Below are 57,032 nucleotides of genomic sequence, written 5' to 3'. Positions count from 1 at the left end.
GGTGTTGCGCGGATCAGGTTCATGTTGCCGGCCACCGGCTCCACGATCACGCAGGCGATGGTGTCGCCCATCGACTCGAACGCGTCTTCCAGCTGCGGCACGTTGTTGTAGTCCAGGACCAGGGTGTGCTTCACGAAGTCTTCCGGCACCCCGGCCGAGGTGGGATTGCCGAAGGTGAGCAGGCCGCTGCCGGCCTTGACCAGAAGCGAATCGGCGTGGCCGTGGTAGCAGCCTTCGAACTTGACGATCTTGTCGCGCCCCGTGGCGCCGCGCGCCAGGCGCAGCGCGCTCATGGTCGCTTCGGTGCCCGACGAGACCAGGCGCACCTGCTCGATCGAGGGCACCAGCTTGCAGATCTCTTCGGCGATCTCGATCTCGCCCTCGGTGGGGGCGCCGAAGGACAGGCCCTTGGCCGCCGCATCCTGCACCGCCTTGATCACCTGCGGGTGGGCGTGGCCGACGATGGCCGGGCCCCAGGAACCGATGTAGTCGATGTAGCGCTTGCCGTCCGCGTCCCAGAAATACGGGCCGTCGGCGCGGGTGATGAAGCGCGGCGTGCCGCCCACCGAACGGAAGGCGCGCACCGGCGAATTCACGCCGCCGGGCGTGGTCTGCTGGGCGCGGGCGAACAGGGTGTCGTTCCTGGAGGTCGAATCTTGGGTCATGGTGTGGTGGCGGGCGTTTTCAGCCACGGTAGAATTTATTGGGGATGAACTTGCCCATGCCGAAGCGCTGGGCGTGTTCGAGCGCGCCGGTGGTGTACTCCTGCGCGGCAAACAGCGCCTGGGGCGCTTCCATGCCGCAGGCCATCAGGGCGGTGAAGGCGGCCGAATAGGTATTGCCGGCGCCGAGGAAAGGGCCGGGCAGGTGCTTCCATTCGACTTGCGCCACGATGCCGTCGGCGTCGAACAGGGTGTTGGAGCAGCCGCCGCATTCGTCGCGGGTGCCGGTCACCAGCACGTACTGGCAGCCGGCATTGGTCAGTTCGGCCACGTCTTCGAGCAGCGTGCCTTCGCCGTCGTTCTCGCCGACTTCGCGCCAGGTCTCGGCCATGCGGCCCAGTTCCGACTGCGACAGCATCAGCACGGTGGTCTGCGGCGCCAGGATCGCGCGGATCGCCGACAGCATCTCTTCGTCGGCCAGGCCGGAATCGGGCAGGCCGGTGAGGAAGGGATCGAGGATCAGCGGCGCGTCCGGATAGTCGGACACGATTTCGGCGATGGCCGCCAGCTGCAGCACATTGGCCACGGCGCCCACCTTGAAAGCGGCCACCGGCATGTCCTCGAGCAGGACGCGGGACTGGTCGGCCATCCAGTCGCTGTCGACTTCATGCAGGTTTTCGACCTTCGCGCTGTCGGCCACCAGGATGCCGCCGATGGCGGACAGCCCATGGCATCCATGCGCGGCGAACACGGCCAGGTCGGCCTGCACGCCGAGCGCGCCGACCGGGTCGGATACGCCAAAAGTCAGGATAAGGGGTAACGGTTGGTTTTGCACGACGGGTGGATTAAGATACCTGATTCTCCATTTTACTAGACGGAACCTCGAATAACCTACTGCGCGTTTGCACTGCCGGCCTGCGATGCTCGCTGTACTCTCGTACAGCTGCGCGTCTCGGCCAGCATTGCTGCCGCTCGCTACGGTTCTTCGAGGTTCGTAACATAAGGAATAACACTGTGAGTACCGATTCGACAGCCGCTTTTCAAACCTGGATGTGCCTGATCTGTGGCTGGGTGTACGACGAGGAAGCCGGCGCGCCGGAAGACGGCATTGCACCTGGCACCCGCTGGGCCGATGTGCCGATGAACTGGACCTGTCCGGAATGCGGCGCCCGCAAGGACGACTTCGAGATGACCGCGATTTAATTGTAGGGTGGTCGGCTCTGCCGACCGCGCGTTCAACCGGAGCACGCATTTAAGTTAAATCCACGTCAACCAAAGTGTCAATTTGCCTAGTTGACACGCTGCAACACTTCCCGCACAAGGGGAAATGCCTGTGCTATCGTGGCGCTTCATGCTGAAGTGAAACGAAAATGACGACATCGCCGCAACCGACCGGCCTGACCATCATGGTGATCGACGACAGCAGCACGATCCGCCGCTCCGCCGAGATCTTCCTGACCCAGGCAGGCTACCAGGTCGTGCTGGCCGACGATGGCTTCGATGCGCTGGCCAAGATCAACGACCACCATCCCGCGCTGGTATTTTGCGACATCCTGATGCCGCGCCTGGATGGCTACCAGACCTGCGCCCTCATCAAGAAAAGCGCGCGCTTCCACGCGACGCCGGTGCTGATGCTGTCGTCCAAGGACGGCCTGTTCGACCGCGCGCGCGGCGCGATGGTCGGCGCTTCCGCTTACCTCACCAAACCGTTTTCCAAGGACAGCCTGCTGGCGGCCGTGCGCGAGCACACCGCCGCAAGAAGCTGACCCGAACTGACCCGGAGCCCAACGTGGCCATACACAAGATCCTGATCGTCGACGATTCCCCGACCGAGCGCTTCTACCTGACCGACATATTGGCCAGGGCCGGCTATGCCGTTGCCACCGCCGTCAACGGCGAAGAGGCGATCGACAAGATCCGCGCCGAGCGCCCGCAACTGATCCTGATGGACGTCGTCATGCCCGGCGCGAACGGCTTCCAGGTGACGCGCTCGATCGCGCGCGATCCTGCGCTGGCGGCGATCCCCGTGATCATCTGCAGCAGCAAGAACCAGGAAACCGACCGCATCTGGGGCATGCGCCAGGGCGCCCGGGATTACCTGGTCAAGCCGGTCGATCCAGGCCTGCTGCTGGCCGCCATCGCCACGCTCGACGAACAGGCTGCTGCAGCACCGGCTGCCGCAGCGGCATGAGCGGCGGCCCGGCACGGCTCGACCCTGCCGCCCGCCGCACCCGCCTGCGCGAATACCAGGAACAGCTGCTCGAGCGCATGCAGGCGGCCAAGGGCGGGGGCGGCGCGCCGATCCAGCAGCTCGGCATGCAGGTGGGCGCCACCCGCTACCTGCTCGACCTGCTCGAAGCCGGCGAGATCGTCTCGCCCGTGGCGCTGGCGCGCGTGCCGCTGACCCAGCCCTGGTACCTGGGCCTGGCCAATGTGCGCGGCACCCTGGTGGGCGTGATCGACCTGGCCCGCTACCTCGGTGAGGAGGGCGCGGCCAGTCCCGGCGCCTCGGCGCGCTTCGTCACCTTCGCTCCCACCCTCGGTGTGAATTGCGCGCTGGTCGCCGAGCGCGTGTACGGCCTGCGCCAGGCGAGCAGCATGCAGCGCGAAGGCGAAGCCCTGCGCGACGCCGACGGCAATCTCTGGACCCCGCTGTCGCTGGCGGCGCTGGTGCGGGAAGAGCGCTTCCTGCAGGTCGCACTCGACCACCTAGACAACCAATAAGCAGCACCAGGAGCCGGTATGGGATTCGCCTCGAAACTGAGCATGAACGTATTTTCGAAGGACAGCGCGGACGACGACACCGCACTGGCCTCGCCCGACACCCAGTTCGGGCCGGGCGTGCTGCCGCCGGCGCCGGTGGTGGAGGACGCGGCGCCGCTGCACGGTTCGGCCGACGCCGCCGCGCGCCGGCTCGGCAACACGCGCCCGCGCAAGCCGCTGAACGCCGCCGACGACGACGAGGACCTGCGCCTGCCGCTGATCGGCCACCTGTCGCTGTCGCGCCAGCTGCGCCTGGTGCTGGCGGCCTTTGTCGCCGGCATCCTGCTGACCGTGCTGGCGATGTGGCAGAACGCCGCCCGCACCGACGTGGTGTCGAGCCAGAGCCAGATCGCCTCGGATGCGCTGATGCACTCGCAGCGCGTGGCCAAGGCCGCGCCGAATGCGCTGCGCGGCGAGATGGGCGCGTTCAACGAACTCGATGGCAGCCGCGCGGAACTCGGCCGCCTGCTCACGGTGCTGGCGCGCGGCGGCCAGGTGGGCGCGAACGCGCTCCCGCCCGCCACCGGCGAGGCCGTGTCCATGCTGGCGAAAGCGCGCTCGGCGTGGTCGGCCTCGAACGCCGCCGCCGCCACCATCGTCGGCAACAAGCGCCACCTGGTCGGTTTTGGCGCCGGCGTCGGCAAGTTCGAGCCGCTCGCGGCCGAGCTGCAGGCGATCGCCGCCAGGTCGCCGTCCGGCCCGCGCGAAGCCGCCGCCCTCGGGCGGCTGGCGGCGCTGGCCGAGCGCCTGTCGGTATCGACCCATTCCTTCATGACCCCCGGCGCGGCCTACCGCGACGCCGCCAGGAGCATCGCGCGCGACAATGCCGAGCTGAGCGCTCTGCTGGACGGCCTGGTCGAGGGCAACGCCGCACTCGGGCTGGCGCCGCTGGCCGACAGCGAGCTGCGCGAGCGCCTGGCCGCCGCCCGCACGGGTTACCGCGGCTGGCAGGAAAGCCTGGCGCCGCTGGCCACCAACCTGCCCAACTTCACGGCCGCGCGCAATGCCGAACAGGTGATCGCGCGCGACAGCGAAGGCCTGCGCTCGAACCTGGCGCGGGTCCAGCTCGAATACCGCTCGCAGCTGGGAACCAAGGGCGGCTGGTTCTGGCTGCTGGTGGGCGCCTCGATCTTCACCCTGGCCATGGGCGGCAGTATCAGCCGCGTGATGCTGCAGGACTCGCGCAACCGCACCCGCGGCGCCGACGCGCGCCGCCGCGAAGCCGAGGCGATGCGCCAGCTGGCCCAGGCCAAGGAAGAAGAAGCCAAGGCCACCAACGACCAGAACCAGGCCGCGATTTTGCGCCTGATGAACGAATTGCAGGAAGTGGCCGACGGCGACCTGACCGTGCACGCCACGGTGTCGGAAGACATCACCGGCGCCATCGCCGACTCGGTCAACTATACGGTGGAAGAGCTGCGCGAGCTGGTGCTGCGCGTGATCCGGACCGCCGAGCAGGTCACGCGCGCCTCCGCCGGCGCGCAAACCGTGTCGACCGAGCTGCTGGGCGCGGCCGAAGCGCAGTCGCGCGAGATCCAGGAAGCCTCGTCGACCATCCTGCAGATGGCGGGCCAGATCTCGGACGTGTCGCGTTCGGCCACCGAATCGGCCGACGTGGCGCGCCAGTCGGTGGCGGCGGCCGAGCAGGGCGCGCTGGCGGTGCAGAACGCGATCCTGGGCATGCACGAGATCCGCGAGCAGATCCAGGAAACCTCCAAGCGCATCAAGCGCCTGGGCGAATCCTCGCAGGAGATCGGCGAGATCACCGACCTCATTTCGGACATTACCGAGCAGACCAATGTGCTGGCGCTGAACGCGGCGATCCAGGCCGCGTCGGCCGGCGAGGCGGGGCGCGGCTTCTCGGTGGTGGCCGAGGAAGTGCAGCGCCTGGCCGAACGCTCGGCCGAAGCGGCCAAGGGCATCGGCGCGCTGGTGCGCACCATCCAGGCCGACACCCACGATGCGGTGGCGGCGATGGAAAAGTCGACCCAGGGCGTGGTGGAAGGCGCGCGCCTGTCGGATGCGGCCGGCGCCGCGCTGGCCGATATCTCGCGCGTGTCGAACCGCCTGGCCGAGCTGATCCAGGCAATTTCGGGCGCGGCTGGACAGCAGGCGACATCGGCCAACGGTGTGGCCCATAATATGCAGCACATCCTGTCGGTCACCGAGCATACTCAGGGCGGCACGCGCCAGACGGCGCAGTCGATCCGCGAACTGGCGCTGCTGGCGCAGGAGCTGAAGGATTCCGTGTCGCGCTTCCGCGTGGCGGCCTAAAACATCTAGACAAGCCCATGAACGCTTCTTCGAGCAGTATGCCCGCCTTCGACACCGGACCCCTGTCCTGGGTGATCGGCGAGATCCGCGACGCACTGGGACGCTCGGGCACCGCGCTGCGCGACGCCGCCCGGCGCAGCCCGGAGGCCCAGCCGACCCTGCTGCTGCACGCCAAGTCGCACCTGCACCAGGCGCACGGCGCGCTGCAGCTGGTGGACGTCGAGGGCGTGGGCGTGCTGGGCGCCGCCGCCGAAACCCTGATCGACCGCTTCAAGGACGGCCAGGTGGCCTGCACGCCCGACTCGGTCAAGACGGTGCAGGATGCCTTCGAGGCGCTGGTCGAGTACCTCGACGAGCTCCTGGGCGGGGCGCAGCAGCAGCCGGCCCGCCTGTTCCCGTATTACCGCGGGCTGCAGGAAACGCTCGGCGCCGACCGCATCCACCCGTCCGACCTGCTGCCGGCCAGCCTGGGCAAGGACGTCGACCTGGGTGGCGCGGCGGCGGCCGCGGCCCCGGACGTCGCGGCCTGCCGCACCCGCTTTGAAAAGTCGCTGCTGCCCTACCTGAAAAGCGGCGACGCCCTGCATGCGGCCGGCATGCGCGACGCGGTCGCGCCGATCGCCGCCAGCCAGGACGAAGCGCGCCCGCGCCTGTTCTGGCAGGCCATCCACGCCTTCATCGGCGTGGTGGCCGATGGCCAGGTCGAGAGCGACCTGTATGTGAAACAGCTGCTGGGCCAGGTGAACATGCAGCTGCGCCGCCTGTCGCAGGGGCAGGGCGGCACGCCCGATGCGATGCTGCGCGACGCGCTGTTCTTCGTGGCTGCCGCCGCCGAACCGAATGCGGACGCGCGGCGCCTGCGCCAGGCCTGCGCGCTGGACGGCCTGGTGCCGCCCGACTACGCCACCCGTCGTTACGGCCGCATCGACCCGGCCGCGCTGCAGGAGGCGCGCGACGCGCTTGCGCGCAGCAAGTCGGACTGGGACCGCATCGCCACCGAGGGCGCGGCCGAAGGCGAGGTGAAACAGGATTTCAACGAGGCGCTGTCGCGCCTGGCCGGCGCCAGCGAAAAGCTGGGGGCGCCAGCGCTGGCGCAGCTGATGCGCGAGCTGGGGCGCGCCGCCACCGACGCGATCGCGGCCGGCCGCAGCGACGGGCTGGGGCTGGAAATGGCGACCGCCATGCTGTTCGTCGAAAACGGCCTGGACCAGCTGCGCCAGCTGCCCGACGATTTTGCCGAGAACGCGGAAGCGGTCGGCGCGCGCCTGCTGGCGCTGGCCGCCGGCGAAACCCCGCCCGACGCGCCGCACTGGCAGGGCGAGCTGGCGCGCCAGATCCAGCAGGGCCAGACCGTGGCGGTGCTGGCCGGCGAGATCAAGGCCGGCCTGCGCCAGGTCGAGAAGCTGCTGGACGACTACTATGACAACCCGGGCAAGCGCGAGGCGCTGGCCCAGGCCGAGCCGGTGCTGCACCAGCTGCAGGGCGCGCTGTCCATCCTCGACCAGGACCAGGCCGTGCTGGCCGCGCGCCACGTGGCGGGCGAGGTGCGCCTGCTCGCCTCCAGCAGCGGCGACGTGACGGCCCAGTCGCCGGTGCTGCACAACATCGCCCAGAACATCGGCGCACTCGGCTTCTTCACCGACCTGCTGGCCCAGAACAGCGAGGCGGCCAAGGGCCGCTTCACCTTCGACGGCGACAAGCGCCTGCTGCGCGAGCTGCCGTTCGAGTTCGTCGAGGCGGCGCCGGAACCGGCGCCGGCAGGGGAAGCGCCGGCCGCGGGCCAGGGCGCGACCATCGAATCGGAACTGCTCGAGATCTTCATCCTCGAGGCCCAGGAAGTGCTGGCGCTGGTGGCCGAAGTGATCCCGCAGGCCGAGGCCAATCCGGCCAGCCAGGAAAACCTGACCCTGCTGCGCCGCGCCTTCCACACGCTCAAGGGCAGCAGCCGCATGGTGAGCCTGGAGCGCTTCGCCGAAGGCGCGGCCGTGATCGAGCGCGTGATGAACCTGTGGCTGGCCGACGCGCGCAGCGCCACGCCGGAGCTGCTGGCGCTGCTGCGCCGGGCGCATGCCGAGCTGTCCGACTGGGTGGCCGAGCTGGTGGCCAGCGGCGCCTCGGCGCGCGATGCGGACGCACTCGTTGCCGCCGCCGCCCGCGTGCAGGAGGGCGACCTGCAGGCGCTGGAGGACGTGCCGGTGCTGGTGGAGCTGGCCGAGCCGGAGGCCATGAGCGTGGGCGAGCTCGATATCCCGCAGGGATTGAGCACGATCTACCTGGAAGAAGCCGAGACCCTGGTGGAACTGCTGGCGCACGCATTCGACGCCTGGCGCCACGCGCCCGCGCAGCCGGCGCCGGCCGACGCCCTGAGTGCGGCGCACACGCTGGCCGGCACCTCGTCCACCGTCGGCTACACGGCGCTGCGCGAGGTGGCGCATGCGCTGGAGCTGGTGCTGGAAAAGGCGGTGGCGCCCGGCGTGGCCGTGGACGAGGCCGGGCGCGAGCTGCTCGACGCGACCCTGTCGCGCGTGCGCACCATGCTGCAGGTATTCGCGCTGGGCGAACTGGCGCCCGGCCAGCCGGACCTGGTCGCCCAGCTCGGCGCGCTGCTGGAACGATTGGCCAGCGAGCAGGCCATGACCCTGTACGGCGAGGCCGACCCGGCGCTGGCGCAACAGCTCGACGCGCTGTTCGCCAGCGCCTACAACGACATCCTGGCCTCGCCCCTGCCGGTCGAGGACACGCCCGCAGCTGCGCCGGTGCTGGAGAAAGCCAGCACGACCAGCGATGTCGACGACCTGTTCGCCGCCTTTGCCGAGCCGGAACTGGCCCAGGCCGCGCCGAGCGGCGAGGAGCCGGCCTTTGTCCCGGTGACGCCGGACGAGGCGGGGCTGGAAGCGGCGCCCGAAGCGGTGGCGCCGATCGCCGAGCCCGAACCCGAACCCGACGCTATCCCTGCGCCGGTGGAGAGCGTGCTGGCCACGGGCGCGGCCTTCAGCGACGAACTCGATGCCGACCTGCTGCCGGTCTTCCTGGAAGAAGGGGCCGACCTGTTCCCGCAGATCGGCAAGGGCCTGCGCCAGTGGCAGCAGGATCCGGCCGATGGGTCTCTTCCCCAGGGCCTGCAGCGCGCGCTGCATACGGTCAAGGGCAGCGCCCGCATGGCCGGCGCGATGCGCCTGGGCCAGCACACCCACGAGCTGGAAACCCAGGTCGAGAACATGGTGCACGCCGGGACCACCACTCCTGCGGCCTTCGACGAACTGCTGGCCAACTACGACCAGGCGCTGCTGCTGTTCGAACAGCTGCAGCAGCCGGCCGCGCCGGCGCCGGCCGCCGCCGCCGCCGTAGCAGCGCCGGTTGAAGCGCCGGGCGCCCGCGCGCCGCTGGTGCGCGTGCGCGCCGACATCCTCGACCGGGTCGTCAACCAGGCCGGCGAAGTGTCGATCTCGCGTTCGCGCCTGGAAAACCAGGTGGGCTCGCTCAAGGGCGCGCTGTCGGACTTCTCGGAAAACCTCGACCGCCTGCGGCGCCAGATGCGCGAGATCGAAATGCAGGCCGAATCGCAGATCGCCTCGCGCCTGTCGATCGCGGGCGAGCGCGAATTCGACCCGCTCGAATTCGACCGCTTCACGCGCCTGCAGGAGCTCACGCGCATGATGGCTGAAAGCGTCAACGACGTGGAAGCCTTCCACGAAGGCCTGTCGCGCACGGTGGACAGCGCGGCCGAGGACCTGGCCGCGCAAGCGCGCATGACGCGCGACCTGCAGCGCGACCTGATGCGGGTGCGCATGGTGCCGTTTGGCTCGCTGTCCGAGCGCCTGTTCCGCGTGGCGCGCCAGACCGCGAAGGAACTGGAAAAACGCGTCAACCTCGACATCCGCGGCGCGGCGGTGGAAATCGACCGCAGCGTGCTGGAACAGATGGCCGCGCCCTTCGAGCACCTGCTGCGCAACGCCATCGTGCACGGCATCGAGCCGCGCAGCGCGCGTGCTGAACACGGCAAGGCCGACACCGGCGAGATCCTGGTGCAGGTGAGTCAGCATGGCAACGAGGTGGCGATCGTGTTCAGCGACGATGGCGCCGGGCTGGACCTGGAGCGCATCCGCGCCAAGGCCCGCAGCCTGGGCCTCATCGGGCCGGACAATGTGGTGTCCGACCAGGATGCGGCGGAACTGATCTTCGAGCCGGGCTTCTCCACCGCCGACACGCTGACCGAACTGGCCGGCCGCGGCGTCGGCATGGACGTGGTGCGTTCCGAAGCGCAGGCGCTGGGCGGGCGGGTGGTCGTCACCACCGAGCCGGGCCAGGGCACGCGCTTCTCGATCCACCTGCCCTTGACGCTGGCGGTGGCGCAGGTCGTGCTGGTGGCCAGCGGCGGGCGCACCCATGCGCTGCCCTCGACCCTGGTCGAGCAGGTGCTGCAGGTGCGCGATACCGAGCTGGCGGCCGCGCAGGCCAGCGGATCGTTCTCGGTGGCCGGGCAAGCGCACGCGCTGCACGCCCTCGATGCGCTGCTCGGCGAGGGCCCCGGCATGGCCATGCAGCGCCTGAACCCGGTACTGGTGGTGCACGGCGCGGGCGGGCGCATCGCGCTGCGCGTGGACGAGGTGCTGGGCAACCGCGAGGTGGTGGTCAAGAACATCGGCCCGCAGCTGTCGCGCGTGCCGGGCATCGCCGGCGCCACGGTGCTGGGCACCGGCGAGATCGTGCTGATCCTCGACCCGGTGGTGCTGGCGCAGCGGCCTGTTTCGGTCGCGGGCGGCGAGGAAGCTCCGCCGCCGCTGGCGCGCAAGGCCATCATGGTGGTCGACGATTCGATCACTGTGCGCCGCGTGACCCAGCGCCTGCTGGAGCGCGAAGGCTACCAGGTGATGCTGGCCAAGGACGGGGTGGACGCGCTCGAGCAGATCGTGCAGGCGCGGCCGGATTTGATGCTGGTGGATATCGAGATGCCGCGGATGGATGGGTTCGACCTGACGCGCGAAGTGCGGGCCCGGGAAGCGACCCAGGGGATACCGGTGATCATGATTACGTCGAGGACGGCGGACAAGCACCGCAATGTGGCGCTGGGGCTGGGGGTGAATGCGTATTTTGGGAAGCCGTATCAGGAGGCGGTGTTGTTGGCGGCGATTGGGAGTTTGCTCGATAAAGGCTAGTGGCTGCGGTGCGGACTTGGGGGGAATAATGCCAGTGGCATTGTTCCCGCCTTCGCCGGTACGACGTTGGTATTTGTTCGTTTAAATAACGTTAGCGGTTTCTTTTGCGCTAACTGGAAAACCGTCGTACCGGCGAAGGCCGGTACCCAATTTACGCGATCAGCCCACAGCTTTCTTCACCACCGAAAACCGCTCCAACGTCTTTTTACGTGCCTGATCATGCTCGACCACGGGCAACGGATAATCCCTCCCCAGCACCACGCCTTTCTCCGCCAGCACCGCATCGCCCACCAGCCACGGCGCATGAATTTCCTTCGCGCCGAGCCGCTCCAGCGCCGGCACCCATTCGCGAATAAACTCCCCCTGCCCATCGAAGCGCAGCGACTGCGACACCGGATTGAAAATCCGGAACCACGGCTGCGCGTCGCAGCCGGTCGACGCCGCCCATTGCCAGCCGCCGTTGTTCGAGGCCAGCTCGTAGTCATTCAGTTTCAGCGCGAAATAGCGCTCCCCGCGCCGCCAGTCGATCCCCAGGTCCTTGGTGAGGAAGCTCGCCGTCACCATGCGTAGCCGGTTGTGCATGAAGCCGGTCTGGTTCAGCTGGGCCATCGCGGCATCCACCAGCGGGTAGCCGGTACGTCCCTCGCACCAGGCCGCGAACAGCGCATCGGCCTCCTCGCCGCTTTCCCACGCCAGCGCGTCGAACGCCGGCTTGAACGAGCGCGTCACCACATGCGGGTTGCGCGCCAGGATCATCGAATAAAAATCGCGCCAGATGAGTTCCGACAGCCACACCGAGGCCCCAGGGCCGCCCGCACCGGTCACCACCATCTGCTGCGCCGTGCGCACCAGGTGGCGGATCGAGGTGGTGCCGAAACGCAGGTGGGTCGACAGGCGCGAGGTGCAGTTTTCCGACGGGAAATCGCGCGCCCGGCCGTAGTCCGCGATGTGCCCGACAAAGCGCTCGAACAGTTCCTCCGCCCCTTCCATCCCGGCCGGCAGCGGAGGTTCGCCCGGTTCGAAGCCGAGTTCCTCCAGCGAAGGCAGGGCAGGGGGGCCAGGCGGCGGGGCGAAGGCGTCGGCGTACTGGTCGACCGGATAGGACGCCAGCGTTTCCGGCATCGCCGCCAGCCGCTTGAGCCAGGCATTCTTGTAGGGCGTGAACACCGAGAACGGTCCCTTCGCCAGGGTCAGCACTTCTTCCTTTTCGAAAATGACCTGGTCTTTCAGGCTGAAAAATTTCCTGCCGTCAGCTTCCAGCCGCGCGTTCATCCGTGCGTCGCGTTCTACCGCGTCGGGTTCATAATCGGAACCTACCAATACCGCATCGGCTTCCAGTTCGGCGGCAAGCGCGGGAATCACATCAAGCGGGCGGCCCTGCCGCACGATCAGGTAGGCACCGAGCCGGCGCAGCTCGGCATCGAGGCTGGCAATGCTGGCGTGGATGAAGCGTACGCGCCGGTCGTCACGCGGCAGCGGGTCCAGGATGTCGCGGTCGTATACGAAAACGCAGTACACACAATTGGACGTCGTCAAAGCCCGGTGCAGGGCTGCGTGGTCGAATGCCCGCAGGTCACGCCGGAACCAGACCAGAGAGTTGCTCATATTCATCATCGTGTGCGGGGTCAAGGTGGCGGCCGATTTTACTGGGTAGGATTCTTCCTAAGCGTTCGGCGTTCGCAGCAGGGCGGGACAGAGGCGGGACGCCGGACATGCTTCGCGCACTCCACCGGGCCAGGGAACCGGGCCGTATCGGGGTGCTTCCATGGCCGCCGGCGCATTTCGGTGTAAACTATCGAAAAGCGTAATGTTGTTTTGTGGACACTTAGCAGCGCGGTCATCAACCAGAGTGGGCCCATGTGAGAGTTAGCGTATGAAGAAAAGCAAAGTTGGCAGCACTCTACCGAAGCCCGGCATGCCACCGGAACACGACCAAGCGCTGGGAAACATCGGCCCCGCCGCCTCCGGGCTGAACCTCGCCAACCATTTCCTGATCGCGATGCCGTCGATCCAGGATCCGATCTTCGGCGGCACCGTCGTCTACGTCTGCGAGCACAACGAAAAAGGCGTGCTTGGCGTGGTCATCAACAAGCCCACCGACATGACGATGGAAGTGCTGTTCGACCGTGTCGACCTCAAGCTTTCCGAAGGCCTGCGCTCGTCGGTGGTCGACCAGCCGATCATGTTCGGCGGCCCAGTCCAGGACGACCGTGGCTTCGTGCTGCATTCGCCGGGCGGGCGCTTCTCGTCCTCGCTCACCGTCACCGACGAGGTCGCCTTCACCACCTCCATCGACGTGCTCGAAGCGGTCGCCAGCGGCGCCGGCCCGGCCCGCATGCTGGTGTCGATCGGCTACGCCGGCTGGAGTCCCGGCCAGCTCGAAGAAGAACTCTCGCGCAACGGCTGGCTCACGGTGGGCGCCGACGCGCGCGTGCTGTTCGAGCTGCCGATCGAAGAACGCTATACGGCCGCCATCAAACTGCTGGGCATCGACCCGCTCATGCTCGCTACCGAGGCTGGCCATGCGTAATGCTTGAAATCGTCCTGGGTTTCGATTTCGGGGTGAAGCGCATCGGCATCGCCATGGGCAACACCCTGACCGGGCAGGCGCAGCCCTTGACCGTCGTCAAGGCCATCGACAATGCCACCCGTTTCCAGGTCATCGGCGAGCTCATCAATGAATGGAAGCCGGCCCGCCTCGTCGTGGGCGAGCCCTTCCATCCCGACGGCGCCGAGCACGACATGACCCTGCGCAGCCGGCGCTTCGCCAACCAGCTCCATGGCCGCTTCGACCTTCCTGTCGAACTCGTCGACGAACGCTATTCCTCGGTCGTCATCCCGCACAAACGCGGCGAGCTCATCGACGCCAAGGCGGCCGCCATCATTTTGCAACAATACTTTGACTCCCATGCCAACATCTAACCAAGCGTACGACGCCGAAGCGCTGTACCGCGAGCTGCTGGGCCAGGTGCGCGCCGGCCTGGCCGGTGTGCCGGACGCCGCCATCGTCGGCATCCACTCGGGCGGCGCCTGGCTGGCCGAACGCCTCGCACGCGACCTCGACCTGACCGCCCGCTACGGCACCATCGACGTCTCGTTCTACCGCGACGACTATGCCAAGAAGGGCCTGCACCCGGACGTGAAGCCGACCCACATCCGCTTCGCGGTGGACGGCGCCACCATCGTGCTGGTCGACGACGTGCTGGAAACCGGCCGCACCGTGCGCGCCGCGATCAACGTGCTGTTCGACTACGGCAGGCCGGCCTGCATCCGCCTGGCGGCGCTGGCCGACCGCGGCGGGCGCGAGCTGCCGGTGGCGGCCGACTATGTCGGCACCCGCGCCGAGCTGGCGCCCACGCAGTCGCTGTGCCTGCAGCGCGGCGACGCCGGCGAACTCTCGCTGACCATTGAAGAAGATCCTGCCCCGTCCATCGACCATGCCGAAAATCCTGCACAATAATCCGCAACTGAACAAGAACGGCGAGCTGCAGCACCTGCTCAGCATCGAAGGGCTGCCCAAGTCCATCGTCAACCACATCCTCGACACCGCGTCGAGCTTCGTGGGCATTTCCGACCGCGAGGTCAAAAAGGTGCCGCTGATGCGGGGCAAGAGCGTGTTCAACCTCTTCTTCGAGAACAGCACCCGTACCCGCACCACCTTCGAGATCGCGGCCAAGCGCCTGTCGGCCGACGTCATCAACCTGAACATCCAGGCTTCGTCGGCCAGCAAGGGCGAATCGCTGCTCGATACCATCGACAACCTGTCGGCCATGCACGCCGACATGTTCGTGGTGCGCCATGCGCAGTCGGGCGCGCCCTACCTGATCGCCAAGCACCTGGTGGAAACCGGACAGTCGCACGTGCACGTCGTCAACGCCGGCGACGGCCGCCACGCGCACCCGACCCAGGGCCTGCTCGACATGTACACGATCCGCCACTATAAGAAAGACTTCACCAACCTGCGGGTGGCGATCGTCGGCGACATCCTGCACAGCCGGGTGGCGCGTTCGGACATCCACGCGCTGACCACCCTGGGCGTGCCGGAAGTGCGCGCCATCGGCCCGCACACGCTGCTGCCCGGCGGCCTGGCCGAGATGGGCGTGCAAACGTATACGAACATGGACGAGGGCCTGAAGGACGTCGACGTCATCATCATGCTGCGCCTGCAGAACGAACGCATGAGCGGCGCGCTGCTGCCCTCGGCCCAGGAGTACTTCAAGAGCTACGGCCTGACCCCGGAACGCCTGGCGCTGGCCAAGCCGGACGCGATCGTGATGCACCCGGGCCCGATGAACCGCGGCGTCGAGATCGACTCGGCGGTGGCCGACGGCAGCCAGGCGGTGATCCTGCCGCAGGTGACCTTCGGGATTGCGGTACGGATGGCGGTGATGAGCATTTTGGCAGGAGGCAGGGCGTGAGATTCGCAAGGATGAAACTTCATATCAAGAACGGGCGCATCATCGACCCGGCGAACGGCATCGACGCCGTACAAGACCTGTTCATCGACGACGGCCTGATCGCCGCCGTCGGCAGCGCACCGGCGGGCTTCAGCGCCGACAACACCATCGACGCCACCGGCCTGGTAGTGGCGCCCGGCCTGGTCGACCTGTCGGCGCGCCTGCGCGAGCCGGGCTACGAATACAAGGCCACGCTGGAATCGGAAATGCAGGCCGCGATGCAGGGCGGCGTCACCACCCTGGTGTGCCCGCCCGACACCGACCCGGTGCTGGACGAACCGGGCCTGGTGGAGATGCTCAAGCACCGCGCCCGCAACCTCGACCAGGCCAATGTGCACCCGCTGGGCGCGCTGACCATGGGCCTGAAGGGCCAGGCCCTCACTGAAATGGCCGAACTGACCGAAGCCGGCTGCATCGGCTTCTCGCAGGCCGAGGAACCGGTGCTAGACACCACGGTGCTGCTGCGCGCCATGCAGTACGCGAAAACCTTCGGCTACACGGTGTGGCTGCGCCCGCAGGACGCGCATATCGGCCGCGGCGGCGTGGCCCACAGCGGCCCGCTGGCGTCGCGCCTGGGGCTGTCGGGCGTGCCGGTCATGTCCGAGACCATCGCGCTGCACACGATCTTCGAACTGATGCGCGCCAGCGGCGCCCGCGTGCACCTGTGCCGCATGTCGTCCGCCGCCGGCCTGGCGCTGGTGGCCGCCGCCAAGAAGGAAGGCTTGCCGCTCACCTGCGACGTCGGCGTGCACCACCTGCACATGACCGACGCCGACATCGGCTTCTTCGACCCCAATGCGCGCTTCAACCCGCCGCTGCGCAGCGGGCGCGACCGCGACGCCATCCGCGCGGCCCTGCTGGACGGCACCGTGGATGCGGTCTGCTCCGACCACACGCCGGTGGACGACGACGAGAAGCTGCTGCCCTTCGCCGAAGCCTCGCCCGGCGCGACCGGCCTGGAACTGCTGCTGTCCCTGGTGCTCAAGTGGGCCGAAGACCAGCACGAGATGGATGCGCTGCCGCGGGCGCTGGCCAAGGTGACGGCCAACGCGGCCCGCATCGCCGGCCTGCCGGCGGGCACGCTGTCGGTGGGCGCGGCGGCCGACGTGGTGCTGTTCGACCTTGATGCGCGCTGGAAGGTCGAGCGCAAGGCGCTCGCCAGCCAGGGCAAGCACACGCCTTTCCTCGGCTACGAACTGGCCGGGCAGGTGCGTGCGACGGTGGTGCGCGGCCGCCTTGCGTTCCAGCGCTAAAGCACACGCGGACGGCGCCCGCCGTCCGTTACTCTCTCCTGACGGCATGAAGAAGTGAAGATCCGGCTCGCCCTGCGCCTTGCGCGCGTCATGGTCCACCTGGTGGCGGGCCTGGCCACCTGCGCCCTCGCATTCCCGCTGGTGTCGCGCGGCGGGCGCGAGCGCCTCACGCGGCGCTGGTCGCGCAAGCTGCTGGCGCTGTGCCGCGTGACGGTCGAGCAGCTGCCCGGCGCGCCGGTGCTGGAGCACGCGCTGATCGTCGCCAACCACGTCTCCTGGCTCGACATTTTCGTGATCAACGCGCTGCATCCCTGCCGCTTCGTGGCCAAGGCCGAAATCCGCGCCTGGCCGGTGCTGGGCTGGCTGGCCGCCGGCGCCGGCACCGTCTTCATCGCGCGCGGCAACCGGCGCGAGCTGCGCCACATCTTCAAGGGCCTGGTGCTGGTGCTGGAGCAGGGCGAGCGGGTGGCGCTGTTCCCGGAAGGGACCACGGCGCGCCAGGGCGAGGTGCTGCCCTTCCACGCCAACCTGTTCGAGGCCGCGATCGATGCGAAAGTGGCCGTGCAGCCCTACGCGCTGTCGTACGTGGACGCGGCCGGGGGCTACCACGCCTCGGTCGACTACACCGGCGACACCAGCTTCGTGGACAGCCTGTTCACCATCCTGCAAGGCGATCCGGTGCGCGCGCGCCTGCGGCCGCTGGCCCCGATCGCAGGGGAGGGCGCGCACCGGCGCGAGCTGGCCCAGGCGGCCGAGGACGCCGTGGCCGGGGCCTTGCGCGCTTGAGCCCGTCTGTGATTCGTAAAATGAATCACAGAACGATGAATCATATATTGGACAACTCACAGGCGAGAGGGCACGCTGGTGCCCTTGCATATTCGCCAGCTTGAGGAGACCGCCATGCCAGTTTATCGTTCCCACACCACCACCCAGGGCCGCAACATGGCCGGCGCCCGGGCGCTGTGGCGCGCCACCGGCATGAAGGACGGCGACTTCGACAAGCCGATCATCGCCGTGGTCAATTCCTTCACCCAGTTCGTGCCGGGCCACGTGCACCTGAAGGACCTGGGCCAGCTGGTTGCGCGCGAAATCGAGGCGGCCGGCGGCGTGGCCAAGGAATTCAACACCATCGCGGTCGACGACGGCATCGCCATGGGCCACGGCGGCATGCTGTACTCGCTGCCCTCGCGTGACCTGATCGCCGACTCGGTCGAGTACATGGTCAACGCCCACTGCGCCGACGCCATGGTGTGCATCTCGAACTGCGACAAGATCACCCCCGGCATGCTGATGGCCGCGATGCGCCTGAACATCCCGGTGGTGTTCGTCTCGGGCGGCCCGATGGAAGCCGGCAAGGTCATCAAGACCGTCGGCACCGGCCAGAAAATCATCAAGCTGGACCTGGTCGACGCCATGATCAAGGCCGGCGACAGCAGCGTGTCGGACGCCGACGTGGCCGAAATCGAGCGCTCCGCCTGCCCGACCTGCGGTTCGTGCTCGGGCATGTTCACCGCCAATTCGATGAACTGCCTGACCGAGGCGCTCGGCCTGGCGCTGCCGGGCAACGGCACCGTGCTGGCCACCCATTCCGATCGCAAGGAGCTGTTCCTGCGCGCCGGCCGCCTGATCGTGGACGTGGCCAAGCGCCACTACGAGCAGGACGATTACTCGGTGCTGCCGCGCTCCATCGCGTCCAAGGCCGCGTTCGAGAACGCGATGGCGCTGGACGTCTCGATGGGCGGCTCCACCAACACCGTGCTGCACCTGCTGGCGGCCGCGCACGAGGCGCAGGTGGACTTCACCATGGCCGACATCGACCGCATCTCGCGCAAGGTGCCCTGCCTGTGCAAGGTGGCGCCGATGACCGACAAGTACCACATCGAGGACGTGCACCGCGCCGGCGGCATCTTCTCGATCCTGGGCGAGCTGGCGCGCGGCGGCCTGCTCGACACCTCGCTGCCGACCGTGCACAGCCCCACCATGGGCGAGGCGATCGAGAAGTACGACATCAAGCGCAGCGACGACCCGGCCGTGCACCAGCTGTTCCGCGCCGCGCCCGGCGGCGTGCCGACCCAGGTCGCGTTCTCGCAGTCCGAGCGCTTCGCCGCCAATGACCTCGACCGCAGCCTGGGCTGCATCCGCGACCGCGCGCACGCCTATTCGCAGGATGGCGGCCTGGCGGTCCTGTACGGGAACATCGCCGAGAAGGGCTGCATCGTCAAGACCGCCGGGGTGGACGAGAGCATCCTGAAGTTCTCCGGCAAGGCGCGCGTGTTCGAGAGCCAGGACGCGGCGGTCGACGCGATCCTGGGCGACCTGGTCGCTGCCGGCGACGTCGTCATCATCCGCTACGAAGGGCCGAAAGGCGGCCCCGGCATGCAGGAGATGCTGTACCCGACCTCGTACATCAAATCCAAGGGCCTGGGCAAGGCCTGCGCGCTGTTCACGGACGGGCGCTTCTCGGGCGGCTCCTCGGGCCTGGTGATCGGCCACGCCTCGCCGGAAGCGGCCGAAGGCGGCGCGATCGGCCTGGTGGAAGAGGGCGACTTCATCGACATCGACATTCCGGAGCGCACCATCAACCTGCGCGCGACTTTCGAAGAGCTGGCGCACCGCCGCGGCAAGATGGAAGACCGCGGGCTCGATGCATGGAAGCCGGTGGGACGCGAGCGCTATGTGTCTCAGGCGCTGCAGGCGTATGCGGCGCTGACCACGTCGGCCGATCGCGGCGCGGTGCGCGACCTCAGTCAGCTCAAACGGTGACCCGCCGGGTGGCCGGCAAGCCGCCTCTCGTGGCCCGGGCCACCCTACTTTTTGCCGGAGTGCTCGCGGTACTCCGGACAATCCACCTGCAACAGCGAGCGGTCGTCCAGGCACACTGCCGTCAGCTTGCCGCCCCACACGCAGCCGCTGTCCAGCCCCACCAGGTTGGGCCGCAGCACCAGTCCCAGCGCCGACCAGTGCCCGAACACTACCGTCACGTCGCGCGTGGCGCGCTGCGGCAAGTCGAACCACGGCACCAGCCCCGATCCTTCCGGCCCGGCCTCGCTTTCCTTGTGCGCGAAATCCATGCTGCCGTCCGGCGCGCACAGGCGCATGCGGGTGAGGGCGTTGACGATGCAGCGCAGCCGCGCGATGCCGGTAAGGCTGTCGTCCCACGCGTTCGGCTCGTTGCCGTACATGTCGCGCAAGAAGCCGATCCAGCCATCGCCGCGCAGCACCGCTTCGACTTCGTGCGCCAGCGCCATCGCCTGCGCCGCAGTCCACGCGGGCGCGACGCCGGCGTGCACCAGCAGGTGCGCATCGACGAACATCGCCAGCGGCCGCTGGCGCAGCCACGCGACCAGTTCGTCGCGGTCGGGCGCGGCGAGGATTTCGTCGAGCGTGTCGGAGCGGCTGGCGCGCTGCGCGCCGACGGCCACCGCGATCAGGTGCAGGTCGTGGTTGCCCAGCAGCGCCTCGACGTGATCGGGGTGCGCGTCGGACAAGGCCTTCATGCGGCGCAGCGCGGTGAGCGAATCGGGACCGCGGTTGATCAGGTCGCCCACGAACAGGATGCGCGGCTGCGCGCTGCCGTGGCTGCGCGCATCGTCGACGATGCGTTCGATCAGGAGTTCGGCTTCGTGGGCACAGCCCTGCAGGTCGCCGATGGCGTAGGTTCTCATGTTGTTCTTATCGTGGTGGATGGTGCAAGGTGGGCGTAGTGCCGCGCATGCATTGGCCGATACTAAATGATTTCGCGGCGCGGCGCAGGCGAGCGCCGGATATAAGCGGCGCGTGATCGGCGGTGCCGCCGGCGCACTCGAAAGCGCGCCGATTTGATCCAGTCGAAACGCGCGGCACACAATCGCATTTGCATCCGGATGGCCTCGTCTATTCCGGTACAATGCAGCACCAATCCATCGATAAGAGTGCCGTGGTTTTTTCCGCGGAGTCGACTGCGGAAACGACTCACATAATTGCACCGAAAGAATAACAATGTTCTCCTTTTTCGTCAGTTTCGTATGCTGTGCGCTGCTGACCCTGTTCGTGATTAAGTATGCCAAGCGCAATGGTACGGCACTCGACGCGAATTACGGCAACGTGCAGAAGTTCCACTCGCATTCGGTGGCGCGTATCGGCGGCGTGCCGATCTTTCTCTCGGTGCTTATTACCAGCGTCATATCGTCTATCCGTGAACCGGCACTCGGTGCGTGGATCACGCCTTTGCTTGCATGCGCCTGCATTGCCATGGCCGGCGGTATCGTCGAAGACTATACCGGCCGCGTTTCACCGGCGCGCCGCCTGCTGCTCACGATGCTCGCGGCGCTGTTCGCGTATTACCTGCTCGGTGCAAAGCTGGTGCGCCTCGATTTACCCTGGGGCGTGCTGCCGCTGAAGCTCGACCTGGTGGTATTGCCGCTCACCGTGCTCGCCGTCGCGGGCATCGCCAACGCAGTCAATATCATCGATGGATTCAATGGCCTGGCCAGCATGGTCAGCATTTGCATGCTGATGTCGCTGGCCTATGTGGCGCTGCAGGTGGGCGACATGTTCGTGCTGGTGACCGCGCTGGTGGTGGCCGGCGCCACCGCCGGTTTCCTGATCTGGAATTATCCGGTCGGCCTGATTTTCCTTGGCGACGGCGGCGCTTACTTCATCGGCTTCATGCTCGGCGAACTGGCGCTGCTGCTGGTGATGCGCAATCCCGGCGTGTCCACCTGGTATGCGATGCTGCTGCTGATTTATCCCGCATTCGAAACGATATTCTCCGCTTACCGCCGCATGTTCGTGCGCGGTAAATCACCGGCCCTGCCCGATGGCATTCACCTGCATAGCCTGATATTCCGCCGCATCGTGCAATGGACCGTGGGCCCGCGCGAAGCGCGCTCCCTGATGAAACGGAACGCACGCACCTCGCCTTACTTATGGCTGTTTTCCCTGATGGCCGTGATTCCCGCAACGGTGTTCTGGAAAAACACCGCAGTGCTCATCTTCTTCAGTTTGTTGTTTATAATCAGTTACCTGTGGTTATATGCGCGTATTGTTCGATTTAAGTCGCCACGCTGGCTTTTCGTACACAAGAAAAACCGGAAATAAGATATTAATGTTAGTATGCTGCGACATTTGGTGAGTATCTCGCCTTGGCTGTTTCAACCTTAACTAACGAGGGAACGAAGATGGATCTGTCTAATATGTCGGTAGGCGATTTGCGCAACCTGCAAGAACAAATCAAGCAGGAGATGAAAAAGCGCGAAGTCCAGGAAGTGCAAAAGGCGCGCGAGCAAATCCTGGCGATCGCACAGAGCGTTGGCGTGCCCCTCAAAGACCTGATGGCCGCCACTGGCCGTAGCAGCTCGACCAAAGGCAATTCGGTCGCGGTGCGTTATCGTCACCCAGACAATGCCCAGCAACAGTGGACTGGCCGTGGACGCCAGCCGAAATGGGTCAAGGAATGGGTCGAAGGCGGCAAGTCGCTCGACAAGCTGCGCGTCTAAGCCTCGTTTCCGTATTACCTGCCAGCCGGTTCCGCCGGCCGTGGCACAAGGCGCAAGCGGGCCGTCCGATTCCCCAAGGACGCCGCTTGCCGCTACAATAGCGCTCATTTGTCATTCCCCCAAGTTGCATTCCCGATAATCCGGCGTCGACGCTTTTCCGTCCGGCTGCTATTGCCTGCCCACGCCCCCCAGCTATTCCAAGGACATCATGGTTGCTCTCTCCAAAACGATCTTCAAGGCCTATGACATTCGCGGCGTCATCGACAAGACGCTCGACGAAGGCATCGCGCGCCACATCGGCCGCGCATTCGGCGCCGCCGCACTGGCCAAGGGAGAGCGCAAGGTCGTGATCGGCCGCGACGGCCGCCTGTCGGGCCCTGGCCTCACCGCGGCGCTGGGCGAAGGCCTGCGCGACGCCGGCGTGGACGTGATCGACCTGGGCATGGTCGCCACCCCGATGGTCTACTACGCCACCAACCTGCTCGACACCCGCTCGGGCATCATGGTCACCGGCAGCCACAATCCGCCGGACTACAACGGCTTCAAGATGGTGCTGGCGGGCGAGGCGATCCATGGCGAATCGATCACCGCGCTGCACGACAGCATCGCGGCCTACGACGGCGCCATCGGCCCGCAGCGCGGCAGCTACGCCACTCACGACATCCGCGCCGCCTACCTCGAGCGCATCGTTCAGGACGTGAAGATCGCGCGCCCCATCAAGATCGCGGTCGACTGCGGCAACGGCGTGGCCGGCGCCTTCGCGGGCGACCTGTACCGCGGCATGGGCTGCGAGGTGGTCGAGCTGTTCTGCGACGTCGACGGCACCTTCCCGAACCACCATCCCGACCCGGCGCACCCGGAAAACCTGCAGGACCTGGTCAAGGCCCTGCAGGACACCGACGCCGAGATCGGCCTTGCCTTCGATGGCGACGGCGACCGCCTCGGCATCGTCACCAAGGACGGCCAGATCATCTTCCCGGACCGCCAGATGATGCTGTTCGCCAGCGACGTCCTGTCGCGCAATCCCGGCGCCGAGATCCTCTACGACGTCAAGTGCACGCGCCACCTCGCTCCCTGGATCGAGCAGGCGGGCGGGCGTCCCCTGATGTGGAAGACCGGCCACTCGCTGGTGAAAGCCAAGCTGAAGGAAACCGGTTCGCCGCTGGGCGGCGAGATGAGCGGCCACATCTTCTTCAAGGACCGCTGGTATGGCTTCGACGACGGCCTGTACGCCGGCGCCCGCATGCTCGAGATCCTGACCAAGGAGGCCGACCCGTCGGCCCTGCTCAACAGCCTGCCGATCGCCAGCAGCACTCCGGAGCTGCACCTGCACCTGAAAGAAGGCGAGAACTTCACCCTGATCGACAGCCTGCGCGCCAACGCGCGCTTCCCGACGTCCACCAGCATCAACGGCATCGACGGGCTGCGCGTGGAATACCCGGACGGCTTCGGCCTGGCGCGTTCCTCGAACACGACCCCGGTCGTGGTGCTGCGCTTCGAAGGCGAGAACCCGGAAGCCCTGGCGCGCATCCAGGCCGAATTCAAGACGGTGATCCTGGCGGCCAAGCCGGACGCCGAGCTGCCTTTCTGAGCACGCGCCCGTGAAGATCCTGCTGGTGCGCGTCTCGTCGCTGGGCGACGTGCTGCACAACCTGCCGATGGTGGCCGACCTGCTGCGCCAGTATCCCGGCGCGACCATCGACTGGGTGGTGGAAGAGGGCTACACCAGCCTGGTGCGCCTGAACCCGCAGGTACGGAAAATCATCCCGTGGGCGCTGCGGCGCTGGCGCAAGAGCCTCGGCAAGGCGCAGACGCGGGCCGAGATCAAGGGCTTCTTCCGCGCCTTGCGCGAGGAAGAATACGACTATGTGTTCGACACCCAGGGCCTGCTCAAGACCGGCATCATCATGGGCGCCGCCCGCGTGCGCCGGGGCGGCAAGAAGGTCGGCCTGGCCAACGGCAGCGAAGGCTCGGGCTACGAGGGCGTCTCGCGCGTGTTCCACACCGACAGCATCCCCTTGAACCCGCGCACCCATGCGGTGGCGCGCGGACGCCTGGTGGCCGCTGCGGCGCTGGGCTATGCGGTCACGACGCCGCCCGACTTCGGCCTGCCGGCGCCGAGCGCATCCACGCGCCCGGCCTTCCTGCCGCCGGATGATTACGCGGTGTTCTTCCACGGTACGGCGCGCGACGCCAAGAAGTGGTCGCGCGAGAACTGGATCGCCCTCGGCAACGCGCTGGCGCCGATGCCGGTGCTGCTGCCCTGGGGCTCCCCGTCGGAATTGGCGGAAGCGCAAGCGCTGGCCGCCGGCCTGCCGCACGCACGCGTGCTACCCAAGCTGTCGATGATGGACGCCGTCTCGGTGGCCCAGCATGCGCGCATCGCGGTCGGTGTCGACACCGGCCTGACCCACATCGCCGCCGCCTTCGTGCGCCCGACGGTGGAGATCTACTGCGATTCGCCGAAGTGGAAGACCGAGGGCAACTGGTCCGATCGCATCGTCAACCTGGGCGACCTGGGCGCGCCGCCATCGGCGCCGGACGTCATCGCCGCCGCGCGCCGGCTGCTGGGGCCGGTGTGATCCGTGCGCTGTACTCGCTCGCGTGGTGGCTGGCGCTGCCGCTCGTGCTGGCGCGCCTGTGGTGGCGCGGGCGCAAGGAGCCCGGCTACCGCGCGCATTGGGCCGAGCGCCTCGGTTTCCCCGACGCCGCCCCCTCCACGCGGCTGACGCTGTGGGTGCACGCCGTGTCGGTGGGCGAGACCCGCGCCGCCGAGCCGCTGGTCGAGGCGCTGTTGCTGGCCTATCCCGATTCGCGCATCCTGCTCACCCACATGACGCCGACCGGGCGCGCCACCGGGGCCGCGCTGTTCGGCCACCATGGCGAGCGCGTGCTGCAGTCCTACCTGCCCTACGACACCGGCTTCATGGTGGCGCGCTTCCTGCGCCGGTTCACGCCGCGGGTGTGCATCCTGATGGAGACCGAGGTGTGGCCGAACCTGATTGCCGGCTGCGCCCGCGCCGGCGTGCCGGTCGCGCTGGTGAACGCCCGCCTGTCGGAACGCTCGCTGCGGCGCGGCCGCAAGATGGGCGCGCTGATGACGGACGCCGCGCGCGCCATCACGCTGGTGGCGGCGCAGACGGAAGGCGACGCCGAGCGCGTGCGCTCGCTCGGCGCGCCCACGGTCGCCGTCACCGGCAGCATCAAGTTCGACGTCGTGCCGCCGGCCAGCGCGCTCGAGAAGGGCGCCTGGCTGCGTGAACGCGTCAAGCGCCGCCCGGTGTTCCTGTGCGCCAGCACGCGCGAAGGCGAGGAAGCCCTGGTGCTGGACGCCTGGCAGCGCGCGCCGGACAAGCCGCAGGACGCATTGCTCGCGATCGTGCCGCGCCATCCGCAGCGCTTCGACGAGGTCGAGAAGATGATCGCGGCGCGCGGCCTGTCCGTCACCCGGCGCTCGACCCTCGACGGGGGCGCGCTGCAGGCCGACGTCCTGCTGGGCGACTCGATGGGCGAGATGTTCGCCTATTTCGCCGCCTGCGACTGTACGTTCATCGGCGGCAGCCTGATGCCGCTGGGCGGCCAGAACCTGATCGAGGCCTGCGCGCTCGGCAAGCCGGTGCTGGTGGGCGAGCACACCTTCAATTTCGCGCAAGCCACCGATGAAGCGGTGCAGGACGGCGCGGCGCTGCGCGTGGCGGACGCCGACGCGCTCATCGCCGCCGCCCTGCGCCTGCTGGAAGACGATGCGGCGCGCGCCGCCATGGGCGCGCACGCGCTGGCCTTCGCCGGCCGCCACCGCGGCGCCACCCTGCGCACTGTTGAACTCTTGCGACAACTAATTGGATAGCTTTTGCTACCATGCCGGATCGAGCTCGGAATAATAACCAGGGGATGCGCAATGTTGTCGTTTAATCACCCGAGGCCGGTCAAGGACGGGAGACCCGTCGCCATGCTGGTCCAGCAACAGGCAGATGACAAGCTGCTGCACCTGCACCTCGATGCCGGCGCGGCCGACGTCTCGGCGCCGCCGCCTGCCGCCGCGTCGCCCGTCCCTTTATCCGAACTGCATTTCTTCGTGCGCTACACGCTCGGCGAATACCTCAGCTTCATGTGGGAGCACGGCGGCTTCCTGATCCGCCGCCGCCGCATCCGCTGGCCGGCCAGCCTCTACCTGCGCCTGAAAAGCACGCTGAGCGCGGCGCTGCATTTCATCCTGCTCGGCCGCGGCCGCCGCACCTACGAATTCACCATCGACCAGCACGGCATCGTGCGCACCAGCGGGGGCGTCACGCTCATCGGGTGGGAAGACGTGGTGGGTGTGCGCACTTACTCGCGCGGCTTCATGATGGTGCTCAAGCGCGGGACGCTGCCGATTCCGTTCCGGAGCTTGTCGGATGCCCAGCTGGCGGCGATGAAGGAACTGGCCACCGCCAGGAGAGACGCGCTGTTGTAACGTACGGTGACCATCACCCCTGGCGTGTGCACGTCGTCCCGGCGCAGGCCGGGACCCAAGTTCTCTTGCAGACCCGCCGGCCCCGGCGACTCCGGACCAGAAATGGGATTCCGGCCTGCGCCGGAATGACGGCTCAAAGCCAGCGGATCAATCCGCGAACAACACCGGCATCTCGTGCGAGCGCTTCTTGAGCGCCAGCCGCGCCCCGTCATAATCCGGGAACGCCTGCGCCACCGTGGCCCAGAACGCCGGGCTGTGGTTCATCTCGCGCAGGTGGGCCAGTTCGTGCACCACGACGTAGTCGACCAGCGCCGGCGCGTAGTGCACCAGGCGCCAGTTCAGCCGGATATTCCCCTCCACCGTGCACGAGCCCCAACGGGTGCCGGCCGACGACAGCGCAAAGGCCTGGTAGGACACCCCCAGCTGCGGCGCGAAGTGGTCCAGCCTGGCCTTGAACAGCGTGCTGGCCTCGGCCTGGAACCACAGCTTGATGCGTTCCTTGAGCTGCCACTCCGACAGCCCCGGCACCACGCCGATCCACAGTTCGCCAGTGGCCGCATCGAACCGGCAGTGGCTGCGCGCCGCCTCTTCGAGGCGCAGGGTGATCTCGCCGCCCAGGTAGGGCAGGCGCGCGCCGTCCTTCCATTCGATGGGGGCTGCTTCCAGTCGCTGGGCGCGGCGCTCGCCGCGTTCGAGCAGCTTGGTGAGGATCCAGCGCTGCTTGGCGCGGATGGCGTTGTCGACATCGAGCTGGGAGCAGCGGCGCGGCGCGGTCACGCGCAGGCCGTCGTCGTCGATCATGAAGCCGATCGAGCGGCGCGCCGAGCGGCGCAGGGCGTAGTCGATGGTGTGGGCGCCCAGCACGATGCGCTTGAGCGGCGGCTCGCCCGCGGCCACCGGCGGGGCCGGGATGAGCCTGCGCGGCGCCGGGGGCGGCGTCTTGAAAAGGGGCTGCGAAGGCGGCGCCGCCTTATCGGAAGGCTTGAGCGCCGCGAAGAATTCCTGGGCAAAGAGTTCGAGCTGGTTGGCGTCGATCCTGGAGGTCATAAGTTGCTGCGGCCTTGAATTCCTGATCTGGGTGCTGACGTCGCTCAGCCACCTCTGTAGGCGTGGGGCGAAATAACGCGCATTTCCGATTCTATCCAATTTTCGACCTCTTGCATCATGCTGTCGGGGGTGTGGTTGTCTGGCGAAATCGGTTTGCCGATCGAGACGGTGATCAGTCCCGGGCGCTTGATGAACGAATTTTTCGGCCAGCACTCACCTGAATTATGCGCGATCGGGACCACGACTGTTTGGGTTTCGACAGCAAGCCGCGTACCGCCGCTTTTGTACTTGCCTTTCTGGCCCACCGGGATGCGCGTCCCCTCCGGGAACATGATGATCCACTGGCCGTCGGCCAGGCGCCGCTTGCCGTGGCGGACCACGTGGGCGAAGGCGTTCTTGCCCTGCTTGCGGTCGATCGGGATCATGCGCAGCAGCGCCATCGCCCAGCCGAAGAAGGGAATGTAGAGGATCTCTTTCTTGAACACGAACACCAGCGGGCGCGTGAGGTTCGGCAGAAGGAAGATGGTCTCCCATGCCGACTGGTGCTTGGACAGCACCACCGCCGGCGCGTCCGGCAGGTTCTCGTAGCCCTTGAACTGGTAGCGGATCCCGCAGATCGTCTTTGCGCACCAGATCATGAAGACGTTCCAGCGCGAGGTGACCCAGAAGCGCTTGTTGTAGGGCAGCGGCGCGGCCAGGAAGCAGACGCAGGCCCAGACGACGGTGGCCACGATCATCACGATTGTAAACAGCAGGGAACGCAGGAACAGGCTGAAGGTATGCAAAGGGGCTCCGGACGGATTTCTTGGGGGTGTTGTGGTTATTCTGGCCGCTGTGCCGCGGTCTTGAGGAAGGCGCTGACCATGCTGGCCAGGTCGGGGAAGACCTGGGTGCCGGGCGGCAGACCGCCGGTCTCGTGGGTCTTCTCGCCCTTGCCGGTCAGGACCAGGTAGGGCGCGCAGCCCATCTTGAAACCGGCCTGCAGGTCGCGCAGCGAGTCGCCCACCGTCGGCACGCCTTTCAGGCTCACCTTGAAGCGCTTGCTGATTTCCTCGAACATGCCGGCCTTGGGCTTGCGGCAGTCGCAGTTGTCGATCGCCGCGTGCGGGCAGAAGAAGATGGCGTCGATATCGGCGCCGGCCTGCTGGGCGCTGGCGTGCAGTTTCTGGTGGATCGCGTTGAGGGTCGTGATGTCGAACAGTTCGCGCGCGATGCCCGACTGGTTCGAGGCGATCACGACCCGGTAGCCCGCCTGGTTCAGGCGGGCGATCGCTTCCAGCGAGCCGGGAATCGGGATCCACTCCGCCGGCGACTTGATGAAGTCCGGCGAATCATGGTTGATGACCCCATCCCGGTCGAGGATGATGAGTTTCATAAGACTACCTTACAGGGATCAGGCCGCCAGCTTCGAAATATCGGCGACGCCGTTCATCATGCCGTGCAGCTGCGACAGCAGCGCCAGGCGGTTGTTGCGCAGGGCCAGGTCGTCGGCCATCACCATCACGTCGTTGAAGAAGGCGTCGACGTCGTCGCGCAGCTGGGCCAGGGTCTTGAGCGTGCCGGTGAAGTCGCCGCGCGCAAAGGCCGCGTCCACGTCCGGGCGCACGCGCGCGATCGCGGCGGCCAGGTTCTTTTCGGCCTGTTCCTGCAGCAGCTCCGGCTTGACCTCGCCAATGGCGGCCTCGGTCTTCTTCAGGATGTTGGTGATGCGCTTGTTGGCGGCGGCCAGCGATGCGGACTCCGGCAGGGCGGCGAAGGCCTGCACGGCTTCCAGGCGCTGCACCACGTCGTCGACGCGGTCCGGGTTCTGGGCCAGCACGGCTTCGACTTCGTTCGGCGAGAAGCCGCGCTCGCGCAGCATGCCGCGCAGGCGGTCCAGCATGAAGACTGTCACGTCCGCGCGCGGATCCCGCAGTTCCTTTACCTTGGCTGCCTGGCCTTCGAACACCGAGGCCGCTTCGGCCAGCAGGTCGGAAATCGCCAGCGGCAGGCGCTTCTCCACCAGCATGCGCATCACGCCCAGGGCGTGGCGGCGCAGCGCGAACGGGTCTTTCTCGCCGGTCGGCTGCAGGCCGATGGCCCAGATGCCGACCAGGGTTTCCAGCTTGTCGGCCAGGGCTGCGGCCAGGCCGGTATTGGTGGTGGGCAGCAGGTCACCGGCGAAGCGCGGCTGGTAGTGCTCGGAGGCGGCCAGCGCGACTTCCTCGTGCTCGCCGTCGTGGCGCGCGTAATAGGTGCCCATGATGCCCTGCAGCTCGGGGAACTCGCCCACCATGTCGGTCAGCAGGTCGGCCTTGGCCAGGCGCGCACCGCGTTCGGCCAGCGGTACGTCGTAGCCCAGGCGGCGCGCGATGCTGCTGGCCAGGGTGGTGACGCGCTCGGTGCGGTCCAGCTGGGTACCCAGCTTGTTGTGGTAGACCACGCTCGCCAGCAGCGGCAGGCGCGATTCCAGCGTCTTCTTCTTGTCCTGCTCGAAGAAGAACTTGGCGTCCGACAGGCGCGGGCGCACCACGCGCTCGTTGCCGCCGACGATCGCCGTCGGGTCGTCGGTTGCGATGTTCGACACGATCAGGAAGCGCGAGCGCAGCTTGCCGGCGCTGTCGGTCAGCGCGAAGTATTTCTGGTTGGTCTGCATGGTGAGGATCAGGCATTCCTGCGGCACGGCCAGGAACTCTTCCTCGAAGCGGCATTCATAGACCACCGGCCATTCGACCAGCGCCGCCACTTCATCGAGCAGCGACTCCGGCATCAGCACCTGGTCAGCGCCGGCCTTGGCCAGCAGCTGGCTGCGGATGCTTTCCTTGCGCGCTTCGGCACTGGAAATCACCTTGCCTTCGTTTTCCAGCACCGACGCATACTGGTCGGCGTGCGGGATGGCGATGCTGCCGCCGTGTGACAGGAAGCGGTGGCCCATGGTCTGGCGGCCGGCGTCCAGGCCCAGCAGCGTGAGCGGCAGCACCTGTTCGCCGTACAGCGCGAGCAACAGGTGCACCGGGCGCACGAACTGCACGGTGGCGCCGTCGGGGCGCTGGTAGCTCATGAGCTTCGGGATCGGCAGCTTGGCCACCGCGTCAAGCAGCACCTCCTGCAGGCCGCCGGCCAGCGCGCTGCCGGCCGCGGTGTAGGTGTAGAAGAAGGATTCGGCCTTGCCGTCCTGGGCCCGTTCGAGGGCGCTCACATCCAGGCCGGCGAAGCCGAGGGCCGCCAGCTTCTTGGCCAGCGGTGCGGACGGGTTGCCGTCCTTGTCCAGCGCGACCGACACCGGCAGCACCTTCTCGCGGATGGTTTTATCGGGCGAGGTGGCGCGGACATTGGTGATGGTGACGGCGAGGCGGCGCGGCGTGGCGTGCGGCGTGACGACGCTGTCGGCGTCCAAAAAGTCGCGCGCTTTCAGGCCATTGGCGATGCCGCTGGCGAACGCGGCGCCGAGCTTGACGAGCGCCTTCGGCGGCAGTTCTTCGGTCTGGATTTCGACGAGGAGAGTCTGGTTCATGGTCTGTTCTGTTCTGGTCAGGCTGCGGCCTTGGCGGCGCCGGGGAGCATCGGGAAGCCGAGCTTCTCGCGCGAGTCGTAATAGGCCTGGGCCACGAGGCGCGACAGCGTGCGCACCCGGCCGATGTAGGCGGCGCGCTCGGTCACGGAAATGGCGCCGCGCGCGTCGAGCATGTTGAAGCTGTGCGAAGCCTTCATGATCTGCTCGTAGGCCGGCAGGGTGAGCGCCAGCTCGACCAGGCGCTTGGCCTCGGCTTCGTGGTTGCCGAAGGCCTGGAACAGCAGCTCGGTGTTGGCGTGTTCGAAATTGTAGGTCGACTGCTCGACTTCGTTCTGGTGGAACACGTCGCCGTACTTCAGCGTTTTCGTCTCGCCGTTCTCCTGCCACGTGGTCCAGACCAGGTCGTACACGTTCTCGACGCCCTGCAGGTACATCGCCAGGCGCTCGACGCCATAGGTGATCTCGCCCAGCACCGGCTTGCAATCGAGGCCGCCGACCTGCTGGAAGTAGGTGAACTGGGTCACTTCCATGCCATTGAGCCAGACTTCCCAGCCCAGGCCCCAGGCGCCCAGGGTCGGGCTTTCCCAGTCGTCTTCCACGAAACGCACGTCGTTCTTCTTCAGGTCCAGGCCCAGCGCCTCGAGCGAGCCGAGGTAGAGGTCGAGGATGTTTTCCGGCGCGGGTTTGAGCACCACCTGGTACTGGTAGTAGTGCTGCAGGCGGTTCGGGTTCTCGCCATAGCGGCCGTCCTTCGGGCGGCGCGACGGCTGCACATAGGCGGCGCGCCAGGGTTCAGGACCGATCGCGCGCAGGAAGGTACCGGTGTGGAAGGTGCCCGCGCCGACTTCCATGTCGTAGGGCTGCAGCAGTGCGCAACCCTGCTTGTCCCAGTAGGTCTGCAGGGTGAGGATGATTTGTTGGAATGTGAGCATCTTGTAGGGGCGGCGCGGAGTTGAGGCCGCAGACACGGTAAGTTTGCCAAATGACCAATTCTACTGAATTTTCACGGCCCTCTGGGGCCGGATTCAACTCAGCCATTGGAATAAGTGGGTTTGTAGGGTGGTCGGCTACGCCGACCGCGCGTTCAGCCAGGGCATGCACTGCCTGAACGCATCCGTCAGCTGGACGCGCGGTCGGCAGAGCCGACCACCCTACGCGTTGGATTTCCGGTTCCGCAAACGGCGGCCGGCGAACCAGGCGCCCAGCAGCATGAAAGCCCCCAGCAGCAGGAAGCCCCCGTTGCCGAAGCGGATATACGGCGTGAACCCGGCCATGCCGCGCACGCTGGCCGCCAGCACGCCGCGCTCGTAAAAGGGCAGCTGCTGCACGATCCTGCCGCGGCCGTCGATGATGGCGGTGGCGCCGTTGTTGGTCGAGCGCAGCATCGGGCGGCCGGTCTCGATCGAGCGCATCTGCGAGATCTGCAGGTGCTGCGGGATCGCCACCGATTCGCCATACCAGGCCAGGTTCGACACGTTCAGCAGCAGCGTCGCCGGCTTCGGTGCGTTGCGCAGCTGGGCCGCGATCTCTTCGCCGAACGCGTCTTCGTAGCAGATATTCGGCAGCACCAGCTGGTCCTTGACCGGGAACGGCGCCTGCAGCGCCTTGCCGCGGGTCTGGTCGCCCAGCGGAATGTGCATCAGGTCGGTGAACCAGCGGAAGCCCGGCGGGATGAATTCGCCGAAGGGCACCAGGTGGTGCTTGTCGTAGCGGTAGGCCGGCGCGCCGGGCGCCGATGCCGGGCCGGTGGCGATGACGCTGTTCGAATACTGGGTCGGGCTGTCGGCGGTCGGGATGCCGATCATCAGGTGGCTGCCGGTCCGCCTGGCGAAGTCATTCAACTCGGCGAGGTAGCCGCCGGGGAGCTGCTGCGGCGTGACGGGAATCGCGGTTTCCGGCGTGGCGATCAGGTCGCTTGGTGCGGCCGTGATCATGGCCTGGTAGCGATTGAGGATGTCGAGCAGGTAGGCGGTGTCGAATTTCTGGTCCTGCTTCACGTCGCCCTGCAGCAGGCGCACCGTCAAGGGCTGGCCCACTTCGTGGGTCCACGCAATTTGCTTGAGGCCGAAGCCGGCGGCCAGTACGGCGACCAGGATAGCGATGTGGCGCCAGCGCCTTTTCGGCTGGGTCAGCATGGCCAGGCAGCCCGCGCACACGGCGGCCAGCATGCCGACGCCGTACACGCCGACCAGCGGCGCGTAGCCGCCCAGCGGCGAGACGTTATGGGCGTAGCCGGCCGAGGCCCACGGGAAGCCCGTGAAGACCCAGCCGCGCAGCCATTCCGACAGGCCCCAGGCGACCGGCAGCACCAGCAGCACGAAGGCGGGCACCGGCAAGGACCACTTGCGGCGCACCCAGCTCGCCGCGCCGCCGGCAAAGGCCCCGAACAGGCCCATGTACACGCCCAGCAGGGCGATCGCGATCGCGCCCAGGATCGCGGGCAGGCCGCCGAAGCGGGTAATGGCGATGTACAGCCAGTGCATGCCGGCCACCGACCAGCCGAAGCCGAAGGCCCAGCCCAGCAGCAGGCCATAGCGCGGCGAGTTCTTCACGCCGACCTGGTAGAAGAAGTAGGCCAGCGAGAGGAACTGCAGCGGCCACCAGCCGAAGGGCTCGAACGAGAACAGGGACAGGGCGCCGGCCAGCGCCGCCAGCACCAGGGCGAGCGGCGACGGGCGGGTGACGGCGGCCGCCGGCTTGGCGGCGGCGGCAGGGGTACGGCGGCGCAGCATCAGTCGTGGTCGTCTTCAGCCAGGGGCAGCTTTTCGACCAGCAGCACGTGGATCTGGCGCGCATCGGCGCGCAGCACTTCGAAGCGCAGGTTTTCCAGGTCGAAGACCTCGCCCTTGTGCGGCATGCGCCCCAGGTGGCTGGCCACCAGGCCGCCGATGGTGTCGGCGTCGATCTCGGGCAGGTCGGCCCCGACTTCTTCGTTGAACTGCTCGATCTCGGTGAGCGCCTTGACGCGCCAGCGCGGGCCCAGTTGCCCTTCCTTGATCGACAGGACGTTGTCTTCTTCTTCGTCGAAGTCGTATTCGTCCTCGATGTCGCCGACGATCTGCTCGAGCACGTCCTCGATGGTGATCAGGCCGGCCACGCCGCTGTACTCGTCAACCACGATCGCCATGTGGTTGTGGTTGGCGCGGAAGTCGCGCAGCAGCACGTTCAGGCGCTTCGATTCGGGGATGAAGATCGGCGGGCGCAGCATGGCGCGCACGTCGAAGGATTCTTCGGCGTAGTAGCGCAGCAGGTCCTTGGCCAGCAGGATGCCGACCACCTTGTCGCGCTCGCCCTCGATGGCGGGGAAGCGCGAGTGCTGGGTCTCCAGGACGATCGGCAGCCATTCCTCGATGGGTTTGGAAATGTCGACCACGTCCATTTGCGAGCGCGGCACCATGATGTCGCGCACCGACAGGTCGGAAACCTGGAACACACCTTCGATCATCGACAGCGCGTCGGCGTCGATCAGCTTGCGTTCGTGGGCTTCGTGCAGCACTTCGAGGAGTTCTGCGCGGTTTTCAGGCTCGGGGGAGATCAGTGCGGTCAGCCGTTCGAACAGCGACCGGTGGGGTTTGGCGTCCGATCGGACGTCAGTGGGATACTCGGGCATAGTTGGCGTGAAGCCGTTGTTGCGATGGGTATAGGATACACGAAAAGGGCAGTTAGCCCACAATGGACGGCGTTCGCAGCGTGGCTGGGATGCTTTCAGGCAATACCTCGGCACCCCGCCGCCGCATCAATCCTCGTACGGGTCCGGGTAGCCCAGCACTTCCATGATGTCGCGCTCGAACTGCTCCATCTCGTCGGCTTCCTCGTCGTGCTCGTGGTCGTAGCCCTGGGCATGCAGCACCCCGTGCACCACCAGGTGGGCCGCGTGTTCCTCGACCGTCTTGTTCTGCTCCTCGGCCTCGCGCTGCAGCACGTCGGTGCACAGGATGATGTCGGCCTGGGTCGGGTCGTCGGCGCCGAGTTCCTCGCCTTCGTTGTAGGCGAAGGTGAGCACGTTGGTGGCGTAGTCCTTGCCGCGGTAGGTGCGGTTCAGGGTCTGGCCTTCTTCGAGGTCGACGAAGCGGATCGAGAGCTCGGCCGGGCCGAGCAGGGCGGCCTGCACCCAGCGCTCCAGCATCGCTTCGGTGATGTCCTGTTCCAGCCGCGGGTCGGCGTACTGGACCTCGAGATCGAGGCTATGTTTTTTTTCTTGCATTTTTGGTGGGCAGCGGTTTGGGGAGGGCGGCCAGTTCCTCGATCGAGGAATTGGATTCGTAGGCGTCGATGATGCGTCCCACCAGCGGGTGGCGCACCACGTCGACGCTGGAAAACTGCGTGAACTTGATGCCGCGGACATTCCTGAGCACGTGGATCGCGTCCACCAGGCCGGAACGCTGGGCCTTGTGCAGGTCGACCTGGGTCACGTCGCCGGTGATCACGGCCTTGCTGCCGAAACCGATCCGGGTCAGGAACATCTTCATCTGTTCGACGGTCGTGTTCTGGGCTTCGTCCAGGATGACAAAGGCGTGGTTCAGGGTGCGGCCGCGCATATAGGCCAGCGGCGCGATCTCGATGACCTGCTTCTCGAACATCTTCTGGGTGCGGTCGAAGCCGAGCAGGTCGTACAGCGCGTCGTACAGCGGGCGCAGGTAGGGATCGACTTTCTGGCTCATGTCGCCGGGCAGGAAGCCGAGGCGCTCGCCCGCTTCCACCGCCGGGCGGGTCAGGATGATGCGCTTGACGGCGTCGCGCTCGAGCGCGTCCACCGCGCAGGCCACCGCCAGGTAGGTCTTGCCGGTGCCGGCCGGGCCGACGCCGAAGCTGATGTCGTGTTCCAGCACCGCGTTCAGGTATTCGATCTGGTGCGGCGTGCGGCCGCGCAGGTCGCTGCGGCGGGTCTTGAGCGTGGGGCTGACCAGGCTGGACTCGCTAGCCGGTTCCGGCGCGTCGCTGGCCCGCTCGAGGGCGCTGACGGTCTTGCCCGCGGGGGCGTCGGATGCCGCGCTACTGCGCGGCTGTTGCATGCCGACGCGCTGCTCCACCAGCGCCAGCTGCACTTCCTCGATCGGCACGATCTTGTTGGCCACCGCATAGAAGCGTTCCAGCAGTTCGACCGCGCGGTCGGCGTTGGCGCCGCTGACGATGAATTTCTCGCCGCGCCGGAATATGGTGACGTCCAGCGCGGCCGAGATCTGGCGCAGGTTCTCGTCCAGCGGGCCGCACAGGTGGGCAAGCCGCGTGTTGTCGAGCGGCTCGGGAATGAAGTAGGAAGGCTGGGTAGGTGTGTTTTTCAACTGGCTTTGGCTAGCGTATCGAGGTTGGCGACGAGTTCGCCGCGTAAATAGTAATCATGGCTGGCGGCGATCCGCACGTCGACCAGCTGGCCGACCAGGGAAGGCGCGCCGGCGTCGAACCCGAAGTGGACCACGCGGTTGTTCTCGCAGCGGCCCTGCAGCTGCGCGGGGTCTTTCCTGGACGGGCCTTCGACCAGCACGCGCTGGACGCTGCCGACCATGTCCGCGCTGTACTTGCGGTTATTGGCGTCGATCAGGGCCTGCAGGCGCTGCAGGCGGCCCAGCTTGACCTCGTGCGGGGTGTCGTCCTCGAGGTTGGCGGCCGGGGTGCCGGGGCGCTTGCTGAAGATGAAGCTGAAACTGTTGTCGAAGCCGACGTCCTCGACCAGTTTCATCATCGCCTCGAAATCGGCCTCGGTTTCGCCGGGAAAACCCACGATGAAGTCGGACGAGAAGGCCATGTTCGGGCGCACCGCGCGGATGCGGCGGATGATCGACTTGTACTCCAGCGCCGTGTAGCCGCGCTTCATCGCGCCCAGGATGCGGTCGGAACCGTGCTGGACCGGCAGGTAGATCTGGTTCACCAGCTGCGGGATGCGCGCATAGGCGTCGATCAGGCGCTGGTTGAATTCCTTCGGGTGGCTGGTCACGTAGCGCAGGCGCTCGATGCCGGGGATATCGGCGATGTATTCCAGCAGCAGGGCGAAGTCGGCCACCTCGTCGCCGGCCATGCCGCCGCGGTAGGCGTTCACGTTCTGGCCCAGCAGCATGATTTCCTTCACTCCCTGGGCGGCCAGGCCGGCGCATTCGACCAGCACGTCGTCGAAGGGGCGCGAGACTTCCTCGCCGCGGGTATACGGCACCACGCAGTAGCTGCAATATTTACTGCAGCCTTCCATGATCGACACATAGGCCACCACGCCGTCCACCTTGGCGGGCGGCAGGTGGTCGAATTTTTCGATTTCGGGAAAGCTGATGTCGACCTGGGCGTTGCCGCTGCTGCGCCGGTCGCGGATCAATTGCGGCAGGCGGTGCAGGGTCTGGGGGCCGAACACCACGTCCACGTGGGGGGCGCGCTTGACGATGGCTTGCCCTTCCTGCGAGGCGACGCAACCGCCCACGCCGATCACGAGCTCGGGCTTGTTGCGCTTGAGCGCCTTGAAACGGCCCAGGTCGGAAAACACTTTCTCTTGCGATTTCTCGCGGATGGAGCAGGTGTTGAGCAGGATGACGTCGGCGTCTTCGGGCGTGTCGGTACGGACCAGTCCATCGGACGCGCCGAGGACGTCCGCCATCTTGTCCGAATCATATTCGTTCATCTGGCAGCCGAAGGTCTTGATGAATACTTTTTTCTGCATGGGGTAATTCTGAAAAGGGGGAGCTGGGGCAATGGCCAACCAGGGCGTCAGTTTATCGTAAATCCCATTCCGGTCCCGAAACCGGCACGTGCGGGGCAGGCGCACGCACTATTTTGGTGCTGCATGGAACGAACAATTTCTTAACCTAAAGTAATTGCAAAGCTGCTCAGATTGTTAAATGTGCGCCGGCTAACTGTCCCGGCTTTATTCTTGTGAGAATCTCTCAGCATCAAACTATTTCTTCTTGTAAATCAACGGCTTCCCCCCAACTTTTGATTGGGAAAATTTATTAAGGAAATCTCTTGCGTGCGCCACAAATAATCCCCATGTGCTGAAATGACTATGTGACAAGCTTTCCGCACGATAGCTTGATTTCTAACAATGAGTCACATGCGCCGCTAGGATGTACTGACGACGTATAACCCTGATAATTTGTTTGAAAGACAAGTGCGCATGTGGGAAGAGCACGTGGGGGCATGCGGTCCGGTACGTTTCTTAAGGGGATCTTCAGGCGCGACCTGTTTAATTTCTCAAAGGTAGTCCGGGAACCTTTGTTAACGAGAAGTAGTCTTTAACAAAAGTTCGTAAGGGAACTATTTTAACCAAACCAAAGAGGTAATCATCATGGCACAACAGCATCATGCTCTGTCTTCGCAAGAAAGCTACAACCCCAACCATCTGCTCGACATCCTGCTTGGCAAGATGCAGCTGAAGAATGACGCAGCGCTGTCGCGTATGCTCGAAGTTGCGCCGCCCGTCATCAGCAAGATCCGCCACCACCGCCTGCCAGTCGGCGCTTCGCTGCTGATCCGCATGCATGAAGTGACGGGCATGAGCATCCGCGACCTGCGCGACCTGATGGGCGATCGCCGGACCAAATACCGCCTGTCGGACGCACAAGGCCGCCCGAAACCAGAAGAGAAGGCAGCCCAGGCAGCCGCCGCAGCGGCAGCACAGCAACAGCAGCAGCCGCAATCGCAGTCCAACGACACCAATCCGTCGACCGGCAATTATGCCCACTGACGCCGTGGGCATGACAGCCGCGACTGTCATGCCTTCGGTGGCAGCGGGTGGCGGCGCCGCGCCCCTGGCGCTGTGCCGCTCCGCTGGCCGGCCCGTCCCGGCGGCCTAGCGTTGGCGGCGTCCCCCGGGGCGTTCGCGTTGTTTTTCCTCAGGCCATCAGAATGGCCGTCATTTCCTCGTACTGCAGCTCCGTTTCATGGAACGCCTGCAGCCATGCTTGTTCCGTCATGCCCAGCGCCGTCCAGGCCACCGCGGACACGCGCGGCGCCAGGTCGTCCGGATTTCCCGCCAGGTCGAGCGCATGCACGACCGCGCTCGCGACGTGCACGATCGTCGCCAGGAAACCCGCACCCGCCGCTTCCGGCGTGTGGTGGAAGGCAATCGCCTGGCGCATGGTGTCCGAAAAATTCCAGTGCGCGGCCAGCGCCACGCCGGCATCCACGTGGTCCACGCCCAGCAGCTCGCGTTCAGCCTCGATCAGCTCGCAATCCTTCTTGTCGCGCAGCGACAGCACCGCCTGGTAGCGGTCGGGGAAGCGCGCTACCAGCACCAGGCGCCCGATGTCGTGCAGCAGGCCGGCCGTGAAGGCATAGTCTGGGTTGAAGCGCACGCGCCGCGCCAGCACCCGCGCGCAGGCCGCGGTGGCGATCGAGTGGCGCCAGAAGGCCTTGTCGTTGAAGCCGGGGCAGCGCCCGGCCGGGAAGCAGCCGGTCAGCGCCGCCGCCGTGATCAGGTTGCGCGTGGCCTGGAAGCCGAGGAAGGTCATGGCCTGCTGGATCGTGGTCGCCTTGACCTGCAGGCCGAAGGCCGAGGAATTGGCCAGGCGCAAGGTCTTGGCGGTCAGGGCCGGGTCGTTCGACACCTTTTTTGCCAGCACGCCGATGTCGATGTCTTCCTGGTCGATGCTGCCCAGCAGTTCCATCACGACGGCGGGGAGCGAGGGCAGGTCGTCGACGCCGCCGAGGATGTCGTCCACCGGTACGCCGTTCATGCCGCGTCTCCGGCCGCGACACCGCGCTTGAGGCGGTAATCCTCGACGTAGCGGCGCAGCAGGCCGGTAGCCCAGTCGCCATGGTCGTCACGGTCATTGTGGCGGAACAGGTGGTCGAGCCGGGCCTGGATCGTGGCCGGTTCCGGCGTGGCCAGGGGAACCGCGCGCGAGATCGGCGCCGCGCTGATGCCATGCCGGGCCAGCGACAGGATGGTTGCCTCGCTCAGCACCGCACCCTCGGCCAGCAGCACGTGCCCGTGCGCATCGAGCAGCGCATCGGCCAGCACCATGCCCGGGAACAGGTGCGCCAGGGGCAGCAGCTCGTAGGTATCGCTCATAGTTCCTCCAGTTAATTACCACGCGATCTTATCATCCGCCCCTTTGGCCCGGCCAAGCTGCGACAGGAACTGTGGCATTCCGGCAGCGGCCTCTCGAAATGTTGTACGCTTGCAATGCCGCGGTCCCGGCCGCACCATTTTTCAAAGGAACTCCATGAAACTGTATGTCAGCCCGGGCGCCTGTTCCCTGGCGCCGCACATTGCCCTGGCCGCCGCCGGCCTGCCATTCTCGGTCGAGCGCGTGAGCCTGAAGACCAAGGCCATCGCCAGCGGCGGCGATTTCCGCGACATCAACGACAAGGGCTCGGTCCCGGCGCTGCAGCTGGACGATGGCAAGGTCTTGACGGAAGCGGCCGTGATCCTGCAATACATCGCCGACCAGGCGCCGGCGGCGCAGCTGGCCCCCGCGGCCGGCACGTTCGAGCGCTACCAGCTCATGGAAAGCCTGAACTACATCGCCACCGAACTGCACAAGCGCTTCACCCCGATCTTCACGCCGGGCTGCAGCGAGGAAGGCCGCAACGCTGCCTGGGCCGCGCTGGCGCGCCCGCTGACTTATCTCGCCGGCAAGCTGGAAGGCGGTCGATTCCTGGGCGGCAGCGGGTTCAGCATCGCCGACGCCTACCTGTTTACGGTGCTGAACTGGGCCGGCTTCGCCAGGTTCAGCCTGGCCGACTGGCCGCAGCTGGTGGCCTACCAGGCGCGCGTGGCCGCCCTGCCGGCGGTGCAGGAAGCGATGCGCGCCGAAGGCCTGGCCTGATCCACGGCTGCGCCGCGCCCCACATGCCTGAGATAGGATCGCCGCCATGAACAAGCGGTGTTACGTCGCCCTGGTGCGAGGAATCAATGTTGGGCGTGCCAAGCGGATCGCCATGGCCGACCTGCGCGCGCTGGTCGAGAGCCTGGGCTACAGCGGGGTACGCAGCCTGCTCAACAGCGGCAACGTCGTGTTCCAGGCCGCCGGCACCACGGCGCCTGCGGCGGCCGCCGCGATCGAGGAGGCGCTCGTGCTCAAGCTGGGCGTGGCGGCGCGGGTGTTCGTGCTCGAGCATGGGGAGCTGGCGGCGGTCATCGCGGCCAACCCGCTGCTGGGCGTCGCGCTTGATCATTCGCGCCTGATCGTGTTTTTCCTAGGCGAGGCTGCCCAGCGCGCGCAGCTGGCGGCGCTCGACGGCCAGGACTGGGGCTGCGAGCGGCTGGCCTTGGGCGAGCGCGCGGCCTATGTCTGGTGTCCGGAAGGCATGCTCGACAGCGCGCCGGCCAAGGCGCTGGGGAAACTGCTCGGGGATGGGACGACGTCCAGGAACTGGAGTACGCTCATGAAGCTGCACGCCCTGTGCAGTGAAGGCTGACGCGGGCGCCAGCTCGCGGACCTTACCTGAACTTCTCGTTGCTGCTGCCGCCGCGTCCAGCCTTGTAGCCGATCAGCACCAGGCCGAGCAGCATCATCGCGAACACTTCCGGTTCGGGAAGTTCCGACATGTTTGCCGGCGGGGTCACGATGCCCTGGCGCTGGGTAACCGACAGGTTGCGCACCGGTTGCTGCACGCGGACCGCAGGGTGGTTGGTTGACGCGAGATCGATCAGGGCGGCTTGCGCGGGACCGCCGAGGCAGGCCGCCAATGCGGCTGCCATTGCGTATCTTTTCATGGCACTTACCTCATATTGTTGCGCTTGCGAATACCTGCCAGCCAGCTTGGAATCCGCCACGCCGACCTTATCTGTCATGCCGGATGCACCGGATTGCCTGAATCAGCATACCAAAAACGCGATAAGTGGCTGCGCGCAATTGAACAGATGAGTTGCTTAAAGAAGTCATCAGTTTGTTGACAGATCGATGCATGTTGCGATCAGTCAAGGATTCCTGACCTGTCGCGAATTAGCTGCGGAAGCTGCTGTCAATATGGCAATCCGATATCAGGATAAGCATGCTAATTTAATAAATAATCGCGATTCATTTACTTGTTCGATAATGTTTGCTGCCAGTGTGGCAAGTTATTCCGTTATCGTTGTTTCCATTATCGGGATAATCGTCATTTTTTTCGACACACGGTATACACGCCGGTTTTTTTTACAGGTATAGTCTCCTTATCCCATTGCCTTCGGGCATCAAAACAATACCAAACGCGCACGTTTGGAAACATGAAGCGGCCGTCACGCGCCGCAGCCGATCCCGCGAGACCACGCCGGCACGGCACCCGAGCAGTACCGCTGTCCGTCCCAAACCTTTGCAAGAGATCAGACAATGCCGAATTTCGCCCGACTCCAGATTGCTTTCAAGAATGTTTACGTGCGCATCGCCATCGCGGCGCTGCTCGGCGTGATCGCGGCCATCGCCATCTGGAAATCGAATGTCCCCCAGGACCCGACGCCGGTGGTGCATTCGCAGAACATCGCCGAGATCACCGAACTGGCCGCGCAGAAAGCGCGCCTGGAATACCTGTTGATTGCCAAGCCGCTGTCGGAGTCGCCGCGCTATGTCTACAAGTTCAAGGACGGCGCCTCGGTGCACGTGGTGAAGGTGCCGAGCACCTCCCATCTGTCGCTCGAGCGCGAAGTGCTGCTCAAGAACGCGATTCCGTATTCGATCGCCAAGGACGACTACCTGGCCAGCCACAAGGCGGTCATGGACGAAGGCGAGACCGGCTGGGAAAAGACCGGCAGCTTCCTCAAGAGCTATGGCCTGAACATCGGCATCGTGCTGCTGGTCCTGTACCTGCTGAAATTCGGCGTGCCCGGCATGGGCATGAGCGCCTCGGTCATCAGCCCGGACAAGCTCAAGGGCAGCATGGACGACCTGATCGGCATGGACGACATCAAGCAGGAAGTGCTGCACCTGGAAGACATGATCCGCAACCGCGCGGAATACCAGTCGCACAACATCGACAAGCCCTTCAACGTGATGCTGACCGGCCCTGCCGGCACCGGCAAGACCAAGCTGGTCGGTTACCTGGCCAAGCGCCTGAACTTGCCGCTGATTTCGGCATCGGGCTCGGCGCTGGAATCGGGCTACGTGGGCGGCGGCTCCAAGGCCCTGAACGCCCTGTACCGCAAGGCTTGCGCCAAGGGCAAGTGCATCATCTTCCTGGATGAGGCGCAGTCGCTGTTCATGCCGCGCGGCCGCAGCGAAAAGAAATGGGAAGACGACACCGCCAACACGCTGCTGGGCCTGCTGGACGGCGTGAAGAGCGACAAGGGCCAGGGCGTGATCTGGGTGGTCGCGTCGAACTTCGACGATGCGTCCACCGACATGGACGAAGCGATGCTGCGCCGCTTCTCGGTGAAAATCAATTTCCGCCTGCCGAACAAGCTCGAGCGCAAGGAACTGCTGCGCAGCTTCCTGTCGCGCAAGAAGGATGGCCTGGTCGACTGGGCCGACACCAACCTGGACCAGGTGGCGGAAATCACCCAGAACCTGAGCCCGGCGCTGCTGGAAACCGTGGTCGAGCGCGCCAGCATGCTGTCGATCCAGGAAAAAACGATCATCAACACCAACCTGCTGTTCCGTGCCTATGAACGCGCCACCATCGGCATCACCGACCGCGCCACCACGCTTGACAAGACCAAGCAGCGCGAACGCATCGCCCTGCACGAACTGGGTCACTTCTTCATGCAGATCGATCCTTTCCTGCGCGCCGGCATGAGCCTGGCCGAAGTGAAGGAAAAGTCGCACCTGCTCAAGATCAGCACCGAGGCGGTGTCGAAGATCGGCGCGCTGGGCTATGTGCTGCAGTCGGGCGAAGACATGTCGCTGCGCACGCTCGAAGAGCTGGAGCGCGATGTCGTCGGCCTGTACGGCGGCGTGGCGGCGGAAGAACTGTTCTACGGCGCGCGCGGCATCTCGGTGGGCAGCCAGAACGACATCGAGAAGATCACCAAGATGCTCAACCTGATGGTCAGCCGCCTGTCGATGTACTCGCGCTCCAAGCTCGACTACAGCCAGCTGAACCAGGACGTGGGCGGCGAGCACACCATCCGACTGGTGGAAGAAAAGGCCGACGAGCTCTACAGCTACACCCTGGGCGCGATCCGCGACTACAAGCTGGTGATCGAGTCGCTCAAGGACACCTTGATGGAAGAGTATGTGCTGTCGAAGGACGCGGTGTTCGCGCTGCTGGAAGAGCGCAGCGAGATGATCACCTCGCAGCTGCATGGGCGGCATGCGAACCTCAAGCTGTGTGTCGAGGAAGTCGCGGCGTGATGTGAAAGTTTTACCGCTTGTAAAAAAACCCGCAGGGCGCAAGCCGGCGGGTTTTTTTTATGGGGTGGTTGAGTTGAGAGCGGGCGACTCGGTCCACGAATTATTGCCCCTAGCCTCAAGACCGTCATTCCGGCGAAGGCCGGAATCCAAGTTCGTTCTGCCGCCCGCAGCGCGTGCTGCATGCGTGAGCGGTACGCACACAAAATTGGGTCCCGGCCTTCGCCGGGACGACGTTGGTGGGGGTGGGGTTGAGCAGAGGGGAGCGGCTTCGGCATCGCCGTCGCCCAACCACCGCTTCACTCAATGCGCCACCGCCCGCTCCCTCAAGGTTTCCATCACATGCCGCGTCATGCTCGCCGCCAGCTCCTGCTCGCCGACGAAGACCTTGCCGCCGGTTTCCTCGCGCAGCAGGGCCGCCTCGCTCTCGTTATGCGAGCGCACCACGACCTGGATCGACGGGTTGAGCATGCGGGCGATTTCCACCATCCGGCGCACGTGGAAGGTATCGGGCGTGGCGATCACCAGCAAGGCGGCGTGCGTGATGTGGGCCTGGATCAGTACCGCCGGCTCCGACGCGTCGCCCGCCACCGCCGGGATGCCCTCGGTGCGCAGGCGCTCGACCACTTCGCGGTTCTGTTCTGCCACCACGAAGTGCACGCCGCGCGTGCTCAGGTCGCCGGCGATGCGGCGGCCCACGCGGCCGTAGCCGACCAGCACTACCTGGCCGCTCAGCTTTTCATGCGCCGTTTCCATCGGCAAGGTGGCCAGCGGGTCGTCGCGGCTTTCCAGCTTGCGCGCCAGCTCCGAGCGCTCGCGCATCCAGCGCTGCAGCGGCTCGATCGCCGTGAACAGCAGCGGGTTGACCGCGATCGAGATGATGGCGCCGGCCAGGATCAGGTTCTGTCCCAGGGGCGGCAGCAGTCCCAGCGACATGCCCAGCGCGGCCAGAATGAAAGAGAATTCGCCGATCTGCGCCAGGCTGGCCGAGACCGTGAGCGCGGTATTGAGCGGGTAGCGCAGCACCAGCACCAGCACGAAGGCGGCCAGCGACTTGCCGAACACGATGATGGCCACGGTCGCCAGCACTTCCAGCGGGTACTCCACCACCACCATCGGGTCGAACAGCATGCCGACCGAGACAAAGAACAGCACCGAGAACGCGTCGCGCAGCGGCAGCGATTCTTCGGCCGCGCGGTGGCTCAGTTCCGACTCGCGCAGCACCATGCCGGCGAAGAAGGCGCCCAGCGCGAACGAGACGCCGAACAGCGCCGAGGAGCCGTAGGCGATGCCGACCGCCGCCGCGATCACGGCCAGCGTGAACAGCTCGCGCGAGCCGGTCTTGGCGACCCGCCACAGGAACCAGGGGAAGATCTTGCGGCCGATGACCAGCATGAAGGCGATGAAGGCGCCGACCTGCAGCAGGGTCTTGCCCAGCGCCGGCAGCAGCTCGGTGCCGGCGTCGCCCTTGCCGCCCAGCGCGCCGCTGACGGCCGGCAGCATCACCAGCACCAGCACCATCACCAGGTCTTCGACCACCAGCCAGCCCACCGCGATGCGCCCGTTCATCGAATCGAGCACACCGCGCGACTCGAGCGCGCGCAGCAGCACCACGGTACTGGCCACCGACAACGCCAGCCCGAACACCAGTCCCGCACCCAGGCTCCAGCCCAGCATATGGGCCATGCCGATACCCATCGCCGTCGCCACCCCGATCTGCAGCAGCGCGCCGGGCAGGGCGATGCCCTTGACCTCGAGCAGGTCGCGCATCGAGAAGTGCAGGCCGACGCCGAACATCAGCAGCATCACCCCGATCTCGGCCAGTTGCGAGGCCAGCGCCACATCGGCGACGAAGCCCGGGGTGGCCGAGCCGATCAGGACGCCGGCGGCAAGGTAGCCGACCAGCGCAGGCAGTTTCAGGCGAATGGCGAGCATGCCGAACAAGAGGCCGAAGCCCAGTGCGGCAGCGATGGTGGTGATCAGGCTGAGTTCATGGTGCATCCGTGCGGCCTCCGTGACAGGTTATTAACCTTGGGAGTATAAGCGACGGGTGGGCCCGTAGTCCGAATTAAATTTGGGTTTTATGCAGATCAGGCGGAGTTCACGGCACGGTTGCGAGCGTTAGCAGCACTTTGTGCACCGATGCGCGCACGGACTCGAATTGCGCGGGACGCGCGTGGCGGTCCAGGCGAAACAGCATCAGTCCCTCGACCTGGGCCACGATGAGGACCGCGCGCTCCATGTAGGCATCGTCGGGAATGGCCGGGTTCAGGCCCTGGATCAGTCCATGCACCGCCTTGCGCTCGCGCCCCATCATCTTGCCCATCAAGTCCGAGGCGAACGGGTGGCGCGACGCCAGCGCCCAGATCTCGAAGAAGATCGCATGCGTGACCGGCTCGGTGATCTCGTCGAGGAACATGTCGATGGTGGAGAGGAAGCGCTCGACCTGCGGCCGTCCGGCCATGGCCACCGCGATGCGGTCCATCTTGGCCTGGAACTCGTCCATGGTGTAGAGCAGCAGCGCTTCCAGCAACTGCTCCTTGCTGCCATAGTAGTGCTGCACGTTCGACAGGCTCATGCCCGCCTGCTGCGCCACCCGCCGCATCGTCAGCCCGGCATAGCCCTGCGCCGCCAGCACCCCGCGCGCCGCCAGCAGGATCGCCTGCGCCCGCCCCATGCCTTTTTCGGTGGTGGTGGAGAGCTTGTTGCGCAGCGCGCTGTCGAGCGCATTGTCGTGCGCATTGTTCTGGTTCGATGTCATGGCAGGATGGCGGCGGCGTACAAAAATTAGGTCGTCTGACCTATAATCGACTGATAGTCGGTCGCGGTCTCATCGAGAATACAGGAGTCGGAATGAACAAGGTATATATCAGCGGCGTCGGGATGATCCCCTTCGCCAAGCCGGGCGCCGGCAGCCCCTATCACGAGATGGGCGCGCAGGCCGCCAGGCGCGCGCTGGACGACGCGGGACTATCGTATGACCTGGTCGAGCAGGCCTATGCCGGCTACGTCTACGGCGACTCCACCAGCGGCCAGAAGGCCTTGTACGCGGTCGGCATGACCGGCATCCCGATCGTCAACGTCAACAACAACTGCTCCACCGGTTCCACCGCGCTGTTCCTGGGCCGCCAGGCGATCGCCAGCGGCGCCGCCGAGTGCGTGCTGGTGCTCGGCTTCGAGCAGATGAGCCCCGGCGCGCTCGGCTCGGTCTTCACCGACCGCCCGACCCCGTTCCACGACTTCGACGCCGTCACCGACCGCCTGGTCGGCATGCCCGGGATCCCGCTGGCGCTGCGCTACTTCGGCGGCGCCGGCCTGGCCCACATGGACAAGTACGGCACGCCGCTCGCGGCATTTGCCCGCATCCGCGCCAAGGCCAGCCGCCACGCTGTCAACAACCCGCTGGCGCTGTTTCGCAAGGAAGTCAGCACGCAGGACGTGCTCGATGCACCCGAAATCTGGCCCGGCGTGATGACGCGCCTGATGGCCTGCCCGCCGACCTGCGGCGCGGCCGCGGCCCTCCTGGTGTCGGAAGAATTCGCCAAGCGCCACGGCCTGCGCCGCGACGTCCACATCGCCGCCCAGGCGATGACGACCGACCGCCGCGGCACCTTCGACTCGGGCGACATGATGCGCCTGGTCGGCTACGACATGAGCCGCGCCGCTGCGCAGAAAGTCTACGAGCAGTCGGGCCTGGGACCGGAAGACCTCGACGTTGTCGAGCTGCACGACTGCTTCGCGCACAACGAGCTGATTACCTACGAAGCCCTGGGCCTGTGCCCGGAAGGCGGCGCCGACAAGTTCATCCTGGAGGGCGACAACACCTATGGCGGCCGGGTGGTCACCAACCCGTCCGGCGGCCTGCTGTCCAAGGGCCACCCGCTGGGCGCCACCGGCCTGGCCCAGTGCTACGAGCTGACCCACCAGCTGCGCGGCAGTGCCGATGCGCGCCAGGTGGCGGGCGCGCGCGTGGCGCTGCAACACAACCTGGGCCTGGGCGGCGCCTGCGTCGTCACCATGTACCGCAACGGCTGAAGGAGGGCGCATGGAATCGACCTCGCCCTGGATGGATGAAGAACTCGGCGCCTTCCGCGACGCCGTACGGCGCTTCGTGGCCGGCGAAATCACGCCGCACCAGGACGCCTGGCGCCGGCAGCAGCACGTCGACCGCGCGCTGTGGCGCCAGGCCGGCGCCATGGGCCTGCTGCTGGCCGATATCCCCGACGACTACGGCGGCGCCGGCGGCAGCTTCGCCCACATGGCGGTGGTGTTCGAAGAACTGTCATACGCCGGCGACACGTCCTTCGGCATCCACGTGCACGCCATCGTCGCCCACTACCTGCTCAACCAGGGCACCGAAGAACAGAAGCGCCGCTACCTGCCGCGCCTGGCCAGCGGCGAGATGGTCGCGGCGATCGCCATGAGCGAGCCAGGCGCCGGCTCGGACCTCAAGGGCATCCGCACGGTCGCCGTGCGCGGCCCGGACGGCTACCGCGTGAGCGGCTCGAAGACCTTCATTTCGAACGGCTACCTGGCCGACCTGGTGCTGGTGGTGGCCAAGACCGACCCGGCGGCGGGCGCCAGGGGCGTGTCGCTGATGCTGCTCGAGACGAAAGACAACCCGGGCTTCCGGGTCGGCCGCATCCTCGACAAGGTGGGCCAGAAGGGCCAGGACACCTGCGAGCTGTTTTTCGATGACGCCCACGTGCCGCTGGAGAACGTGCTGGGCGGCGAGGAGGGCAGGGGCTTCGCCCAGCTGATGACCGAGCTGCCCTACGAACGCACCATCCTGGGGGTGTGCGGGGTGGCGGCGATCGAGCGCGCGCTGCAGCTCACCGTCGAGCACACGCGCACCCGCAAGGCTTTCGGCCAGGCCCTGATCGACATGCAGAACACCCGCTTCGTGCTGGCCGAGATCAAGACCGAAGCGACGGTCGCGCGCATCTTCATCGACCGCTGCGTCGAGGACATGCTGGCCGGGCGCATGGACACGGTGCGCGCCTCGATGGCCAAGTACTGGATCTCGGACCTGCAGTGCAAGGTCGTGGACCAGTGCGTGCAGCTGTTCGGCGGCTACGGCTACATGCTGGAATACCCGATCGCCCAGATGTACGTCGATGCGCGCGTGCAGCGCATCTACGGCGGCGCCAACGAAATCATGAAAGAGATCATCGCCCGCTCGCTGTAGCGCGGCGCATCGACGAAAGGGGAGGCGGGATGGCAGGACCGTTATCAGGAGTGCGGGTGGTCGAGATGGTGGGCATCGGCCCGTGCCCGTTCGCCGCGATGATGCTGGCGGACATGGGGGCGGAAGTGATCCGCATCGACCGCAAGGCCAAGCCCGGCGAGGACCATCCCTACCCGGTGCTCGGCACGCGCCACGACGTGACGGCGCGCGGGCGCCGCTCGCTGGCGCTGGACATCAAGCAGCCAGCTGGCCGCCTGGCCGTGCTGCGCCTGCTGGAAAGCGCCGACGTGCTGCTGGAAGGCTTCCGCCCGGGCGTGATGGAGCGCCTCGGCCTGGGGCCGGACGCCTGCCTGGAGCGCAACCCGAAGCTGGTGGTCGGCCGCGTCACCGGCTGGGGCCAGGCCGGGCCGCTGTCCCAGGCGGCCGGCCACGACATCAACTACGTCGCGCTGTCCGGCATGCTGCATGCGATGGGCCGGGCCGATAGCCCGCCGGCGCCGCCGCTGAACCTGGTGGGCGACTTCGGCGGCGGCGGCATGATGCTGGCGTTCGGCGTCGTGTGCGCGGTGCTCGAGGCGCGCACGTCCGGCAAGGGCCAGGTGGTGGACGCGGCCATGACCGAAGGCGCGGCGCTGCTGGGCGCCATGATGTACGGCCTGCGCGGCGCCGGCAGCTGGAGCGACGGGCGCGAAGCCAACCTGCTCGACGGCGGCGCGCCCTTCTACGACAGCTACGCCTGCCTGGACGGCAAGTTCATCTCGATCGGCGCGATCGAACCGCAATTCTATGCCCAGCTGCTGGCGCTGCTCAAGGTCGAGGACCCCGTGTTCACCAAGCGCTGGAGCAAGGCCTACTGGCCCGACCTGAAGGCCAAGTTCGGCGCGCTGTTCGCCACCCGCAGCCGCGACGACTGGTGCCGCCTGCTGGAAGGCACCGACGTCTGCTTCGCGCCGGTGCTCGACATGGCCGAGGCGCCGAAGCACCCGCACAATGCCGCGCGCCGCAGCTTCGTCGACATCGACGGCGTCAGCCAGCCGGCGCCGGCGCCGCGCTTTTCCCGTACCGCGCCCGCCACCCCGCTGGCGCCGTCGGCGCCGGGCGCGGACAGCGCGGCGATCCTGGCCGACTGGGGCTTTACGGAAGAGTCAATCGAAGCGCTGAGGTCGCGCGAAGTCATATAGCATCGCAGGGTGCTCAAGACCAAAGAAACCGAACTGCGTAATGCGAAAAAGCTGGCGCTGGCCTTCCTGGCCGGCGCCGCCTCGCTGTTCGTGCTCACGCTGTTCCTGCCCCAGAACTGGTGGACCGGCCTGCTGCGCGCCTTTTCCGAAGCCGCGATGGTGGGCGCGCTGGCCGACTGGTTCGCCGTGGTCGCGCTGTTCAGGCGCGTGCCGATCCCGATCGTCTCGCGCCACACCGAGATCATCCCCAAGAACAAGGAGCGCATCGCCGACAACCTGGCGCGCTTCGTGCACGAGAAGTTCCTCGACACCGAATCGATCCTGGGCCTGATCCGGCGCCACGACCCGGTGCAGAAGGTGGCCGACTGGCTGGTGAAACCCGCCAACACCGAGCTGCTGGGCCAGCACCTGGTACGGGTCGGCGTCTTCATGCTCGACTTCATCGAGGATGCGGCGGTGCAGGGCTTCATCCGGCGCGCCGTGCACGCCATGGTGAACAGCGTCGACCTGTCGAAATCGGCCGGCACCATCCTGGAAAGCCTCACCCGCGACGGCCGCCACCAGGAGCTGCTCAATGAAGGCATCGTGCAGCTGGCGCACCTGCTCGACAACGCCGACACCCAGGCCACCATCTCGCAGGGCATCGTCGACTGGCTCAAGGAGGACTACGCCTTCATCGAGCGGGTGCTGCCGTCGGAACTCATCGGGCGCAAGGGCGCCGACCTGGCGGTAAGGCTGGCATCCGGCATCCTGAATAAAGTAGCCAGCGACCCCCACCACCCGCTGCGCCAGCGCTTCGACGTATTCACCCAGGAGTTCATCGAGCGTCTCAAGGCCGACCCCTCGTTCGCCGGCCGGGCGGAAGAAATCAAGGCCTACCTGCTGGGCGACGAGACCCTGAATGGCTACCTGGCCAGCCTGTGGGGCGAGCTGAAAGGCTGGCTCAAGCGCGACCTGCACAGCGCAGACTCGGCCCTGCGGCGGCGCCTGGTGGCCACCGGCGCCTGGGTCGGCAAGGTGCTGGCCGAAGACCCGCAGCTGCGCGCCTCGCTCCAGGACAACCTGGAATCGGCCGCGCGCGGCATCGCGCCGGAATTCGCGGGCTTCCTCACGCGCCACATCGCCGACACCGTCAAGCAGTGGGACGACCGCGAGATGTCGGCGCAGATCGAACTGAACATCGGCAAGGACCTGCAGTACATCCGCATCAACGGCACCATTGTCGGCGGACTGATTGGCGTGACTCTGTATTTGCTGTCGCAGCTGCCCGGGGTGTGGCACTGAGCGTAAGATGGTCCGACTTGGCAGTATTCATGAGCAGGAGGGGTAAATGGAACAACTCGCACTCAACGCGTGGCTCACGGCCAACCCGGACGTCGTCCAGCTCCCTGGCCGCGACCTGTTCGTCATCGCCAAGTACCTGATCCCGATGGAGGCCAGCCTGGCCCAGGGTTGCCTGGTTGCCGCCGGCATTCCCGCGGTGCTGGCCGACGCCCACCTGATGCAGGCCGACCTGCTGCTGGCGCCCGCGCTGGGCGGCGTGCGCGTCCTGGTGCCGTCCGAATTCCTGCAGCCGGCGGCCGAGGTGCTGGCGGGCCTGGCGCGCGGCGACTACGCGCTGGACGAGAACTCCCCGGTCGACGGCTGAGCAGATCGCGCGCCTGTGTGAAGTGGCGAACATTCCGCACGCAGGCACGAGGGTAGCCTGTCAAGCGTGAGCATCCACCATTGAAAGGAGAATCATCATGCCTCAAGGGGATAAATCGTCGTACACGGACAAGCAGAAGCGCCAGGCCAAGCACATCGAGCAGGGTTACGAAAAGAAGGGCGTGTCGAAAGACGAAGCCAAGCGGCGCGCCTGGGCTACCGAGAACAAGATCTCGGGCGGCGGCAAGAAGCATTGACGGCCGCGCAAAGAAAAATGGCCCGGTTCGCGAGAACCGGGCCATTTCTTTTCCTGGTGGTGATAGGTGGAATCGCACCGATCATCTTCATGAATGCATAACTACTTGATTTATAAGCAGTTACTCTAGCGCTTGGTGTCGAGATTGAGTCAATGTGTATCACCTGGCTGATGCACTCCCGGACAGCAGAAAGTCAGTGTATGCAAAATCTGTAGCGTCCGCTAGAGCGCGGCATTGGCGCGGCGTCGGCGGTTACTGGATCGGCAGTTCAAGTCCACTTTGAGGACTTGAACTGCCGACCTGATTGACTCACAAAGCTTTCTGTAGATGAGCCGAGTATCAGGCTTGCTCAATCAATTCGGGCCAGTCATCATCATGTCGTAGTGAGCATCTTGATTGCTCTTCACGAAGACCTGCTTGAAGATTTCCATGTAGGTGTCGATCGAAGCTTGGTCGAAGGTGTAGAAGGCATCGTCGTGCGAGAAGTGCGAGCCATCATTGACCCAAGCGAACAGGGACCGGCACATTGCCTTCTGCTGACCATCGAACTGATCGCAAATCTTGTCGAAGTCCATCCGCCCCAGAATCTTGAAATAGTTCTCCAAAATGCGCCGCATGGTGTTCTGCACGGTCAGCGGGGATTTCTCCGGACGGCGCAATTCCTCCCACAGCAAATCGTATGAGGTCTTGATCGGGTTCGACTTGTGATGCTCGACTGTGGCGCCGCCCAGGCCTTTTCTGATGGTCCAGTAGCTACGTTCGCCGGCTTTGGTGTCGTCTCCCTTGTCTGAGGTGTAGGTGACCTCTTTGTGGAAGTAGACGTTGTGGGTCAGCACGAAAATCTGTTTGATGCCGCCCGCGTTTTTCCGCAACGGGTCGAACAGCGATTTGATAAGGCTGCTGACGATGAACAGGACGTCGCTGTCCATGCTTGACACAGGATCATCGAACACCACGACGCGGTCGGTGGTCATGCCGCTTGCGCTTTCGCTGCCTTTGAGCAAGTGGAAGAAGTAAAGGAAGGTGACAAACGAGCGCTCACCCTCGCTGAGCGAGTCCTTTGCGTCGCTTCCATCTCCCCTAACCAGCTTGTAGAACGGACCGTCTTCGGCCTTGGCGATAGTGAAATTTCGGAAGCCGAACGATTTCAACAAGCTATTGATGCCTTCAATCGTCGGCTCGATGCTCGTAGCGGAATTCTCTAACTCATTTATCTCCTTCGCCTTGGCCACTTTCGACGCGTTGGCTCCTTGAATTTGGCCGTTCAGTTTGGTGATCGCCGCATTGAGGCCCGCGCGCTTCCCCGCGTAGGTGGTCAATTCGGCCTTCAGCTCCACCTCTAAAATGTGCTTCCACACTTGCGCAGTCAGATCCGCCCGCTCTTTGGTGATGTTTTTCGCGATCTCATTGTGGGCTGCTACCGCCGCGTTAGCGTCCGCGACCAGCTTGGAGGCGGTGGCGATCATTTCAGACATCGGCTCGATTTGGATAGGGAGACTCGGCTCCTTGGCTTTGTTTGCCAGCAGCAGCGAGTTGGTCGTGAGACGGGCCTCAATGGCTGAGCGCTCAGCATCGAATGCATCCATGCTCATGAATCGGGAACCTCCATCCACGACGGCCTTCAACCTGGCACGCAGAGCGTCGGCGTCGCGGGTATATGCGCTTTGCAGGTCAGCGATGGCCTTGGTGTCCGTTGCAAACGTCTCGTCGAAGTAGCTCGACAAGCTATCCTCGAAGCTATCCTTGACCTTCTGTTGGCAGAACGGGCAAGTGGGCCTGCTTTGCTCGTAGAGCGCTTGTCCTTGTTTGACCCAGTCGCTGTTGCTCAGCCGCTGGATCAGCTCGGCGATGTCCACGTCTTCCTTGCCGATCACCTTCTTGGTAAGAATGGGGTTCGACTCGTGGATGGCGATGTCTGCAGGGCCGAGATCTGGGACGGACGCCTCGATGATGGGCGTCGCCCCGAACACCGTCTTGGCCTTGTCCCTGAGGTATTCCAAGGTTTTCAACTCGGCGGTGTTGGACGCCGACTCCGTCAGCACGCGCTCCTTGAACCTTTCCGAGCTGTTTCGAGCGCCGGTGAACGCATGCTTGAAAGCCTCGTCGTGCTTCTGCTTCTGGTCCCAGCACTTGTCCTTGATGTGGGCATCCAGGTCGGCAAGTTCGCCTTTCTTCCCCGTGTTCTGATCCTGTCCTTGCAGCGTGTTGGTCAATTGCTCGATGGTTCGGATAATGCCATCGAATTCGGACTTCTTCGCTGCGATGGCTTCCAAGTTGGCGATGTCCTGCTCGCCCAGGGTAAAAATTCCTTTGAGGCGAGGGGCAGCGTTGAAGTTACGCTCGACGAAATCGCGGTTGTAGACCATCGGCTCCAATGGCGTCCCCTTCTTCCAAACGAGGGTGCAATGCGGGTGCGCGGCGGCATTGGCGATGACTTTGGTGATGGTGGTCTTACCGGCGCCATTGGTGCCGAAAAGGAAATTGAACCGCGCGAGGCGGTCGAGGACTTGCGGTTGGATGCCATAGGTCGCGGTCTTCGCGATGCTCAAAGTTTCAATCATGGCCAGCTTATCCCTTTCGTTTCAAACAGAAGGACAATTGGCAATATTACATCGGAAATCACACTCAGAATTGACTTTCTGAAACAACGCTTTGACGCTTTTGAGAGCCGCGCCCAGATTCTGGGAGTGAAGCCACATCCGGGGGGGACATGAAAAAACCGCTGATGAATCAGTGGTTTAGTGAATCTTAGTGGAGGCGGAGTCTACTGAGTTTAGAGCTGAAACCGCATGGATTCTAGGTTGGAATGCGTTGGTGTGGATGAGTTACCCCCAAAGATACCCCCGCATGTAAGGTGCTTCTCATCTATTCGCCAAGTTTTGGCCTTGCAACGCTGGGGAAATGCGCGCCGTTCACACCGCTGCTTCTCTGGTTAGCTTGACCGGGCGCCCAACATCATTCCGCCATACGAGGCGTCGCGTTCGAGCTGAGCCATGTACTCTTGCACATGGCGATTAAAGACCAGCAACTGAAGCGAGGGCTCCTGCTTGGCCGCTGGGCAAGGAGTTTCACCCCTTGGTCTGGATCTTATTCGCTCGGCGGGTTTGTCAATGGACCAACGACATCGCGTATAGCGTCCTCCAGTTCTGATTCCAGGCCCAGCGCGGCATTCAGGCTGCTGGCCGACAAGAGGTTCAGTCCAGCCTCATAGCGATGAATCCTGGCGTTGACTTTTCTGTGGTGCTCGATGACAAAGCCCGCATGGTCCGCAACTTCACGCCATTTCTCAACGCTGAAAATGTCAGGCCCTGGGGTGTCATCGTCCTCAGGTGGACGCGACGGTGCGCCATGGACAAAGGCGAGTTCGTCTAAGGCAAAAGCAACTGGGTGAAACATCTGGCGCACTAGCGCTGCGGCACCTCTCCGTTGGCTCGCCGCCTGACGTTCGGCTACCCACAGCGCGCCAGCGATACCAGCCCATGCGTCAAGTGCGCTACCCCAAAGAGAGGCGACTGGCTCCAGCAGTTTGGCTGCAAAAAACTGGGCCACGATAGGGAAGGTAATCAATGCGCCGACGCCGACGCAGGCTAGCAGCAGCCACTTGACGTCCTTAGGCAGTTTGAATTTTTCGAAGATAGGGGATCAAGGGGCAGCGCACTCGGACTTAGCTTTGCTCACATTCGAAGACAACCGCTCCGTTTGGGCGGATTTCGGCCACCTTGGCTTTTCGGGCAGCGTTCTGTGCTTCGCCGGCGGTGGGGAACCTGCCGAGCTGAGGCAGGTCACGAAGGGCGGTGCCGGTCTTTCCGTCCGGGTGCGCGAACACGACTCGGGCCGATGGAATCCATCCATTTCCACGGTTCGACGCACTGCCGAACACGTGGTAGCACGGGCCCGGTGGTTGTAGATGGTGGCCACCGATGCTCGCCACGACTTGGGCACCGGGGAATTCGTGTGCGAAGTCGGCAACGTCACCCGGGTGGTTTGCAATCCAGGCGGCCGCAACTTGAACAGCTTCTTCGCTTCCTAGGTCGTAGATGCAGCCCTGTAGCGGAACAGTCTGACTCATGAAAGTTTCCCTGTTTGAGTGTGTGATGGAACTCTACAGGGCCGCTGCAAAATTGTCATTACGCGAATTTGATGCATGAGCTGTCCGCAGCGCTGAAGCTCAGTCTGGGTCTGAGGTACCCTGACTTTTTCGGACACTCCTGTTTGGTAAGCTTCACCAACTGGAGAATTTATGAAACGCCAAAAAACATACACGCCGGAGCTTCGTGAGGAAGCGGTCAAGCTGGTTCTGACGCAGGGGCTGACGCTGGACGATGCTTCCCATCGCCTGACGATACCCAAGGGAACGCTGGCCAATTGGGTGGCCGCCGCAAAGCGTGGCACAGCGCCCAAAGCGGCACCTGGTAGCCGTACCGTGCCGGAGCTGGAGGCGGAAGTGACGAAGCTCCGTAAAGAGCTGGCAGAAGCCCGTATGGAGCGAGATATCATAAAAAAAGCGGCAGCGTACTTTGCGCAGGAGTCGCTG

Annotated in this window: 51 protein-coding genes and 1 pseudogene (1 of these 52 running past the window's edge); 30 read left to right on the top strand and 22 right to left on the bottom strand. The window is 65.6% G+C overall.

What is annotated here, in order from left to right; translation table 11 throughout:
• A protein-coding gene (gene hemL / locus BM031_RS20645) for a glutamate-1-semialdehyde 2,1-aminomutase (RefSeq protein WP_091876450.1) crosses the window boundary here: on the bottom strand, positions 1-665 show its 5' portion. It extends 631 nt beyond the left edge of the window; only the first 665 of its 1,296 coding nucleotides appear in the window; it begins with the start codon at positions 663-665; its stop codon lies off the left edge, out of view.
• 19 nt (positions 666-684) lie between these two features.
• Positions 685-1,497, bottom strand: a complete 813-nt coding sequence (thiD, locus tag BM031_RS20640) for a bifunctional hydroxymethylpyrimidine kinase/phosphomethylpyrimidine kinase (RefSeq protein ID WP_091876442.1) — start codon at positions 1,495-1,497, stop codon at positions 685-687.
• A 215-nt stretch (positions 1,498-1,712) separates the two neighbouring features.
• On the opposite strand from thiD, the gene BM031_RS20635 reads away from it, so the two are divergent.
• The 6 genes from BM031_RS20635 to BM031_RS20610 all read left to right on the top strand — a co-directional run bounded on the left by BM031_RS20635 (position 1,713) and on the right by BM031_RS20610 (position 10,855).
• Positions 1,713-1,865, top strand: coding sequence for a rubredoxin (locus BM031_RS20635; protein ID WP_091876441.1), 153 nt, complete (start codon positions 1,713-1,715; stop codon positions 1,863-1,865).
• Positions 1,866-2,032: 167 nt separating this feature from the next.
• Complete coding sequence (locus BM031_RS20630) at positions 2,033-2,428, top strand: response regulator (protein ID WP_091876440.1); 396 nt, start codon at positions 2,033-2,035, stop codon at positions 2,426-2,428.
• 23 nt (positions 2,429-2,451) lie between these two features.
• Entirely contained in the window at positions 2,452-2,853 is a 402-nt protein-coding gene (locus BM031_RS20625; protein WP_091876439.1) for a response regulator, read from the top strand.
• Entirely contained in the window at positions 2,850-3,386 is a 537-nt protein-coding gene (locus BM031_RS20620) for a chemotaxis protein CheW (protein ID WP_091876438.1), read from the top strand. The genes BM031_RS20625 and BM031_RS20620 overlap by 4 nt, the downstream gene beginning before the upstream one ends.
• Positions 3,387-3,428: 42 nt before the next feature.
• Positions 3,429-5,699, top strand: a complete 2,271-nt coding sequence (locus BM031_RS20615) for a methyl-accepting chemotaxis protein (protein ID WP_229409080.1) — start codon at positions 3,429-3,431, stop codon at positions 5,697-5,699.
• Between the two features lie 17 nt (positions 5,700-5,716).
• The gene (locus BM031_RS20610; protein WP_091876436.1) at positions 5,717-10,855 is read left to right on the top strand and encodes an Hpt domain-containing protein; all 5,139 of its coding nucleotides are present in this window, start codon (positions 5,717-5,719) and stop codon (positions 10,853-10,855) included.
• A gap of 159 nt (positions 10,856-11,014) precedes the next feature.
• Here the strand turns inward: BM031_RS20610 and BM031_RS20605 are convergent, their stop codons facing one another.
• Entirely contained in the window at positions 11,015-12,466 is a 1,452-nt protein-coding gene (locus tag BM031_RS20605) for a cryptochrome/photolyase family protein (RefSeq protein ID WP_091876449.1), read from the bottom strand.
• Positions 12,467-12,770: 304 nt separating this feature from the next.
• Here BM031_RS20605 and BM031_RS20600 point away from each other — a divergent pair, with 304 nt between their 5' ends.
• From BM031_RS20600 to ilvD, 7 genes are all read left to right on the top strand, one after another.
• Positions 12,771-13,385, top strand: a complete 615-nt coding sequence (locus tag BM031_RS20600) for a YqgE/AlgH family protein (RefSeq protein WP_091876435.1) — start codon at positions 12,771-12,773, stop codon at positions 13,383-13,385.
• On the top strand, positions 13,385-13,777 hold the full coding sequence (gene ruvX / locus BM031_RS20595; protein ID WP_091876434.1) for a Holliday junction resolvase RuvX: 393 nt from the start codon (positions 13,385-13,387) through the stop codon (positions 13,775-13,777). The genes BM031_RS20600 and ruvX overlap by 1 nt, the downstream gene beginning before the upstream one ends.
• Positions 13,764-14,315: a bifunctional pyr operon transcriptional regulator/uracil phosphoribosyltransferase PyrR gene (gene pyrR / locus BM031_RS20590; protein WP_091876433.1), complete on the top strand. Its 552-nt coding sequence runs from the start codon at positions 13,764-13,766 to the stop codon at positions 14,313-14,315. The genes ruvX and pyrR overlap by 14 nt, the downstream gene beginning before the upstream one ends.
• Positions 14,293-15,273: an aspartate carbamoyltransferase catalytic subunit gene (locus BM031_RS20585; RefSeq protein WP_091876432.1), complete on the top strand. Its 981-nt coding sequence runs from the start codon at positions 14,293-14,295 to the stop codon at positions 15,271-15,273. Before pyrR ends, BM031_RS20585 begins: the two co-directional genes overlap by 23 nt.
• Positions 15,274-15,284: 11 nt before the next feature.
• Complete coding sequence (locus BM031_RS20580; RefSeq protein ID WP_091876431.1) at positions 15,285-16,565, top strand: dihydroorotase; 1,281 nt, start codon at positions 15,285-15,287, stop codon at positions 16,563-16,565.
• 54 nt (positions 16,566-16,619) lie between these two features.
• Positions 16,620-17,351, top strand: coding sequence for a lysophospholipid acyltransferase family protein (locus BM031_RS20575; RefSeq protein ID WP_091876430.1), 732 nt, complete (start codon positions 16,620-16,622; stop codon positions 17,349-17,351).
• 114 nt (positions 17,352-17,465) lie between these two features.
• On the top strand, positions 17,466-19,328 hold the full coding sequence (gene ilvD, locus BM031_RS20570; RefSeq protein WP_091876429.1) for a dihydroxy-acid dehydratase: 1,863 nt from the start codon (positions 17,466-17,468) through the stop codon (positions 19,326-19,328).
• Positions 19,329-19,372: 44 nt separating this feature from the next.
• Here the strand turns inward: ilvD and BM031_RS20565 are convergent, their stop codons facing one another.
• A complete protein-coding gene (locus BM031_RS20565; RefSeq protein ID WP_091876428.1) occupies positions 19,373-20,230 on the bottom strand; it encodes a symmetrical bis(5'-nucleosyl)-tetraphosphatase in 858 nt (285 codons plus the stop codon).
• Between the two features lie 313 nt (positions 20,231-20,543).
• Between BM031_RS20565 and BM031_RS20560 the strand changes: the two genes are divergently transcribed.
• From BM031_RS20560 to BM031_RS20535, 6 genes are all read left to right on the top strand, one after another.
• Positions 20,544-21,644, top strand: a complete 1,101-nt coding sequence (locus tag BM031_RS20560; RefSeq protein ID WP_091876427.1) for a glycosyltransferase family 4 protein — start codon at positions 20,544-20,546, stop codon at positions 21,642-21,644.
• 80 nt (positions 21,645-21,724) lie between these two features.
• Positions 21,725-22,042 carry an H-NS histone family protein gene (locus BM031_RS20555; RefSeq protein ID WP_091876426.1) on the top strand — a complete coding sequence of 106 codons (318 nt, stop codon included), beginning with the start codon at positions 21,725-21,727 and terminating at the stop codon, positions 22,040-22,042.
• 208 nt (positions 22,043-22,250) lie between these two features.
• Positions 22,251-23,633: a phosphomannomutase/phosphoglucomutase gene (locus BM031_RS20550; protein ID WP_091876425.1), complete on the top strand. Its 1,383-nt coding sequence runs from the start codon at positions 22,251-22,253 to the stop codon at positions 23,631-23,633.
• 10 nt (positions 23,634-23,643) lie between these two features.
• On the top strand, positions 23,644-24,624 hold the full coding sequence (waaC, locus tag BM031_RS20545) for a lipopolysaccharide heptosyltransferase I (RefSeq protein WP_091876424.1): 981 nt from the start codon (positions 23,644-23,646) through the stop codon (positions 24,622-24,624).
• Positions 24,624-25,889, top strand: a complete 1,266-nt coding sequence (gene waaA / locus BM031_RS20540; RefSeq protein WP_091876448.1) for a lipid IV(A) 3-deoxy-D-manno-octulosonic acid transferase — start codon at positions 24,624-24,626, stop codon at positions 25,887-25,889. Before waaC ends, waaA begins: the two co-directional genes overlap by 1 nt.
• A 102-nt stretch (positions 25,890-25,991) precedes the next feature.
• Positions 25,992-26,495 (top strand): YcxB family protein, encoded by a 504-nt coding sequence (locus BM031_RS20535; protein ID WP_229409078.1) that lies wholly within the window; start codon positions 25,992-25,994, stop codon positions 26,493-26,495.
• A 147-nt stretch (positions 26,496-26,642) separates the two neighbouring features.
• On the opposite strand, the gene BM031_RS20530 is transcribed toward BM031_RS20535, so the two are convergent.
• The 10 genes from BM031_RS20530 to miaB all read right to left on the bottom strand — a co-directional run bounded on the left by BM031_RS20530 (position 26,643) and on the right by miaB (position 37,675).
• Complete coding sequence (locus BM031_RS20530; RefSeq protein WP_091876422.1) at positions 26,643-27,542, bottom strand: M48 family metallopeptidase; 900 nt, start codon at positions 27,540-27,542, stop codon at positions 26,643-26,645.
• 44 nt (positions 27,543-27,586) lie between these two features.
• Positions 27,587-28,327 (bottom strand): lysophospholipid acyltransferase family protein, encoded by a 741-nt coding sequence (locus tag BM031_RS20525; RefSeq protein WP_091876421.1) that lies wholly within the window; start codon positions 28,325-28,327, stop codon positions 27,587-27,589.
• 35 nt (positions 28,328-28,362) lie between these two features.
• Positions 28,363-28,917: a D-glycero-beta-D-manno-heptose 1,7-bisphosphate 7-phosphatase gene (gene gmhB / locus BM031_RS20520; RefSeq protein WP_091876420.1), complete on the bottom strand. Its 555-nt coding sequence runs from the start codon at positions 28,915-28,917 to the stop codon at positions 28,363-28,365.
• Positions 28,918-28,935: 18 nt separating this feature from the next.
• Entirely contained in the window at positions 28,936-31,035 is a 2,100-nt protein-coding gene (gene glyS, locus BM031_RS20515; RefSeq protein ID WP_091876419.1) for a glycine--tRNA ligase subunit beta, read from the bottom strand.
• Between the two features lie 17 nt (positions 31,036-31,052).
• Positions 31,053-31,967 carry a glycine--tRNA ligase subunit alpha gene (gene glyQ, locus BM031_RS20510; RefSeq protein ID WP_091876418.1) on the bottom strand — a complete coding sequence of 305 codons (915 nt, stop codon included), beginning with the start codon at positions 31,965-31,967 and terminating at the stop codon, positions 31,053-31,055.
• 219 nt (positions 31,968-32,186) lie between these two features.
• Positions 32,187-33,767 carry an apolipoprotein N-acyltransferase gene (lnt, locus tag BM031_RS20505; RefSeq protein ID WP_091876417.1) on the bottom strand — a complete coding sequence of 527 codons (1,581 nt, stop codon included), beginning with the start codon at positions 33,765-33,767 and terminating at the stop codon, positions 32,187-32,189.
• Positions 33,767-34,645, bottom strand: a complete 879-nt coding sequence (locus tag BM031_RS20500) for a CorC family transporter (protein ID WP_091876416.1) — start codon at positions 34,643-34,645, stop codon at positions 33,767-33,769. The genes lnt and BM031_RS20500 overlap by 1 nt, the downstream gene beginning before the upstream one ends.
• 126 nt (positions 34,646-34,771) lie before the next feature.
• The gene (gene ybeY / locus BM031_RS20495; RefSeq protein ID WP_091876415.1) at positions 34,772-35,239 is read right to left on the bottom strand and encodes an rRNA maturation RNase YbeY; all 468 of its coding nucleotides are present in this window, start codon (positions 35,237-35,239) and stop codon (positions 34,772-34,774) included.
• The gene (locus tag BM031_RS20490; RefSeq protein WP_091876414.1) at positions 35,220-36,317 is read right to left on the bottom strand and encodes a PhoH family protein; all 1,098 of its coding nucleotides are present in this window, start codon (positions 36,315-36,317) and stop codon (positions 35,220-35,222) included. Before BM031_RS20490 ends, ybeY begins: the two co-directional genes overlap by 20 nt.
• The gene (gene miaB / locus BM031_RS20485) at positions 36,314-37,675 is read right to left on the bottom strand and encodes a tRNA (N6-isopentenyl adenosine(37)-C2)-methylthiotransferase MiaB (RefSeq protein ID WP_091876413.1); all 1,362 of its coding nucleotides are present in this window, start codon (positions 37,673-37,675) and stop codon (positions 36,314-36,316) included. The genes BM031_RS20490 and miaB overlap by 4 nt, the downstream gene beginning before the upstream one ends.
• Positions 37,676-38,299: 624 nt before the next feature.
• On the opposite strand from miaB, the gene BM031_RS20480 reads away from it, so the two are divergent.
• Positions 38,300-38,698: a hypothetical protein gene (locus BM031_RS20480; RefSeq protein ID WP_091876412.1), complete on the top strand. Its 399-nt coding sequence runs from the start codon at positions 38,300-38,302 to the stop codon at positions 38,696-38,698.
• Between the two features lie 148 nt (positions 38,699-38,846).
• Here BM031_RS20480 and BM031_RS20475 read toward each other — a convergent pair whose 3' ends face one another.
• Together BM031_RS20475 and BM031_RS20470 are read right to left on the bottom strand one after the other, a co-directional pair.
• The gene (locus BM031_RS20475) at positions 38,847-39,689 is read right to left on the bottom strand and encodes an HDOD domain-containing protein (RefSeq protein WP_091876411.1); all 843 of its coding nucleotides are present in this window, start codon (positions 39,687-39,689) and stop codon (positions 38,847-38,849) included.
• On the bottom strand, positions 39,686-40,027 hold the full coding sequence (locus tag BM031_RS20470; protein WP_177207841.1) for a hypothetical protein: 342 nt from the start codon (positions 40,025-40,027) through the stop codon (positions 39,686-39,688). Before BM031_RS20470 ends, BM031_RS20475 begins: the two co-directional genes overlap by 4 nt.
• A gap of 154 nt (positions 40,028-40,181) precedes the next feature.
• Here BM031_RS20470 and gstA point away from each other — a divergent pair, with 154 nt between their 5' ends.
• Positions 40,182-40,787: a glutathione transferase GstA gene (gene gstA / locus BM031_RS20465; protein WP_091876410.1), complete on the top strand. Its 606-nt coding sequence runs from the start codon at positions 40,182-40,184 to the stop codon at positions 40,785-40,787.
• Between the two features lie 46 nt (positions 40,788-40,833).
• Complete coding sequence (locus tag BM031_RS20460; protein ID WP_091876409.1) at positions 40,834-41,379, top strand: DUF1697 domain-containing protein; 546 nt, start codon at positions 40,834-40,836, stop codon at positions 41,377-41,379.
• A gap of 22 nt (positions 41,380-41,401) precedes the next feature.
• On the opposite strand, the gene BM031_RS20455 is transcribed toward BM031_RS20460, so the two are convergent.
• Positions 41,402-41,677, bottom strand: a complete 276-nt coding sequence (locus BM031_RS20455; RefSeq protein ID WP_091876408.1) for a hypothetical protein — start codon at positions 41,675-41,677, stop codon at positions 41,402-41,404.
• A gap of 595 nt (positions 41,678-42,272) precedes the next feature.
• On the opposite strand from BM031_RS20455, the gene BM031_RS20450 reads away from it, so the two are divergent.
• A complete protein-coding gene (locus BM031_RS20450) occupies positions 42,273-44,228 on the top strand; it encodes an AAA family ATPase (protein WP_091876407.1) in 1,956 nt (651 codons plus the stop codon).
• A 300-nt stretch (positions 44,229-44,528) separates the two neighbouring features.
• Here BM031_RS20450 and BM031_RS20445 read toward each other — a convergent pair whose 3' ends face one another.
• The gene (locus BM031_RS20445) at positions 44,529-46,226 is read right to left on the bottom strand and encodes a cation:proton antiporter domain-containing protein (RefSeq protein ID WP_091876406.1); all 1,698 of its coding nucleotides are present in this window, start codon (positions 46,224-46,226) and stop codon (positions 44,529-44,531) included.
• A 100-nt stretch (positions 46,227-46,326) separates the two neighbouring features.
• Positions 46,327-46,986 carry a TetR/AcrR family transcriptional regulator gene (locus tag BM031_RS20440; protein ID WP_091876405.1) on the bottom strand — a complete coding sequence of 220 codons (660 nt, stop codon included), beginning with the start codon at positions 46,984-46,986 and terminating at the stop codon, positions 46,327-46,329.
• A 92-nt stretch (positions 46,987-47,078) separates the two neighbouring features.
• On the opposite strand from BM031_RS20440, the gene BM031_RS20435 reads away from it, so the two are divergent.
• The 6 genes from BM031_RS20435 to BM031_RS25650 all read left to right on the top strand — a co-directional run bounded on the left by BM031_RS20435 (position 47,079) and on the right by BM031_RS25650 (position 52,498).
• Positions 47,079-48,260, top strand: a complete 1,182-nt coding sequence (locus BM031_RS20435) for a lipid-transfer protein (protein ID WP_091876404.1) — start codon at positions 47,079-47,081, stop codon at positions 48,258-48,260.
• Between the two features lie 10 nt (positions 48,261-48,270).
• Positions 48,271-49,413 (top strand): acyl-CoA dehydrogenase family protein, encoded by a 1,143-nt coding sequence (locus BM031_RS20430; RefSeq protein ID WP_229409077.1) that lies wholly within the window; start codon positions 48,271-48,273, stop codon positions 49,411-49,413.
• Positions 49,414-49,442: 29 nt separating this feature from the next.
• Positions 49,443-50,594 (top strand): CaiB/BaiF CoA transferase family protein, encoded by a 1,152-nt coding sequence (locus BM031_RS20425; protein WP_091876403.1) that lies wholly within the window; start codon positions 49,443-49,445, stop codon positions 50,592-50,594.
• Between the two features lie 9 nt (positions 50,595-50,603).
• Complete coding sequence (locus BM031_RS20420) at positions 50,604-51,878, top strand: DUF445 domain-containing protein (protein ID WP_091876402.1); 1,275 nt, start codon at positions 50,604-50,606, stop codon at positions 51,876-51,878.
• 46 nt (positions 51,879-51,924) lie between these two features.
• Positions 51,925-52,242, top strand: a complete 318-nt coding sequence (locus tag BM031_RS20415) for a putative signal transducing protein (RefSeq protein WP_091876401.1) — start codon at positions 51,925-51,927, stop codon at positions 52,240-52,242.
• Between the two features lie 97 nt (positions 52,243-52,339).
• Entirely contained in the window at positions 52,340-52,498 is a 159-nt protein-coding gene (locus tag BM031_RS25650; RefSeq protein WP_177207840.1) for a hypothetical protein, read from the top strand.
• A 353-nt stretch (positions 52,499-52,851) separates the two neighbouring features.
• On the opposite strand, the gene BM031_RS20410 is transcribed toward BM031_RS25650, so the two are convergent.
• The 3 genes from BM031_RS20410 to BM031_RS25260 form a co-directional block, all read right to left on the bottom strand.
• Complete coding sequence (locus BM031_RS20410) at positions 52,852-55,059, bottom strand: AAA family ATPase (protein ID WP_091876400.1); 2,208 nt, start codon at positions 55,057-55,059, stop codon at positions 52,852-52,854.
• A 526-nt stretch (positions 55,060-55,585) separates the two neighbouring features.
• Positions 55,586-56,065 carry a hypothetical protein gene (locus tag BM031_RS25265; protein WP_143084662.1) on the bottom strand — a complete coding sequence of 160 codons (480 nt, stop codon included), beginning with the start codon at positions 56,063-56,065 and terminating at the stop codon, positions 55,586-55,588.
• Between the two features lie 97 nt (positions 56,066-56,162).
• A complete protein-coding gene (locus tag BM031_RS25260) occupies positions 56,163-56,567 on the bottom strand; it encodes a hypothetical protein (RefSeq protein ID WP_143084661.1) in 405 nt (134 codons plus the stop codon).
• Positions 56,568-56,738: 171 nt separating this feature from the next.
• Here BM031_RS25260 and BM031_RS20405 point away from each other — a divergent pair.
• Positions 56,739-57,032, top strand: a pseudogene (locus BM031_RS20405) (transposase); the annotation flags it as partial.

The organism is Massilia yuzhufengensis (assembly GCF_900112225.1).
In the GTDB taxonomy this organism is placed as follows: domain Bacteria; phylum Pseudomonadota; class Gammaproteobacteria; order Burkholderiales; family Burkholderiaceae_D; genus Telluria; species Telluria yuzhufengensis.
This window is presented reverse-complemented; position numbering and strand designations above follow the sequence as displayed.

What these genes read in the sequence shown, in the direction of transcription:
- ilvD (WP_091876429.1), top strand. Translation starts at nt 17,466, where the DNA reads ATGCCAGTTTATCGTTCCCACACCACCACCCAGGGCCGCAACATGGCC.
- BM031_RS20440 (WP_091876405.1), bottom strand. Translation starts at nt 46,986, where the DNA reads ATGACATCGAACCAGAACAATGCGCACGACAATGCGCTCGACAGCGCG.
- BM031_RS20480 (WP_091876412.1), top strand. Translation starts at nt 38,300, where the DNA reads ATGGCACAACAGCATCATGCTCTGTCTTCGCAAGAAAGCTACAACCCC.
- BM031_RS20455 (WP_091876408.1), bottom strand. Translation starts at nt 41,677, where the DNA reads ATGAAAAGATACGCAATGGCAGCCGCATTGGCGGCCTGCCTCGGCGGT.
- BM031_RS20630 (WP_091876440.1), top strand. Translation starts at nt 2,033, where the DNA reads ATGACGACATCGCCGCAACCGACCGGCCTGACCATCATGGTGATCGAC.
- miaB (WP_091876413.1), bottom strand. Translation starts at nt 37,675, where the DNA reads ATGCAGAAAAAAGTATTCATCAAGACCTTCGGCTGCCAGATGAACGAA.
- BM031_RS20470 (WP_177207841.1), bottom strand. Translation starts at nt 40,027, where the DNA reads ATGAGCGATACCTACGAGCTGCTGCCCCTGGCGCACCTGTTCCCGGGC.
- BM031_RS20610 (WP_091876436.1), top strand. Translation starts at nt 5,717, where the DNA reads ATGAACGCTTCTTCGAGCAGTATGCCCGCCTTCGACACCGGACCCCTG.
- BM031_RS20435 (WP_091876404.1), top strand. Translation starts at nt 47,079, where the DNA reads ATGAACAAGGTATATATCAGCGGCGTCGGGATGATCCCCTTCGCCAAG.
- BM031_RS20500 (WP_091876416.1), bottom strand. Translation starts at nt 34,645, where the DNA reads ATGCCCGAGTATCCCACTGACGTCCGATCGGACGCCAAACCCCACCGG.
- BM031_RS20605 (WP_091876449.1), bottom strand. Translation starts at nt 12,466, where the DNA reads ATGAATATGAGCAACTCTCTGGTCTGGTTCCGGCGTGACCTGCGGGCA.
- BM031_RS25650 (WP_177207840.1), top strand. Translation starts at nt 52,340, where the DNA reads ATGCCTCAAGGGGATAAATCGTCGTACACGGACAAGCAGAAGCGCCAG.
- glyQ (WP_091876418.1), bottom strand. Translation starts at nt 31,967, where the DNA reads ATGCTCACATTCCAACAAATCATCCTCACCCTGCAGACCTACTGGGAC.
- BM031_RS20600 (WP_091876435.1), top strand. Translation starts at nt 12,771, where the DNA reads ATGCCACCGGAACACGACCAAGCGCTGGGAAACATCGGCCCCGCCGCC.
- BM031_RS25260 (WP_143084661.1), bottom strand. Translation starts at nt 56,567, where the DNA reads ATGAGTCAGACTGTTCCGCTACAGGGCTGCATCTACGACCTAGGAAGC.
- BM031_RS20445 (WP_091876406.1), bottom strand. Translation starts at nt 46,226, where the DNA reads ATGCACCATGAACTCAGCCTGATCACCACCATCGCTGCCGCACTGGGC.
- BM031_RS20535 (WP_229409078.1), top strand. Translation starts at nt 25,992, where the DNA reads ATGCTGGTCCAGCAACAGGCAGATGACAAGCTGCTGCACCTGCACCTC.
- gstA (WP_091876410.1), top strand. Translation starts at nt 40,182, where the DNA reads ATGAAACTGTATGTCAGCCCGGGCGCCTGTTCCCTGGCGCCGCACATT.
- BM031_RS20460 (WP_091876409.1), top strand. Translation starts at nt 40,834, where the DNA reads ATGAACAAGCGGTGTTACGTCGCCCTGGTGCGAGGAATCAATGTTGGG.
- BM031_RS20475 (WP_091876411.1), bottom strand. Translation starts at nt 39,689, where the DNA reads ATGAACGGCGTACCGGTGGACGACATCCTCGGCGGCGTCGACGACCTG.
- BM031_RS20555 (WP_091876426.1), top strand. Translation starts at nt 21,725, where the DNA reads ATGGATCTGTCTAATATGTCGGTAGGCGATTTGCGCAACCTGCAAGAA.
- BM031_RS20620 (WP_091876438.1), top strand. Translation starts at nt 2,850, where the DNA reads ATGAGCGGCGGCCCGGCACGGCTCGACCCTGCCGCCCGCCGCACCCGC.
- BM031_RS20615 (WP_229409080.1), top strand. Translation starts at nt 3,429, where the DNA reads ATGAACGTATTTTCGAAGGACAGCGCGGACGACGACACCGCACTGGCC.
- BM031_RS20425 (WP_091876403.1), top strand. Translation starts at nt 49,443, where the DNA reads ATGGCAGGACCGTTATCAGGAGTGCGGGTGGTCGAGATGGTGGGCATC.
- BM031_RS20410 (WP_091876400.1), bottom strand. Translation starts at nt 55,059, where the DNA reads ATGATTGAAACTTTGAGCATCGCGAAGACCGCGACCTATGGCATCCAA.
- BM031_RS20415 (WP_091876401.1), top strand. Translation starts at nt 51,925, where the DNA reads ATGGAACAACTCGCACTCAACGCGTGGCTCACGGCCAACCCGGACGTC.
- BM031_RS20550 (WP_091876425.1), top strand. Translation starts at nt 22,251, where the DNA reads ATGGTTGCTCTCTCCAAAACGATCTTCAAGGCCTATGACATTCGCGGC.
- ruvX (WP_091876434.1), top strand. Translation starts at nt 13,385, where the DNA reads ATGCTTGAAATCGTCCTGGGTTTCGATTTCGGGGTGAAGCGCATCGGC.
- BM031_RS20565 (WP_091876428.1), bottom strand. Translation starts at nt 20,230, where the DNA reads ATGAGAACCTACGCCATCGGCGACCTGCAGGGCTGTGCCCACGAAGCC.
- BM031_RS20585 (WP_091876432.1), top strand. Translation starts at nt 14,293, where the DNA reads ATGCCGAAAATCCTGCACAATAATCCGCAACTGAACAAGAACGGCGAG.
- BM031_RS20450 (WP_091876407.1), top strand. Translation starts at nt 42,273, where the DNA reads ATGCCGAATTTCGCCCGACTCCAGATTGCTTTCAAGAATGTTTACGTG.
- lnt (WP_091876417.1), bottom strand. Translation starts at nt 33,767, where the DNA reads ATGCTGCGCCGCCGTACCCCTGCCGCCGCCGCCAAGCCGGCGGCCGCC.
- BM031_RS20580 (WP_091876431.1), top strand. Translation starts at nt 15,285, where the DNA reads ATGAAACTTCATATCAAGAACGGGCGCATCATCGACCCGGCGAACGGC.
- gmhB (WP_091876420.1), bottom strand. Translation starts at nt 28,917, where the DNA reads ATGAAACTCATCATCCTCGACCGGGATGGGGTCATCAACCATGATTCG.
- pyrR (WP_091876433.1), top strand. Translation starts at nt 13,764, where the DNA reads ATGCCAACATCTAACCAAGCGTACGACGCCGAAGCGCTGTACCGCGAG.
- BM031_RS20635 (WP_091876441.1), top strand. Translation starts at nt 1,713, where the DNA reads ATGTGCCTGATCTGTGGCTGGGTGTACGACGAGGAAGCCGGCGCGCCG.
- BM031_RS20430 (WP_229409077.1), top strand. Translation starts at nt 48,271, where the DNA reads ATGGAATCGACCTCGCCCTGGATGGATGAAGAACTCGGCGCCTTCCGC.
- BM031_RS20560 (WP_091876427.1), top strand. Translation starts at nt 20,544, where the DNA reads ATGTTCTCCTTTTTCGTCAGTTTCGTATGCTGTGCGCTGCTGACCCTG.
- ybeY (WP_091876415.1), bottom strand. Translation starts at nt 35,239, where the DNA reads ATGCAAGAAAAAAAACATAGCCTCGATCTCGAGGTCCAGTACGCCGAC.
- glyS (WP_091876419.1), bottom strand. Translation starts at nt 31,035, where the DNA reads ATGAACCAGACTCTCCTCGTCGAAATCCAGACCGAAGAACTGCCGCCG.
- BM031_RS20530 (WP_091876422.1), bottom strand. Translation starts at nt 27,542, where the DNA reads ATGACCTCCAGGATCGACGCCAACCAGCTCGAACTCTTTGCCCAGGAA.